General features: G+C 75.6%; 62 protein-coding genes, 1 tRNA gene, 1 pseudogene and 1 riboswitch (1 of these 65 running past the window's edge). Of the genes and pseudogenes, 28 read left to right on the top strand and 36 right to left on the bottom strand.

Translation table 11 applies throughout. From position 1 onward, the window contains the following. The 6 genes from BLR12_RS03320 to BLR12_RS03295 form a co-directional block, all read left to right on the top strand. Positions 1–399, top strand: partial view of a cyclase family protein gene (locus tag BLR12_RS03320; protein ID WP_091374309.1) — the 3' portion only. 396 nt of this gene lie to the left of the window's left edge; the window shows 399 of its 795 coding nt (coding positions 397–795); the start codon falls outside the window, past its left edge; it ends in the stop codon at positions 397–399. A gap of 31 nt (positions 400–430) precedes the next feature. Continuing rightward, a complete protein-coding gene (locus BLR12_RS03315; RefSeq protein WP_091373362.1) occupies positions 431–1,117 on the top strand; it encodes a methyltransferase in 687 nt (228 codons plus the stop codon). 56 nt (positions 1,118–1,173) lie between these two features. After that, complete coding sequence (locus BLR12_RS03310; RefSeq protein ID WP_091373359.1) at positions 1,174–1,605, top strand: PPOX class F420-dependent oxidoreductase; 432 nt, start codon at positions 1,174–1,176, stop codon at positions 1,603–1,605. Positions 1,606–1,610: 5 nt separating this feature from the next. Further along, positions 1,611–2,222 carry an NADPH-dependent FMN reductase gene (locus tag BLR12_RS03305; RefSeq protein ID WP_091374307.1) on the top strand — a complete coding sequence of 204 codons (612 nt, stop codon included), beginning with the start codon at positions 1,611–1,613 and terminating at the stop codon, positions 2,220–2,222. A 65-nt stretch (positions 2,223–2,287) separates the two neighbouring features. Then, a complete protein-coding gene (locus BLR12_RS03300; RefSeq protein ID WP_218120516.1) occupies positions 2,288–3,520 on the top strand; it encodes an ATP-grasp domain-containing protein in 1,233 nt (410 codons plus the stop codon). Next, entirely contained in the window at positions 3,507–4,796 is a 1,290-nt protein-coding gene (locus tag BLR12_RS03295) for an MFS transporter (RefSeq protein WP_091373356.1), read from the top strand. The genes BLR12_RS03300 and BLR12_RS03295 overlap by 14 nt, the downstream gene beginning before the upstream one ends. A 402-nt stretch (positions 4,797–5,198) precedes the next feature. Here the strand turns inward: BLR12_RS03295 and BLR12_RS03290 are convergent. The 3 genes and pseudogenes from BLR12_RS03290 to BLR12_RS03280 all read right to left on the bottom strand — a co-directional run. Continuing rightward, positions 5,199–5,366 (bottom strand): annotated as a pseudogene (locus BLR12_RS03290) (diguanylate cyclase domain-containing protein); the annotation flags it as partial. Positions 5,367–5,508: 142 nt separating this feature from the next. After that, positions 5,509–5,585 (bottom strand) — tRNA-Pro (locus BLR12_RS03285). A 31-nt stretch (positions 5,586–5,616) separates the two neighbouring features. Next, positions 5,617–6,528, bottom strand: coding sequence for a metallophosphoesterase (locus BLR12_RS03280; protein WP_091373349.1), 912 nt, complete (start codon positions 6,526–6,528; stop codon positions 5,617–5,619). A 54-nt stretch (positions 6,529–6,582) separates the two neighbouring features. Here BLR12_RS03280 and BLR12_RS03275 point away from each other — a divergent pair, with 54 nt between their 5' ends. Next, positions 6,583–7,035, top strand: a complete 453-nt coding sequence (locus BLR12_RS03275) for a GatB/YqeY domain-containing protein (RefSeq protein ID WP_091373346.1) — start codon at positions 6,583–6,585, stop codon at positions 7,033–7,035. 36 nt (positions 7,036–7,071) lie between these two features. Here BLR12_RS03275 and BLR12_RS03270 read toward each other — a convergent pair whose 3' ends face one another. Genes BLR12_RS03270 through BLR12_RS03260 form a run of 3 tightly spaced genes read right to left on the bottom strand, consistent with a single transcriptional unit; the run spans position 7,072 to position 11,527 of the window. Next, the gene (locus BLR12_RS03270) at positions 7,072–9,240 is read right to left on the bottom strand and encodes a transglycosylase domain-containing protein (protein ID WP_091373343.1); all 2,169 of its coding nucleotides are present in this window, start codon (positions 9,238–9,240) and stop codon (positions 7,072–7,074) included. A gap of 41 nt (positions 9,241–9,281) precedes the next feature. Continuing rightward, positions 9,282–10,538: an ATPase BagB gene (locus tag BLR12_RS03265; RefSeq protein WP_255363261.1), complete on the bottom strand. Its 1,257-nt coding sequence runs from the start codon at positions 10,536–10,538 to the stop codon at positions 9,282–9,284. Then, entirely contained in the window at positions 10,535–11,527 is a 993-nt protein-coding gene (locus tag BLR12_RS03260) for an ATPase BagA (RefSeq protein ID WP_091374302.1), read from the bottom strand. Before BLR12_RS03260 ends, BLR12_RS03265 begins: the two co-directional genes overlap by 4 nt. 95 nt (positions 11,528–11,622) lie before the next feature. On the opposite strand from BLR12_RS03260, the gene BLR12_RS24235 reads away from it, so the two are divergent. The 3 genes from BLR12_RS24235 to BLR12_RS03245 all read left to right on the top strand — a co-directional run bounded on the left by BLR12_RS24235 (position 11,623) and on the right by BLR12_RS03245 (position 13,205). After that, entirely contained in the window at positions 11,623–11,796 is a 174-nt protein-coding gene (locus BLR12_RS24235) for a DUF4177 domain-containing protein (protein ID WP_091373340.1), read from the top strand. A 7-nt stretch (positions 11,797–11,803) separates the two neighbouring features. Beyond that, positions 11,804–12,277: a RidA family protein gene (locus BLR12_RS03250; RefSeq protein WP_091373337.1), complete on the top strand. Its 474-nt coding sequence runs from the start codon at positions 11,804–11,806 to the stop codon at positions 12,275–12,277. Between the two features lie 127 nt (positions 12,278–12,404). Beyond that, positions 12,405–13,205 (top strand): NUDIX hydrolase, encoded by an 801-nt coding sequence (locus tag BLR12_RS03245; protein ID WP_091373335.1) that lies wholly within the window; start codon positions 12,405–12,407, stop codon positions 13,203–13,205. A 187-nt stretch (positions 13,206–13,392) separates the two neighbouring features. Here the strand turns inward: BLR12_RS03245 and BLR12_RS03240 are convergent, their stop codons facing one another. Both BLR12_RS03240 and BLR12_RS03235 read right to left on the bottom strand, forming a co-directional pair. Further along, positions 13,393–14,067 (bottom strand): Crp/Fnr family transcriptional regulator, encoded by a 675-nt coding sequence (locus tag BLR12_RS03240; RefSeq protein ID WP_091373331.1) that lies wholly within the window; start codon positions 14,065–14,067, stop codon positions 13,393–13,395. Between the two features lie 178 nt (positions 14,068–14,245). Next, a complete protein-coding gene (locus BLR12_RS03235) occupies positions 14,246–14,488 on the bottom strand; it encodes a hypothetical protein (protein WP_091373329.1) in 243 nt (80 codons plus the stop codon). Between the two features lie 154 nt (positions 14,489–14,642). Between BLR12_RS03235 and nth the strand changes: the two genes are divergently transcribed. Genes nth through BLR12_RS03210 form a run of 5 tightly spaced genes read left to right on the top strand, consistent with a single transcriptional unit; the run spans position 14,643 to position 18,412 of the window. Continuing rightward, complete coding sequence (gene nth / locus BLR12_RS03230; RefSeq protein WP_091373327.1) at positions 14,643–15,428, top strand: endonuclease III; 786 nt, start codon at positions 14,643–14,645, stop codon at positions 15,426–15,428. Further along, complete coding sequence (locus BLR12_RS03225; protein WP_091373325.1) at positions 15,425–16,006, top strand: TlpA family protein disulfide reductase; 582 nt, start codon at positions 15,425–15,427, stop codon at positions 16,004–16,006. Before nth ends, BLR12_RS03225 begins: the two co-directional genes overlap by 4 nt. After that, entirely contained in the window at positions 16,003–16,767 is a 765-nt protein-coding gene (locus BLR12_RS03220) for an NUDIX hydrolase (protein WP_091373323.1), read from the top strand. The genes BLR12_RS03225 and BLR12_RS03220 overlap by 4 nt, the downstream gene beginning before the upstream one ends. Further along, the gene (locus tag BLR12_RS03215) at positions 16,764–17,222 is read left to right on the top strand and encodes a plastocyanin/azurin family copper-binding protein (RefSeq protein WP_091373319.1); all 459 of its coding nucleotides are present in this window, start codon (positions 16,764–16,766) and stop codon (positions 17,220–17,222) included. The genes BLR12_RS03220 and BLR12_RS03215 overlap by 4 nt, the downstream gene beginning before the upstream one ends. Before the next feature lie 8 nt (positions 17,223–17,230). After that, positions 17,231–18,412 carry a MarP family serine protease gene (locus tag BLR12_RS03210; protein ID WP_091373316.1) on the top strand — a complete coding sequence of 394 codons (1,182 nt, stop codon included), beginning with the start codon at positions 17,231–17,233 and terminating at the stop codon, positions 18,410–18,412. 1 nt (position 18,413) lies between these two features. Here the strand turns inward: BLR12_RS03210 and BLR12_RS03205 are convergent, their stop codons facing one another. The 3 genes from BLR12_RS03205 to acs all read right to left on the bottom strand — a co-directional run bounded on the left by BLR12_RS03205 (position 18,414) and on the right by acs (position 22,062). After that, positions 18,414–19,337, bottom strand: a complete 924-nt coding sequence (locus BLR12_RS03205) for an alpha/beta fold hydrolase (RefSeq protein WP_091373314.1) — start codon at positions 19,335–19,337, stop codon at positions 18,414–18,416. 18 nt (positions 19,338–19,355) lie between these two features. Further along, a complete protein-coding gene (locus BLR12_RS03200) occupies positions 19,356–19,811 on the bottom strand; it encodes a phage holin family protein (protein WP_255363260.1) in 456 nt (151 codons plus the stop codon). Positions 19,812–20,112: 301 nt separating this feature from the next. After that, positions 20,113–22,062, bottom strand: coding sequence for an acetate--CoA ligase (gene acs / locus BLR12_RS03195; protein ID WP_091373309.1), 1,950 nt, complete (start codon positions 22,060–22,062; stop codon positions 20,113–20,115). Positions 22,063–22,239: 177 nt separating this feature from the next. On the opposite strand from acs, the gene BLR12_RS03190 reads away from it, so the two are divergent. Continuing rightward, positions 22,240–22,947 (top strand): (2Fe-2S)-binding protein, encoded by a 708-nt coding sequence (locus BLR12_RS03190; RefSeq protein WP_176832315.1) that lies wholly within the window; start codon positions 22,240–22,242, stop codon positions 22,945–22,947. Between the two features lie 9 nt (positions 22,948–22,956). Here the strand turns inward: BLR12_RS03190 and BLR12_RS03185 are convergent, their stop codons facing one another. From BLR12_RS03185 to BLR12_RS03175, 3 genes are all read right to left on the bottom strand, one after another. Further along, positions 22,957–23,589 carry a M48 family metalloprotease gene (locus BLR12_RS03185; RefSeq protein ID WP_143018685.1) on the bottom strand — a complete coding sequence of 211 codons (633 nt, stop codon included), beginning with the start codon at positions 23,587–23,589 and terminating at the stop codon, positions 22,957–22,959. A gap of 104 nt (positions 23,590–23,693) precedes the next feature. Beyond that, entirely contained in the window at positions 23,694–24,713 is a 1,020-nt protein-coding gene (locus tag BLR12_RS03180; RefSeq protein ID WP_091373299.1) for an S-adenosylmethionine:tRNA ribosyltransferase-isomerase, read from the bottom strand. Continuing rightward, positions 24,710–25,402, bottom strand: a complete 693-nt coding sequence (locus BLR12_RS03175) for an SDR family NAD(P)-dependent oxidoreductase (RefSeq protein ID WP_091373296.1) — start codon at positions 25,400–25,402, stop codon at positions 24,710–24,712. Before BLR12_RS03175 ends, BLR12_RS03180 begins: the two co-directional genes overlap by 4 nt. A gap of 49 nt (positions 25,403–25,451) precedes the next feature. Between BLR12_RS03175 and soxR the strand changes: the two genes are divergently transcribed. Continuing rightward, positions 25,452–25,922, top strand: a complete 471-nt coding sequence (gene soxR, locus BLR12_RS03170) for a redox-sensitive transcriptional activator SoxR (RefSeq protein ID WP_091373293.1) — start codon at positions 25,452–25,454, stop codon at positions 25,920–25,922. A 46-nt stretch (positions 25,923–25,968) separates the two neighbouring features. After that, positions 25,969–26,787 carry a 4,5-DOPA-extradiol-dioxygenase gene (ygiD, locus tag BLR12_RS03165; protein ID WP_091373290.1) on the top strand — a complete coding sequence of 273 codons (819 nt, stop codon included), beginning with the start codon at positions 25,969–25,971 and terminating at the stop codon, positions 26,785–26,787. Here the strand turns inward: ygiD and BLR12_RS03160 are convergent. From BLR12_RS03160 to BLR12_RS24795, 3 genes are read right to left on the bottom strand one after another with little or no spacing between them, the layout of a single operon-like run. Next, a complete protein-coding gene (locus tag BLR12_RS03160; RefSeq protein WP_091373287.1) occupies positions 26,727–27,059 on the bottom strand; it encodes a helix-turn-helix transcriptional regulator in 333 nt (110 codons plus the stop codon). The two genes, ygiD and BLR12_RS03160, sit on opposite strands and share 61 nt — an antisense overlap. Next, positions 27,056–27,913 carry an ABC transporter permease gene (locus BLR12_RS24800; protein ID WP_091373285.1) on the bottom strand — a complete coding sequence of 286 codons (858 nt, stop codon included), beginning with the start codon at positions 27,911–27,913 and terminating at the stop codon, positions 27,056–27,058. The genes BLR12_RS03160 and BLR12_RS24800 overlap by 4 nt, the downstream gene beginning before the upstream one ends. Beyond that, positions 27,910–28,833, bottom strand: a complete 924-nt coding sequence (locus BLR12_RS24795) for an ABC transporter ATP-binding protein (RefSeq protein ID WP_255363259.1) — start codon at positions 28,831–28,833, stop codon at positions 27,910–27,912. The genes BLR12_RS24800 and BLR12_RS24795 overlap by 4 nt, the downstream gene beginning before the upstream one ends. A gap of 38 nt (positions 28,834–28,871) precedes the next feature. On the opposite strand from BLR12_RS24795, the gene BLR12_RS03145 reads away from it, so the two are divergent. From BLR12_RS03145 to BLR12_RS03135, 3 genes are all read left to right on the top strand, one after another. Continuing rightward, positions 28,872–29,753 (top strand): hypothetical protein, encoded by an 882-nt coding sequence (locus BLR12_RS03145; RefSeq protein ID WP_143018684.1) that lies wholly within the window; start codon positions 28,872–28,874, stop codon positions 29,751–29,753. Positions 29,754–29,966: 213 nt separating this feature from the next. Then, on the top strand, positions 29,967–31,544 hold the full coding sequence (locus tag BLR12_RS03140; protein ID WP_176832314.1) for an HNH endonuclease signature motif containing protein: 1,578 nt from the start codon (positions 29,967–29,969) through the stop codon (positions 31,542–31,544). Positions 31,545–31,664: 120 nt separating this feature from the next. Continuing rightward, on the top strand, positions 31,665–32,345 hold the full coding sequence (locus BLR12_RS03135; RefSeq protein WP_091373279.1) for a M23 family metallopeptidase: 681 nt from the start codon (positions 31,665–31,667) through the stop codon (positions 32,343–32,345). Between the two features lie 69 nt (positions 32,346–32,414). Here BLR12_RS03135 and cobA read toward each other — a convergent pair whose 3' ends face one another. The 11 genes from cobA to BLR12_RS03080 all read right to left on the bottom strand — a co-directional run bounded on the left by cobA (position 32,415) and on the right by BLR12_RS03080 (position 42,921). Beyond that, positions 32,415–33,674, bottom strand: a complete 1,260-nt coding sequence (cobA, locus tag BLR12_RS03130; RefSeq protein WP_091373276.1) for a uroporphyrinogen-III C-methyltransferase — start codon at positions 33,672–33,674, stop codon at positions 32,415–32,417. Further along, entirely contained in the window at positions 33,674–34,792 is a 1,119-nt protein-coding gene (cobT, locus tag BLR12_RS03125; protein ID WP_255363258.1) for a nicotinate-nucleotide--dimethylbenzimidazole phosphoribosyltransferase, read from the bottom strand. The genes cobA and cobT overlap by 1 nt, the downstream gene beginning before the upstream one ends. A gap of 8 nt (positions 34,793–34,800) precedes the next feature. Then, complete coding sequence (cobC, locus tag BLR12_RS03120; RefSeq protein ID WP_091373274.1) at positions 34,801–35,877, bottom strand: Rv2231c family pyridoxal phosphate-dependent protein CobC; 1,077 nt, start codon at positions 35,875–35,877, stop codon at positions 34,801–34,803. Next, the gene (locus tag BLR12_RS03115) at positions 35,874–36,215 is read right to left on the bottom strand and encodes a cobalamin biosynthesis protein (RefSeq protein ID WP_091373271.1); all 342 of its coding nucleotides are present in this window, start codon (positions 36,213–36,215) and stop codon (positions 35,874–35,876) included. The genes cobC and BLR12_RS03115 overlap by 4 nt, the downstream gene beginning before the upstream one ends. After that, positions 36,212–37,051 carry an energy-coupling factor ABC transporter ATP-binding protein gene (locus BLR12_RS03110; RefSeq protein WP_091373268.1) on the bottom strand — a complete coding sequence of 280 codons (840 nt, stop codon included), beginning with the start codon at positions 37,049–37,051 and terminating at the stop codon, positions 36,212–36,214. The genes BLR12_RS03115 and BLR12_RS03110 overlap by 4 nt, the downstream gene beginning before the upstream one ends. Continuing rightward, positions 37,048–37,797, bottom strand: coding sequence for a cobalt ECF transporter T component CbiQ (gene cbiQ / locus BLR12_RS03105; protein ID WP_091373265.1), 750 nt, complete (start codon positions 37,795–37,797; stop codon positions 37,048–37,050). The genes BLR12_RS03110 and cbiQ overlap by 4 nt, the downstream gene beginning before the upstream one ends. Positions 37,798–37,873: 76 nt before the next feature. After that, complete coding sequence (locus BLR12_RS03100; RefSeq protein WP_091373262.1) at positions 37,874–38,179, bottom strand: energy-coupling factor ABC transporter substrate-binding protein; 306 nt, start codon at positions 38,177–38,179, stop codon at positions 37,874–37,876. Continuing rightward, a complete protein-coding gene (locus tag BLR12_RS03095) occupies positions 38,176–38,856 on the bottom strand; it encodes an energy-coupling factor ABC transporter permease (protein WP_091373259.1) in 681 nt (226 codons plus the stop codon). Before BLR12_RS03095 ends, BLR12_RS03100 begins: the two co-directional genes overlap by 4 nt. Further along, on the bottom strand, positions 38,843–40,264 hold the full coding sequence (locus BLR12_RS03090; protein ID WP_091373258.1) for a cobyrinate a,c-diamide synthase: 1,422 nt from the start codon (positions 40,262–40,264) through the stop codon (positions 38,843–38,845). Before BLR12_RS03090 ends, BLR12_RS03095 begins: the two co-directional genes overlap by 14 nt. Next, positions 40,261–40,875, bottom strand: coding sequence for a cob(I)yrinic acid a,c-diamide adenosyltransferase (gene cobO / locus BLR12_RS03085; RefSeq protein ID WP_091373255.1), 615 nt, complete (start codon positions 40,873–40,875; stop codon positions 40,261–40,263). Before cobO ends, BLR12_RS03090 begins: the two co-directional genes overlap by 4 nt. A 3-nt stretch (positions 40,876–40,878) precedes the next feature. Then, the gene (locus tag BLR12_RS03080; RefSeq protein WP_091373253.1) at positions 40,879–42,921 is read right to left on the bottom strand and encodes a putative cobaltochelatase; all 2,043 of its coding nucleotides are present in this window, start codon (positions 42,919–42,921) and stop codon (positions 40,879–40,881) included. Positions 42,922–42,981: 60 nt separating this feature from the next. Then, positions 42,982–43,052, bottom strand: a riboswitch (cobalamin riboswitch). A 105-nt stretch (positions 43,053–43,157) separates the two neighbouring features. Between BLR12_RS03080 and BLR12_RS03075 the strand changes: the two genes are divergently transcribed. The 5 genes from BLR12_RS03075 (at position 43,158) to BLR12_RS03055 (ending at position 45,948) form a co-directional block, all read left to right on the top strand. Beyond that, the gene (locus tag BLR12_RS03075; protein ID WP_091373250.1) at positions 43,158–43,622 is read left to right on the top strand and encodes a hypothetical protein; all 465 of its coding nucleotides are present in this window, start codon (positions 43,158–43,160) and stop codon (positions 43,620–43,622) included. Further along, on the top strand, positions 43,619–43,912 hold the full coding sequence (locus BLR12_RS03070) for a transcriptional regulator (protein WP_091373247.1): 294 nt from the start codon (positions 43,619–43,621) through the stop codon (positions 43,910–43,912). Before BLR12_RS03075 ends, BLR12_RS03070 begins: the two co-directional genes overlap by 4 nt. A gap of 75 nt (positions 43,913–43,987) precedes the next feature. Then, positions 43,988–45,049, top strand: a complete 1,062-nt coding sequence (locus tag BLR12_RS03065; protein ID WP_091373245.1) for an AbrB family transcriptional regulator — start codon at positions 43,988–43,990, stop codon at positions 45,047–45,049. Between the two features lie 48 nt (positions 45,050–45,097). Beyond that, a complete protein-coding gene (locus tag BLR12_RS03060) occupies positions 45,098–45,373 on the top strand; it encodes a hypothetical protein (RefSeq protein WP_255363257.1) in 276 nt (91 codons plus the stop codon). A gap of 104 nt (positions 45,374–45,477) precedes the next feature. Beyond that, positions 45,478–45,948: a hypothetical protein gene (locus BLR12_RS03055; protein WP_091373241.1), complete on the top strand. Its 471-nt coding sequence runs from the start codon at positions 45,478–45,480 to the stop codon at positions 45,946–45,948. Here BLR12_RS03055 and BLR12_RS03050 read toward each other — a convergent pair. Further along, positions 45,918–46,643 (bottom strand): class I SAM-dependent methyltransferase, encoded by a 726-nt coding sequence (locus BLR12_RS03050; RefSeq protein WP_091373237.1) that lies wholly within the window; start codon positions 46,641–46,643, stop codon positions 45,918–45,920. The two genes, BLR12_RS03055 and BLR12_RS03050, sit on opposite strands and share 31 nt — an antisense overlap. 51 nt (positions 46,644–46,694) lie before the next feature. Then, entirely contained in the window at positions 46,695–47,228 is a 534-nt protein-coding gene (locus tag BLR12_RS03045) for a type II toxin-antitoxin system PemK/MazF family toxin (RefSeq protein WP_218120515.1), read from the bottom strand. 222 nt (positions 47,229–47,450) lie between these two features. Here BLR12_RS03045 and BLR12_RS25000 point away from each other — a divergent pair, with 222 nt between their 5' ends. Further along, on the top strand, positions 47,451–47,585 hold the full coding sequence (locus tag BLR12_RS25000) for a hypothetical protein (protein WP_255363256.1): 135 nt from the start codon (positions 47,451–47,453) through the stop codon (positions 47,583–47,585). A gap of 175 nt (positions 47,586–47,760) precedes the next feature. Here the strand turns inward: BLR12_RS25000 and BLR12_RS03040 are convergent, their stop codons facing one another. Beyond that, positions 47,761–48,186 (bottom strand): VOC family protein, encoded by a 426-nt coding sequence (locus BLR12_RS03040; protein ID WP_091373235.1) that lies wholly within the window; start codon positions 48,184–48,186, stop codon positions 47,761–47,763. Between the two features lie 94 nt (positions 48,187–48,280). Further along, positions 48,281–48,880 carry an MSMEG_1061 family FMN-dependent PPOX-type flavoprotein gene (locus BLR12_RS03035; protein ID WP_091373233.1) on the bottom strand — a complete coding sequence of 200 codons (600 nt, stop codon included), beginning with the start codon at positions 48,878–48,880 and terminating at the stop codon, positions 48,281–48,283. A 33-nt stretch (positions 48,881–48,913) separates the two neighbouring features. Between BLR12_RS03035 and BLR12_RS03030 the strand changes: the two genes are divergently transcribed. After that, the gene (locus tag BLR12_RS03030; protein ID WP_091373231.1) at positions 48,914–49,303 is read left to right on the top strand and encodes an acyl-CoA thioesterase; all 390 of its coding nucleotides are present in this window, start codon (positions 48,914–48,916) and stop codon (positions 49,301–49,303) included. Here the strand turns inward: BLR12_RS03030 and BLR12_RS03025 are convergent. The 4 genes from BLR12_RS03025 to BLR12_RS03010 form a co-directional block, all read right to left on the bottom strand. After that, on the bottom strand, positions 49,290–50,840 hold the full coding sequence (locus BLR12_RS03025) for a cobyric acid synthase (RefSeq protein WP_091373227.1): 1,551 nt from the start codon (positions 50,838–50,840) through the stop codon (positions 49,290–49,292). The genes BLR12_RS03030 and BLR12_RS03025 overlap by 14 nt on opposite strands. Then, positions 50,837–51,496 carry a lysophospholipid acyltransferase family protein gene (locus BLR12_RS03020; RefSeq protein ID WP_091373224.1) on the bottom strand — a complete coding sequence of 220 codons (660 nt, stop codon included), beginning with the start codon at positions 51,494–51,496 and terminating at the stop codon, positions 50,837–50,839. Before BLR12_RS03020 ends, BLR12_RS03025 begins: the two co-directional genes overlap by 4 nt. Before the next feature lie 113 nt (positions 51,497–51,609). Continuing rightward, a complete protein-coding gene (locus tag BLR12_RS03015; RefSeq protein ID WP_091373222.1) occupies positions 51,610–52,347 on the bottom strand; it encodes an ANTAR domain-containing protein in 738 nt (245 codons plus the stop codon). Between the two features lie 222 nt (positions 52,348–52,569). Further along, positions 52,570–53,526 (bottom strand): cobalamin biosynthesis protein, encoded by a 957-nt coding sequence (locus BLR12_RS03010; protein ID WP_091373219.1) that lies wholly within the window; start codon positions 53,524–53,526, stop codon positions 52,570–52,572.

The following is a 53,526-nucleotide window of genomic DNA, read 5'->3' as shown; positions in this document are numbered from 1 at the left end:
TGGACGGACCGGCACGGTCCCCTACCCGCGGGCGGATGGCTGCTGTACCGCACCGGCTGGGGCAGCAGATCGACCGACAACGTGGACTTCATCAACGACGGGCACACGCCGGGGATCGCCCCGGACTGTGCGCGGTGGCTCGCACACGAGACGGACATCGTCGGGATCGGCGTCGAGACCGTCGGCACCGACGCCGGCCAGGCGGGGACGTTCGTCGACCAGCCGTACCCCTGTCACTGGCACATGCACGCCGCTGGCAAATACGGCCTGACGCAACTCCGCGGGTTGGAGCAGCTGCCGGTGCGCGGCGCTGTCCTCATCGCCAGCCCACTGCCCATCGTCGGGGGCTCCGGCAGTCCCTGTCGTGTGCTCGCCCTGGTGAGTCGGGACCGCCGATGACGTCTCCGACAGTGCCCAGGAGGCCAGTCTGATGGACCAGGTCGCTCTCAATCGGGGATGGCGGCTGTACAACCGTCACGTCTCCGACGATTCCCGGCCCACCGAGTTCCACCTGTGCGGCCGGACATGGGACCTCCGCCCCGGCGTCTTCTCTCCCACCTACTCGCCCGTCACCGAGTTGTTCACCTCTTGGATCCCGTACCCGACAGCCGGTTCGTTCCTCGAGATCGGCTCGGGAGCCGGAGTCACCGCGGTGACTGCGGCGCTGCTCGGCTGCCGGTCGGTGACTGCTGTGGACATCAGCCCGGCCGCCGTCGAGAACACCCGGCGTAACGCGGCTCGACACGGCGTCGAGGAGGCGGTCGACGTCCTGCAGAGCGATCTGTTCGACGCACTGCCCCCCGGGCGACGTTACGACCGGATCTACTGGAACTCCGGTTTCGTCGAGCTGCCCAGCCAGTACGTCTGCAGCACGGATCTGCACCGAGCCTTCTTCGACCCCGGATACGAAGGGCACCGGCGCTTCATCCGCCAAGGACGGGAGCTGCTCGCTGATGGCGGCAGCATGCTGCTCGGCTTCAGCAGCATCGGCAGCTGGCCACTGCTACGTGAGATCTGCGGCGAATGCGCCACCGACGTCCGCGTGCTGCAGTCTGCCCGGCGTCGTCCCGACGGCGTCGACGTGGACTTCCAGCTCCTCGAGCTACGGCCGCTCTAGGCGTGGCTGCAGGGGCCATCCGTCGACACCACCCGTAACGACAGGCAGGGAATGTCATGGCTACCACCGAAAACGCACTGCTCGGACTGCTCCGCCCCACGGGGCGCGGCGTGCTGGCAACCATCAAGGCCGACGGCAGGCCGCAGCTATCGACCGTCGACTACACCTATGAGGAGCGGGCGGGCGTCCTGCGCTTTTCCACTACCCAGAGCCGCGCCAAGGTCGCCAATCTGCGCCGCGATCCCCGGGCGAGCTTCTACGTCGCCACGCCCGACGGTGGCTCGTACTCCGTCCTGGAGTGCAAGACGGAGCTGACCGATCCTGCCGAACAGCCGCACGACGCCGTCGCCGACGAGCTGGTCGATGTCTACCGAGCCGTCCAAGGCGAGCACCCGGACTGGGATGAATACCGGGCTGTCATGGTGGCCGACCGGCGGCTGGTGGTCCGGCTGCACATCGAGCGTTCCTACGGCTGGATCCGGGGGTGACGACGATGACTGCGCTCTCCGACCGCGAGGACTTCCTGCACCGGCCGCGCCTGCACGTCCTGGTCGCCAGCACGCGGCCCGGTCGAGCCGGGCCACCCATCGCCGAGTGGGTCGCCGAGCACGCCCGGACCTTCGGGCATTTCGAGGTCGACGTCATCGACCTGCTCGAGGTGGGACTGCCCTTCCTGGACGAGCCGGAGCACCCCTCTGAGAGGCGCTACACCCAGCCTCACACGAAGGAGTGGAGTGCCACGGTCGACGCAGCTGATGCCTTCGTGTTCGTCACTCCCGAGTACAACTTCGGCATCAACGCGGCACTGAAGAACGCCCTCGACTACCTCTATCACGAGTGGCAGTACAAGCCCGTCGGGTTCGTGAGCTACGGCAACTCCTCAGCCGGGCTCCGCGCCGTCCAGATGACCAAACAGGTCGTCACCACGCTGAAGATGGTCCCCGTCACCGAAGGGGTCCCGATCCACCATGTCGGTGAGCTCGTCGTCGACGGACGTTTCACCGGCAGCGAGGCTCTGGCTGGGGCCGCCGGGCGCATGTTCTCCGAGCTGCTTCGAGTCGCCAACGCTCTCGAGCCGCTCCGCGTCGAGGCCCGGGCCCAGTGATGCAGGAAGTTGCTGCGGCGCCACTGCCGGAGCCAGACCACCGGGCGCGGCGCTCCATCGTGCTCGTGGGAACCGGGGCCCAGCCCTACCGGGAGTACGCGCTGGCAAGCCTTGCCGAGCGCTATGAGCTGTGCGCCGTCCTGGCCAGTCCACCGACCTGGCAGCGGCCGTACCTCACGCAGTGGCGCGTCGCCGACGTAGCAGATCCTGCGGCGGTGGCCCGGGCCGTCGCCGCCATGACCGCCGCAGGGCCGGAGTTCGGCGTGCTCACCTGGGACGAGACCGTCCTGGAGGTCACTGCCCAGGCGGCCGAGATCCTGGACCGCCCGCACATGAGCGCCCAGGCGGCCGCCAACTGCCGCGACAAGTACCGCACGCGGTCACTGCTCGACGCCGCGGGACTGCCTGCCGTCCGTCACCTGCTCACCTCGGAGGCAACCGCGGCAGAGCAGGCGGCGGCGTGCCTGGGATATCCGGTCGTGCTCAAGCCACGCGCGCTGGCCGGCAGCATGGGCGTGACCCTGGCTCGTGATGTGCAGGGCGTCCGGCGGGCCTTTGCCCTCGCCGTGGGTGCGGCGTACGCGACGCTTCCTTCCGGCCACGGAGTACTGGTCGAGGAGTACCTCGACGGCCCCGAGGTCAGCGTGGACAGCGCGGTCACCCCCGAGGGGGTGACATGCGTGCACGTCGCCCGCAAACGGCTCGGCTTCGCTCCGCACTTCGAAGAGGTCGGGCACCTCGTGGACCCGACCGCAGAGCTGCCGGAAGCGGCTGCTCTGGAACAGCTCGTGCAGCAAGCCCACGCAGTCTTGGGCGTGCAGTGGGGCGTGACCCACGCCGAACTCCGCTACACGCGGGGCGGCTGGCGGCTGATCGAGCTGAACGGTCGGCTCGGTGGCGATCTGATTCCCCTGGTCGGTCAGCTGGCCACCGGCATCGACCTGGTGGTCGCCGCAGCTGAGCTGTCCCTGGGCCGCACGCCGGACCTCACACCCCGCCAGCGGCGCGCCGCGGAAGTTCGGTTCGCCTACCTTCCGGAAGATGGCGTGGTCCAGCACATCGACCTGAGCGCAGCAGCCGCTGTGCCGCACGTCCAGCGGACCCTGGTCCTCGCGCCGGTCGGCAGCGTGCTCCACCTACCTCCCCACGACGCCATTCCGCGCACGGCGGCCGTAGTGGTGGCGGCTCCGGATGCTGCCCGGTGTGCCACGGCGCTCGATCAGGCCGAAGGCGCGCTCGACATCAGGCACGAGCCCCTGCGCGCGAACGCTGTGGAAGGCTTCCATGCCGCTGTCTGACGTGCGCCAGAAACGTGCGCGACGACTCGGCCCCGCGAACTCGATCATCGTGACCCATGGCCTGTCGTCCTTCTGCCTGGGCCTCGTCTTTCCGTACACGTCTCTGTACCTGGCCGACAAGCCGGCGGTGGGCACGGGCGGCGTGGCCCTCTTCTACGGCGTCACCGGCGCCGCCAACCTGGCCGTGGCGGTCCTGCTCGGCACGGGGCGGGTGCGCGTACCGCGCGTGCCCCTGTGCGTCACCGGCAACCTGAGCTGGTTCGTCGGCTACGTGCTGTTGTTCGCCGCTGACTCCCGCCTCGAGGTGTGCCTCGCTGCCGCGGCGATCGGCGCGGGTCAAGGCTGCTTCCTGGCCGCCATCATCCCGATTCTCAACTCACTGGTCTCAGCCGAGGAGCGGCGCTCCCTGTTCGCCCGGCGCTTCGCCGTCCTGAACGCGACGCTGGCGGCCGGCTCCCTCGTCGCGGGAACCTTGACCGTCCTCCTGCGCCCGGAGGTCATCCCGTACTTCTTTCTCGTCAACGCCGCCGGGATGCTCCCTGTCGCCATCGTCGTACTGGTGACCCGCCAGTCGGCCAGGCCGGAGATGAGTCAGCCGCAGAACGCTCCTGCCGCGAGTGGGCGGTCAGCGCAGATGCCGACCCGGACCCTGTTGCTCGTCGCCGCACCAGCCGCGGGATTCCAGTTGGCTGCTTACCTGTTCGGCTTCAGCCAGTTCGAGGCCACCGCACCGCTGGTGACGGTGGACTTGATGAGCATGCCGCTCTACACGGTCTCCCTGATGCTCGCCCTGAACGTCCTCGTCATCGTGATCGCCCAGCGGCCGGTCACGCGACTCCTGGAGCCACGGTCCGAACTGACCGGTCTCTGCGTGACCGGTGCGCTCTGGGGCATCGGCTACCTGGCCGTCGGCGTCCTCGCCTGGGGGCCGCCCGGCATGCGCCTGGGCGGCCTCCTGGCGTTCGCTGTGCTCTTCGCTCTCGGCGAATGCGCTTACTCCTGCTCGTTCCACCCGTGGCTGATATCCCTGGTGCCCGACGAAGAGCTGACCCGCGCCAATGCACTGGCCAACTCGATGATGGGCATCGGCCAGTTCGCCGGTCCCGCGGTCGGTGTGGCCCTGGCGGTCACCGGCGATGCGCCAACCGTCTGGCTGACGTTGGCGCTGTCGTGCACGCTCCTCACCGCCTTGCTCGCGCTGTTCGGATCCCTTCGTAGCAGTGGGCTGACGGCGGGTGCCGCTGCCCGGCCCCAGGAGTCGGTGATGGGAGCCTGAGCAGGGACTGCAGAGTCGGACGCGATGCTGACCCGGGTGACCGTCCGACCACCAGGGCACCCGGTCGTGGCTCTACCGTGCGCGTCATCGGATGGCTGACAGGCTCGGCGGAGCTCAGGCGCTGCTGTCCCGGTGGCGCGATCCGAACCTCGTGCCCAAGCCCAGGTGACGCCGCTGTGGATCGGGCAGCCGTCGTGTGCTGGTTGGGTCACCCGAGCCGCGCGGACAAGCGAGCCACGATCTCCTCGGCAGCGTCATCTGTCGACGCCCGCGAGGCAGCTGCGGAGACGCCCTCACCGGGCGTCACACGGACGTCTTGACCGTGCATCCGCATGGATGCGGTGCTGCGGCGGCCGACGACGCTGCTGCCGACCGTCAGCACCACTGGCTCGCGCAGCGCGGTCAGGATGCGGTCAGCAACCCGCAGGGCCTGGTCACTGCCTGGGCGCCGGCCAGCAGGACAGCGAACTCGTCCCCGTCCAGGCGGGCGACGGTGTCCGCCGGTCGCAGGCAGCCGCCGATCCGCCCGGCGACGACTCGCAGCACGGCGTGGCCGCCCTCGTGGCCGAGGTCGTCGTCGACCGTCGTGGTGGCCGGGCCCCTACGACGGACGAGGCCCCCAGCTGCGCTGGGGGCCTCGTGCCTGCATCCAGGACCGTCTCACCCGATCGGGCCGAGGTCCTCTCGGCCGGTCCTTCGAGCAAGACCGTCTTGGTCGGGGTGACAGGATTTGAACCTGCGACCTCGTCGTCCCGAACGACGCGCGCTACCAAGCTGCGCCACACCCCGAGGTACGAAGTCAGTCTAGCCGACGCTCCGGTCAGCCCCGACGGGCGGTCAGGGTGAGCAGCGTCGCCTCGGGCGGGCAGGCGAACCGGTACGGCGCGTAGGGGCTGGTGCCCAGCCCGGCGGAGACGTGCAGCCAGGTGCCGCGCGGGGTCGTCGCCGACGGCTCGGCCCAGCGGTGCAGCCAGCGGACCCGGGCGCGGTCGATGCCGCAGTTGGTCACCAGCGCCCCGTAGAACGGGACCCGCAGCTGGCCGCCGTGCGTGTGCCCGCACAGCAGCAGGTCGTACCCGTCGGCGGCGAACCGGTCGAGCACCCGCGGCTCGGGGGAGTGCGCCAGCCCGATGCGCAGGTCCGCGTCCGGGTCCGCCGGACCGGCGACGTCGTCGTAGCGGTCCCGGCCCAGGTGCGAGTCGTCGACGCCGGCGAAGGCGATCCGCCGTCCGCCGACGACGAGCTCGCCGCGGGCGTTGGTCAGGTCGACCCAGCCGCGGGCCGCCATGGCGTCGCGCAGGTCCCGCCAGGGCAGCTCGTCGCCGTGCACCCGCACATGGTCCCGCTTGAAGTACTTGAGCGGGTTCTTCGGCCGGGGCGCGTAGTAGTCGTTGCTGGCCAGCACGAACGCGCCCGGCAGGTCGAGCAGCGGCTCCAGCGCCCGCAGCGTCCCGGGGACGGCGTCCATCCCGGCCAGGTTGTCGCCGGTGTCGACGACCAGGTCGGGTTCGAGTGCGGCGAGGGAGGCCACCCACTCCTGCTTGGACCGCTGCCTCGCGGTCATGTGCAGGTCGGACAGGTGCAGCACCCGCAGCGGCGCGGAGCCGGGGGCGAGCACCGGGACGTCGAGGCGGCGCAGCGTCCAGCGGTTGCGCTCGTAGAGGGAGGCGTAGGCGATCCCCGCGGTCGCAGACCCGAGGACGGCGGCCGGGAGGGCTGTGGTCGCGCGCACGGCAGCCGAGATTACGGGCGCGGTGCCGGGAGGCGCCGTGCGAGGCTGATCCACGTGTCCGACCTGAAGGAAACCCTGCGCGCCGACCTGACCACCGCGATGAAGTCCCGCGACGAGCTGCGCACCGCCACGCTGCGGATGGTGCTCGCCGCGGTCAGCGCCGAGGAGGTGGCGGGCAAGGAGGCCCGCGAGCTCGGCGACGACGAGGTGCAGGCGGTGCTGCGGCGGGAGGCCAAGAAGCGCCGCGAGGCCGCCGAGGCCTTCGCCGCCGCCGGGCGCACCGAGCAGGCCGACCGGGAGCGGGCGGAGGGCGACGTGGTCGCCGCCTACCTGCCCGCGCAGCTCGAGGACGCCGACCTGGCCGCGCTCGTCGCCGACGTCGTCACCCGCACCGGCGCGAGCGGCATGCGGGACATGGGCCGCGTCATGGGTGCGGTGCAGGGCGAGGTCGCCGGCCGGGCCGAGGGCGGCCGGGTGGCCGCCGAGGTCCGCCGCCAGCTGGGCTGAGCAGGGCCCGCCCCCGTCCCGGAACGGGGTCCTTCGTCAGCCCGCCGGCTGGGCGGCGACGGGGGCCTCGGCCGGCACCGGGGCGGGGGTCTCCACCGGAGCTCCGGCCGGCTGCTCCACCGCGGGCACGGGCTGGACCTCGACCGGCCCGGTGCCCGCCGGTGCCGCCTCGGGTGCCGGGGCCGGGGCCGGGGCCGGGGGAGCGGGCGGTGCGGGGAAGGGCACCGGCTGCTGCGCGCTCAGGATCGGCCGCATCGCGTCACCCCAGATGCCGGCGCCCAGCGCACCGCCGAAGCCGCCGACGTCCTGGTTCTGCAGCGGGCTGAACACCATGACGCTCGCCGCGTACTGCGGGGTGTAGCCGACGAAGGCGACCGAGTCGCGGTTCTGGTTGGTGCCGGTCTTGCCGGCGATCTGGTGCCCCGGCACGTACGCCCGGGTACCGGTGGCGCCGGAGAAGCCGGGCTCGACGTCCTTGCGCAGCATCGACGTCATCGTCGCGGCGACCCTCGCCGGGACGGCCTCCGGCGTGCACGCGTCGCCGGGGACCACCGGCTGGCCGTCCTCGCCGGTGAGCGGCTGGCCGGTGCGGTCGAGGACGGCGGTGACCGGCGTCGGCTCGCACCGGGTGCCGTTGGCCGCGAGGGTGGCCACGGAGTTGGCCAGGTCCAGCGGGCTGGTCGCGTCGGTGCCGAACGTGAACGACCCGCGGTTCTCCTCGATGATCGTGTCCGCGGGGTACTGGTTGGCGGCGTCGAAGTGCATGCCCATCCGCTGCGCCATCCGCACCGGGCCCTCGACCGAGCCGAGCTGGTCCTCCAGCGCCAGGAAGTAGGTGTTGGAGGACATGTACAGCGCCCGCTCCATGTCCAGGGTGTTGGGGTAGCTGCTGCCCACGTTGACCACGTCGTAGGGGCCGCTGCCGTCGCGGTAGACCCGCGAGACGTAGGGCTCGCTCGTGGTGATCACGTGGTTGGGGCCGAAGCCCCGCTCGACCGCGGCGGCCGCGGTGAACACCTTGAACACCGAGCCGGCGCCCTTGCTGGGGACGACGTTGAAGTTGACCGACTCGCACTCCGGGCCCTCGCAGCCGAAGCGGCGGTTGTTGGACATGGCCAGCACGTGTCCGGTGCCCGGCTCGACGGCCGTGTAGGCCCCCACCAGCGGGTCGCCCAGCGCCACGGTGTCGAGCACCGCCTGGTCGCCCGCCGCCTGCACGTCCGGGCGCAGCGTCGTCTGGATCGTGAGCCCGCCGTTCTCCAGCAGCGCCTGCGAGATCCCCAGCTCCTGGGTGAGGTACTGCTCCACGAAGGAGCAGAAGAAGCCGCCGATCGACGCGTCGACGCAGCCGTTGGCCGGGCTGGCGCCCTGCACCACCTGGACCGGCTGCGCGGAGATCTCGGCGACCTCGGCCTCGGTGACCATGCCCTGGCCGAGCATCGACCGGAGCACCACGTTGCGCCGCTCGCGCGCGTTCTCCGGGTTGGTGATCGGGTCGTCGATCGACGGGCTCTGCACCAGCCCGGCGAGCATGGCCGCCTGCGGGAGGGTGAGGGCGGCGGCGTCGACGCTGAAGTAGCGCTGCGCCGCGGCCTGGACGCCGTAGGCGCCCTCCCCGAAGTACACGAGGTTGAGGTAGCGGGTGAGGATCTCGTCCTTGGAGTACTCCTCCTCCAGGGCGAGGGCCATCCGCGCCTCGCGCAGCTTGCGGCCCACGCTCTCCTCGGTGGCGGCCAGCCGCTCCTCGGGGGTGTCGGCGGTCTGCACGAGGGTCTGCTTGACCAGCTGCTGGGTGAGCGTCGAGCCGCCCTCCTGCACCGACCCCGCCGCGACGTTCGTCGCCAGCGCCCGCAGGGTGCCCTGCACGTCGAGGCCGTTGTGCTCCTCGAACCGGGCGTCCTCGATGGCGACCAGCGCCTGCTTCATGACCGGTGCGATCTGGTCGGAGGCCACCGGCGTCCGGTTGTTCCGGTAGAACATCGTGATCAGCGAGCCGTCGGCCGCGAGCACCCGGGTGTTGCCCGCCGGCGTCTCGTCGGTGAGCGCGTCGGGCAGCGCGTCGAGCAGCGAGGCCGAGTTGCGGGCCGCCATGCCGGTGCCCCCCACGAAGGGCAGCAGCATGCCGGCGACCAGGGCTCCGGCGAGGACGATCGTCGCGGCGAGCTTCGCGAGGACCCGGGCGCGTGCGGGGGCGTCGGGAGACATCGCGAGCCAATGTACGTGGCGCTGCGCCCCCGACGTCGCCCTCAGCGACGGCGCGCGGGGAGGATGCGCCGCCGCGGCACACCCGTCGGCGTGTCGCCGTCCGGGCCGGTCAGCGCGTCGGCCATGCCGCGCAGCCCGTCGAGGTCGTGCACGTCGCCGGCCGCGGCCGGGACGGTGCGGACGGCGACCTCCGGGTGGGCGCTGGTGAACCGGTCGGCCAGGTGCTGCTCGCGGGTGGCCAGCGCCATCCGCTCGGCGTGCACCCGCAGCGCGCCGGCCGCCAGCTCCGCGCCCTCGCCGCCGGCCTCCAGCACCTCCTCGGCCGCGCCGTCGGCCCGGGTGGCCGACAGCGCCGTCGTCGTCGGCGGGTGGGTGCGGTTGAGCACCAGCCCGGCCAGCGGCATCTGCTCGGTGGAGAGCCGGTCGACGAAGTAGGAGGCCTCCCGCAGCGCGTCCGGCTCCGGCGTCGCGACGACGACGAACCAGGTGCCCGGCCGGCGCAGCAGCTCGTAGGTCGCGGTCGCCCGCTCGCGGAACCCGCCGAACATGGTGTCCAGGGCGGCCACGAACGCGGAGATGTCCCGCAGCAGCTGCCCGCCCAGGATCTTGGAGATGATCCGGCTGAAGAACACGAACCCGGCGCTGGCGATCCGGAAACCGGTCCGGCTCGGCGCGGTGAGCAGCCGGATCATCGTGCCGTCGAGGAAGCGGCTCATCCGGTTGGGGGCGTCGAGGAAGTCCAGCGCCGACCGCGACGGCGGGGTGTCGACGACGATGAGGTCCCACCGGTCGCCGGCGCGCAGCTGGCCCAGCTTCTCCATCGCCATGTACTCCTGCGTCCCGGCGAAGGACGACGACAGGGTCTGGTAGAAGGGGTTCTCGAAGATCTGCTCGGCCCGCTCGGGGGTGGAGTGCGCCACGACGATGTCGTCGAACGTGCGCTTCATGTCCAGCATCATCGCGTGCAGCTCGCCTCGTGCCCCCGTGCTGTCGGGGAGATCGACCCGCCGCGGCTCGTTGTCCAGCTCCACCAGACCGAGGGACTGCGCCAGCCGGCGCGCCGGGTCGATGGTGAGGACGACGACGGTGCGGCCGGCCTCCGCCGCGGCCATGGCCAGGGCCGCCGAGGTCGTCGTCTTGCCCACGCCGCCGGCGCCGCAGCACACCACGATCCGGGTGTCCGGGTCGGTGACCAGCTCGGCCAGCTCCAGCGGCAGCGCCTCCGGGGCGGGCGGTCCGGCCGGCCGCGGGTGCCGGCGGGCGCGCTCGGTCGTCGTCGCGTCTGCCGCCTGGCTCACGCGGCCACCTCGGTCCGCAGGTGCTGCTCCAGCCGCCCGGCGAGCTCGAACAGCGCGCCCAGGTCGATGGGGCCGGGCAGCAGCGGCAGCTCGACCGTCGGCCGGCCGAGCGCCTCGACCTCATCGCGCAGCTCGTCCTGGGCGGCCCAGCGGCGGGCGTGCTCGCTGGCCTCGGCGGCGAGCGCGTCGGCCAGGCCCGGGACGTCCTGCAGCCCCGCCGCGGCCAGCGCGGGCGCGAGGTCCGCGCCGGTGAGCCCGCCCTCGGCGGCGCGGACCAGGGCGGGCTCGGGCAGCGCCGGCTCGGCGGCCATGTTCACCACGACCGAGCCGACGGGCAGGCCGACGCCCTGCAGCTCGGCGATCGCGTCGGCGGTCTCCTGCACCGGCATGTCCTCCAGCAGCGTGACCAGGTGGACCGCCGTCTGCGGTGACTTGAGCACGGCCATGACGCCGTCGCTCTGGGTCTTGATCGGCCCGGACCGGGTCAGCCCGGCCATCTCCCCGGTCACGTTGAGGAAACGGGTGATCCGGCCGGTGGGCGGGGCGTCGACGACGACGGCGTCGTAGACCGGGCGGCCGTCGTGGCGGCGGGTGACCGCCTCCTTGACCTTGCCGGTGAGCAGCACGTCGCGCAGCCCCGGGGCGATGGTGGTGGCGAAGTCCACCGCACCCACCCGGCGCAGCGCCCGGCCGGCCCGCTTGAGGTTGTAGAACATCTCCAGGTACTCGAGGAGGGCTTCCTCGACGTCGATGGCCAGCGCCTTGACCACGCCGCCCCCACGGGCGACGGCGACCCGGCGCTCCTCGTAGGGCAGCGGCGGGGTGTCGAGGAGCTGCGCGATGCCCTGGCGGCCCTCGGTCTCGACCAGCAGCACCTGCCCCCCGTCGGCGGCGAGGGCCAGGGCGAGCGCCGCCGCGACCGTCGTCTTGCCGGTCCCGCCCTTCCCGGTGACGACGTGGCAGCGCACGGGGGAGGGAACGGGGCTCACGGACACGAGCCTAGAAGGACCCCGTCCTCCCCACCCCTCGCAGGCTCGGGGCGGGGCCCGGGACGGGGCCGAGGCGCTGCGCTAGCGTCGCGGCCATGAGCGAATCCGCCCGCGTCAAGTGGGAGTACGCCACCATCCCGCTGCTGATCCACAACACCAAGGCGATCCTGGACTCCTGGGGTGTCGACGGGTGGGAGCTGGTCACCGTGCTGCCCGGCCCGGGCGGGGCCGACCAGCCCGTGGCCTACCTCAAGCGCCCCGTCGGCTGACCGGGTCATGACCAGCCCGCAGACCCCCAGCTGGCACGCCCGGCTGGCCGAGCTCGGCATCCGGCTGCCCCCGGTCGCCGCACCGGTCGCCGCCTACGTCCCGGCGGTGCGCAGCGGCCAGCTGGTCTTCACCTCCGGTCAGCTGCCCTTCGTCGACGGTGGACTGCGCCGCACCGGCAAGGTCGGCGGCTCGGTCGACGCCGAGGACGCCGCGCACGACGCCAAGCTGTGCGCGCTCAACGCGCTGGCCGCCATCGACGAGCTGGTCGGCCTGGACTCGGTGGCCCGCGTCGTCCGCGTGGTCGGCTACGTGGCCAGCGCGGAGGGCTTCACCGGCCAGCCGCGGGTGGTGAACGGCGCCAGCGAGCTGCTGGGCCGCGTGTTCGGCGAGGCCGGCCGGCACGCCCGCAGCGCGGTCGGTGTCGCGGAGCTGCCCCTGGGCGCCCCCGTCGAGGTCGAGCTCACCGTCGAGCTGCGATGACACTGCCGTCCTCCGGACGGCACCGCGGCCGAGCCCCGGTGCCGGCTGCGCTGAGCGTGCCCCCGTGTCCCGGTCGGGGAGCCTCCGGCCCCCGCGACCGGTCCACCGCGAACGCGGCTCACCTCCGATGACGCGCCCCAGCACCCCTCGCCAGGCCGCGACGGTGCTGCTGCTGCGCGACGGCGTCCCCGGCCTGGAGGTCTACCTGCTGCGGCGCACCCGGGGCATGCCGTTCGCCGGCGGGATGACCGCCTACCCGGGCGGCGGGGTCGACCCGCGGGACGGCGACGTCGAGACGGCCTGGGCCGGCCCGCCGCCGGTGGAGTGGGCGCACGCCTTCGGCTGCGACGAGCGGACCGCCCGCGAGCTGGTGTGCGCCGCGGTCCGGGAGACGTTCGAGGAGGCCGGCGTCCTGCTCGCGGGGGCGCCCGACGGCGGCGACGTCGTCCCGGACGTCTCCGGAGAGGACTGGGAGGCCCAGCGCCAGGCCCTGCTGGCCCGCGAGCTGTCGCTGGCCGAGCTGCTCGCCGACCGCGGGCTGGCGCTGCGGTCGGACCTGCTGCGGCCCTTCGCGCACTGGATCACCCCGCCGGCCGAGCCGCGGCGCTACGACACCAAGTTCTTCGCCGCAGCTCTGCCCGTCGGCCAGGAGGCCCGGCACGTCACCGGCGAGGCCGACGAGGTGAGCTGGCTGACGCCGTCGGCCGCGCTGGCCGAGCTGGCCGCGGGCACCCGCCCGATGCTGCCGCCGACGAGCCACACGCTGGGCCAGCTCGAGTCCTTCGCCGACGTGGCCGCGGCCCTGGCCGGGTCGCCGCCGGAGCCGCTGCACCCGATCTGCCCGTCGTTCGCCGACGAGCCCGACGGCCGCTGGGCCGTGCTGCCCGACGGCACCCGCATCCGCCTGGTCGTGCCGCTCCCTTCGTGACCCTCCGGGTCACACCGCGGCCAACGGCCGTCCCCGACCGCCGTTGAGCCCTGCCTCGCCACGCCTCGGGGAGCCTCCGGCCCCACTCGGCGTGCCGATCTCGCGGAGCGGCTCACCTCGCGGGTGTCACTGAACGCGAGAAGCCCAGGACCGTGACGGTCCTGGGCCTCCGGCGTTCAGTGCAGCGTCACCGCGCGCGGCGGCGCAGACGCTCCTCGTCGAGGACGACGACCGACTTGCCCTGCAGCTGGATCCAGCCGCGGTGCACGAAGTCGGCCAGCGCCTTGTTCACCGTCTCGCGGGAGGCGCCGACCAGCTGGGCCAGCTCCTCCTGCGTCAGGTCGTGCTTGACGCGCAGGCCCTCGCCCTCGCGGCTGCCGAACCGGTCGGCCATCTGCAGCAGCGCCTTGGCGACCCGGCCGGGGACGTCGGTGAAGATGAGGTCCGCGACCGAGTCGTTCGTGCGGCGCAGCCGGCGGGCCAGCACGTGCAGCAGCCGCTCGCCGACCTCGGGGTGGGCCTCGATCCACGGGCGCAGCACCGACTGCGGCATCCGGGCCAGCCTGACGTCGGTGACGGCGGTGGCCGTCGCCGTCCGCGGGCCGGGGTCGAACACCGACAGCTCACCGAACTGGTCGGACGGCCCCATCACGGCGAGCACGTTCTCGCGCCCGTCCGGCGACCGGCGGGACAGCTTGATCTTCCCGGAGAGCACGATGTAGAGGCTGTCGCCCGGCTCGCCCTCGTTGAAGACCACGCGGCCGCGGGGGAGGGTCACGGTCTCCAGGCGGCTCGCGACCGGGTCCACCGCCTCCACGGGCAGCCCCTGGAAGAGCCCGGACTGGGCCAGCACCTCGTCCACTACGCGTCGTCCTCTCGCACACACACCTCGGAGGGCCGGCGCGCGGCCGGGCCCGGTCGGCAGCCGCTCGCTCGCGGCGCCGCCGGAGTGAGTCTAGGGGCCTGTGCGGATCATCACCCGACCAGTGGCCCGTGCGGGCACCCCGAGGGGTGATCCCGGCCCCGTCCCGGGCCGTCCCTCAGACGACGGGCGGCTCGGCCCCGCGGCGCACCCGGGATGCCCGACGGCGCCGCCAGCGCGCCATGGCGCGGCGGATGCCGGAGTTGGCGAGCGTGTCGACCTCACCGGGGCTCGCGGTGGAGAGGAACTCCGCCACCTCTCGGGGGCCGGCCGGGCGGCGCAGCGGCTCCTCGACGCGTTCCATCACCAGCAGGAAGGCGATGACCAGGGGCGGGAACAGGATGACGACGAGGGCGACCACCGGCTCCTCCTCTCTCCTCGCCGGGGACGCGGACCGGCCGGACCGCGCGTGCACTCCTGTGTACCCCGGGACGCCGCGGGGGAAGCCCGGCGACGGCGGTCGCGATGATGGCACGGACCCGGGACGGTCAGCCGGTCGGCCTACCCTCGACCGCGTGTCCTCGCCCGCCTACGCCCGGCCGGTCCCGCCGCGCGCCCGTCGCGCCGCCGCCCGGGGCGGTTCCCCGTTCGACCCGCAGGAGACCCCGCTGGCGCGCACCCGGCGGGCGCGGCGGATGGCCCGCGAGCTGGCGCTGATCTACCCCGACGCGCACTGCGAGCTCGACTTCACCAACGCCTTCGAGCTGCTGGTCGCCACCGTGCTGTCGGCTCAGACCACCGACAGGACGGTCAACCGGGTCACCCCGGTGCTGTTCAGCAAGTACCCCGACGCGCAGGCGCTGGCCGGTGCCGACCGCGCCGACCTGGAGGAGGTCCTCAAGCCCACCGGCTTCTTCCGCGCGAAGGCCACCTCGGTGCTGGGCCTGGCGCAGGCGCTGCTCGAGCGGTTCGACGGCGAGGTGCCCGGCCGGATGGCCGACCTGGTCACCCTCCCCGGCGTCGGCCGCAAGACCGCGAACGTCGTCCTGGGCAACGCCTTCGACGTCCCCGGCCTCACCGTCGACACCCACTTCGGCCGGCTGGTGCGGCGGTTCGGCTGGACGGCGGAGGAGGACCCGGTCAAGGTCGAGGCCGAGGTCGCCGAGCTGCTGCCCAAGCGCGAGTGGACGATGTTCAGCCACCGCGTGATCTTCCACGGCCGGCGGGTCTGCCACGCCAAGAAGGCCGCCTGCGGCGCCTGCGGCCTCGCGCAGTGGTGTCCGTCGTACGGCATCGGCCCGACCGACCCGGAGGCCGCCACGAAGCTGGTGAAGACCCCGGTCGCCTCCGACACCGAATGAGCGCCCGCAGCAGGACGGCGGCCGGCGCGCTGGCGCTCGGGCTCGCGCTGGCCGGGTGCAGCTCGGGCAGCGGGGCACCGGACGCCGCGCCGTCCGCACCCGCCGTGGCGAACCCGACCGCGCCCTGTCCGGACCAGCCCGCCCAGGCGGCCACCGGCGGCGAGGTGCTCGCCGACGTGAGCGTGGACTGCCTCGGTGGGGGGCAGTTGCACCTCGGCCAGGCCCAGGGCGTGCCGACGGTGGTGAACCTCTGGGCCACCTGGTGCGGGCCGTGCCGGGAGGAGCTGCCGCTGGTGCAGCAGCTGGCCGACCGGGCCGGTGACCGGCTGAAGGTCGTGGGCCTGGTCACCAAGGACACCGCCGACAACGGCGTCGCCTTCGCCGCCGACGCCGGGGTCACGATGCCCACCGGCATCGACGCCGAGGGTCGGCTGGCCGATGCGGAGCGGCTGCCCGCCCTGCCGTACACCTACCTGCTGCGCGCCGACGGCACCGTCGCCCACCTGCAGATGCGGCCGGTCACCTCGGTCGAGGAGCTGGAGGGCCTGGTCGCCGAGCACCTGGGGGTGACCCTGTGACCGACACCGCGGCTCCCGACGCCGCCCTCCCGGCGTACCTGCGCCGGCTGGTCGAGGCCGGCGACGACCTGCCGCTGCGGCACCGGATGCCCCGGCCGACGGCGACCGCCCGCCGGTCGGCGGTGCTGATCCTCTTCGGTGAGGGCCCGCGCGGGGCCGACGTCCTGCTGATCGAGAAGTCCGCGCACCTGCGCACCCACGCCGGTCAGCCGGCCTTCCCCGGCGGTGGCGCCGACCCCGGCGACGACTACCCGGTGGGCACCGCGCTGCGGGAGGCCGAGGAGGAGGCCGGCATCGACCCGGACGGCGTCCGGGTGGTGGCCACGCTGCCGGAGCTGTTCCTCGGCCCGTCGGACAACCTGGTCGTGCCGGTCGTGGCCTGGTGGGACGACCCGCGCGAGGTCACCGTCGGCGACCCGCGCGAGGTGGCGCGGGTGGCGCGGGTGCCCCTCGCGGACCTCGTCGACCCGGCCAACCGCTTCCGCATCCGCCACCCGTCGGGCTACGTCGGCCCGGCGTTCGGGGTCGCCGGGATGGTCGTGTGGGGCTTCACCGGCGGCCTGCTCGACGCGATCCTGGAGGCCGCCGGGCTGGCCCGGCCCTGGGACGACGCCGACGTGCGGCCGCTGCCGGCGCTCGGCGCCCGCCGCCCGCAGCTCCCCGGCACGCTGGACCCGGCCGAGGAGGAGGACGCCGCCGCGCCGACGGTCGCCGATCCCGCCCCCGACGGCCCCACGGCACGTACCGTTCCCCCGCGATGAGGGGGCAGGAGAGGGCGCGACGCGGCCGGGCGCTGCTCGCCGGGGGAGTGCTGGTGGCCACGGTGCTGACCGGCTGCGGGAGCGGTGACGGCCGGTCCGCGCCGCAGGCCGCACCGTCGTCCGGCCCCGCCCTCGGCACGGTGACCACGGCACCCGACGGCGTCCAGGAGGTCACGCTGCAGACGCAGGACGACTACGTCTTCAGCCCGGCCACCTTCACCGTCGCCCCGGGGCCGGTCCGGCTGACCGTGGTGAACGTCGCCGAGCAGATGACGCACAACTTCCGCTTCACCCCGGACGCCGGCCCCGCGCCGATCGACCCGGAGATCCCGCTGCTGACGCCGGGGGAGAGCCGCACCATCGAGTTCACCGTGTCCACCCCGGGTGAGTACGGCTTCGAGTGCAGCTTCCACACCCAGCTGGACCAGTACGGCGTCATGACGGTGAGCGGCTGAGCGCGAGCATGTCGATCGTCGACCTCGTCCTGATCGGACTGGCACTGGCCTTCGCCTTCTCCGGCTTCCGGCAGGGCGTCATCGTCTCGGCCACCTCCGTCCTCGGCTTCTTCGGCGGCGCGGTCCTCGGCGCGCAGCTGTCCGGCCCGGTGGCCGAGCGGCTCGACGGGGCGGCGACCACCCGGGTGTTCGTCGCGCTGGTCGTCGTCCTCGCGGCGGCGCTGCTGGGCCAGGTGCTGGCCGGGGCGATCGGCCGGGCGGTGCGCCGGCGCGTGACGTGGCAGCCGGCGGAGGTCGTCGACTCGGTGGCCGGCGCGGTGCTGTCCGCGGTCGCGGTGTTGCTGGTCGCCTGGATGGTCGCGACCCCGCTGGCCACCGCGCCGTTCCCCGGGGTCTCCGGTCAGGTGAAGCAGTCGGCGCTGGTGCAGGCGGTCGACCGGACTGTGCCGGACGGCGTCCGGGCGGTCTACGACTCGCTGCGGGAGGCGATCGACCAGAACGGGTTGCCCGACGTCCTCGACCCGCTGACCCCCACGCAGGTCCCCGACGTCCCGGTGCCCGACCAGGCGCTGCTCGCCAGCCCCGTCGTCGACTCGGTCGAGGGCTCGGTGGTGCGGATCAGCGGCGTGGCGGCGTCCTGCTCGCGGCAGATCGACGGCTCCGGCTTCGTGTACGCCGAGGAGCGGGTGATGACCAACGCGCACGTGCTCGCCGGCGTCACCGACCCGGTCGTGAGCGCGGAGGGTGAGGAGTACGACGCCGTCCCGGTCTACGTGGACGAGGAGACCGACGTCGCGGTGCTCGCCGTCCCCGGGCTGCCCCAGGTGCCGCTGACCTTCGCCGCGCAGCCCGCGGAGTCGGGGGACGACGCGATCATCATGGGCTACCCCGGTGGTGGGGACCTGTTCGTCGGGCCCGCCCGGGTGCGCCAGCGCACCGACATCAGCGGCCCGGACTTCCGCAACGAGCAGACCGTGGTCCGCGACGTCTACGCGCTCTACGGCGAGGTGCGCGCCGGCAACTCCGGCGGCCCGCTGTTCGACCCGGAGGGCCAGGTGCTCGGCGTCGTCTTCGCCTCGGCCATCGACGACCCGCTCACCGGCTACGCGCTCACCTTCGAGGAGGTCGAGGACGCCGCGGTGACCGGTGCCGCCTCGACCTCCGCGGTCGCCACCGGTAGTTGCGAGTAGCTCATCCAGCCCAGGCGACCAGCGCGGCGTTCACCTCGTCGGGCACCTCCTCGTGCGGGAAGTGCCCGACGCCGGCCAGCTCGCGCCACTCGTAGGCGCCTGCGACGTACCGGCCCGACCCCCGGGCGGACGACGGCAGCACGCAGCCGTCCAGGTCGCCGTGCAGCTGCAGCGTCGGTGCGGTGACCGGGGCGGCCATCCGGCGGGCGTAGCGCAGCCCGTCGGGGCGCAGCTGCGAGCGGCCGGCCCAGCGGAAGTACTCCATCGACCCGTAGGCGGCCTGCGGGATGCGGGCGGCCGAGCGGTACCGGGTGACCGCCTCGGCGAAGTCCGCGGTGGAGGTCCACCCGGGCCCGGCCCAGCGGCGCACCAGCTCGGCCACCGGGTCGTCGTCGGCGCGGGTGAGCCGCCGCTCCGGCAGCCGGGGGAGCTGGAAGCCCAGGATGTGCCGCAGCGCCTTCCGCTGGGCCCGGTCGGTCAGGGACGCGCGCAGCAGCCGGGGGTGGGCCATCGACAGCACCGCGAGCCGGCGGACGCTGCGCGGGTGCAGGGCGGCCATCGTCCAGGCCACCAGCCCGCCCCAGTCGTGCCCGACGACGACGGCGTCCTGCTCGCCCAGCGCCCGCACCAGCGCGGCGACGTCCGAGGCCGCCGTGGGCAGGTCGTAGCCGCGCGGGGGCTTGTCGCTGCCGCCGTAGCCGCGCAGGTCGGGGGCGACGGCACGGAAGCCGGCGGCGGCCAGCGCCGGGAGCTGCGCCCGCCAAGCCCACCAGAACTCGGGGAACCCGTGCAGCAGCAGCACCAGCGGGCCCTCACCGGCCTCGGCGACGTGCAGCCGGACGCCGTTGGCCGACAGGTCGCGGTGGGTCCAGGGGCCGGGCAGCAGGACGCTGGTGGCGTCCGGCCGCGGCTCGGCTGTGCTCACCGCGCGGGGGGCGCCCGCTCAGACGGTGTAGTCCTCGCGTCCCGACAGCTGGACCCGGCCGTTGCTGACGGTGGGGACCTCGCGGCGGCGCTGGCCGGGGGCCTCGCGGTGCATGACCTCGGGCAGGTCGCGCAGCGTCTCCAGGGTGCGCTCGGGCTTCTCGATCTTCTTGATCGAGCTGCGACCCACCAGCGCGGCGATGCCGGCCAGCACGACCAGCAGCAGCCACACGAGCAGGTAGGAGATCCAGCGGATCAGCCCGAGCCAGGTGAGGAACTCGGCGATCGTGACGAACAGGAAGATCCCGGAGAAGAAGAGCAGGGCGGCCGCGGCACCGAAGGCCCCGGCACCGACGCCGGCCTTCTTCGCCGACTTCCCGACCTCGGCCTTGGCCAGCTCTATCTCGCTGCGGATCAGCGTCGAGACGTCGGCCATGGCGCTCTGCACGAGGGAGCCGACGGAGGGCTCCTCCACGCGGGTGGTGGTGCTGCGTGCCCCGGTCGGGCTCGACGGTGCGCTGTGGGCCACGAGGGCACCTCCTGGGGACGACGAACGGCTGTCGGGCCGCCCGGACGAGCGGACCCACCTCGAGGAATCGTGCCTCATGATCACCGAGCGCGCGCCCCGGCCTCCCGCAGTCGTGCGCGGGAGGCCGGGTGACGTCCTGGAACGGCCCCGTCCCGGGACCCGCCCTGAGCCCGGTGACGTCCTGGAACGGCCCCGTCCCGGGACCCGCCCTGAGCCTGCGAAGGGTGGGCAGGACGGGGTCCTTCTCCTAGTCCTCGGACGAGCTGGCCGGGAGCTTGTCCTTGATCAGGTTCATCACCGACGAGTCGGTGAGCGTGGTGACGTCGCCCAGGTCGCGGTTCTCCGCGACGTCCCGCAGCAGCCGTCGCATGATCTTGCCCGAGCGGGTCTTGGGCAGCTCCTGCACGACCATGATCTGGCGCGGCTTGGCGATCGGGCCGATGTCCTTGGCCACGTGGTTGCGCAGCGTCTGGACCAGCTCGTCGCCGGAGTCCTCGGCGTTCCCGCGGAGGATGACGAAGGCGACGATGCCCTGTCCGGTGGTCGGGTCGCTGGCGCCGACGACCGCCGCCTCGGCCACCGTGGGGTGCGCCACCAGCGAGGACTCGACCTCGGTGGTGGAGATGCGGTGCCCGGACACGTTCATGACGTCGTCCACCCGGCCGAGCAGCCAGATGTTGCCGTCGGCGTCCTTCTTGGCGCCGTCCCCGGCGAAGTAGACCTCCTTGCCGAAGCGCGACCAGTAGGTGTCGACGTAGCGGTCGTCGTCGCCCCAGATGGTGCGCAGCATCGACGGCCACGGCTCGGTGAGCACCAGCAGGCCGGTGGAGTCGTCACCGAGCTCGTTGCCCTCGTCGTCGACGACCTTCGCCGAGATGCCGGGGAACGGGTGCTGGGCCGAGCCCGGCACCAGGCTGGTCACGCCCGGCAGCGGGGTGATCATGTGCGCGCCGGTCTCGGTCTGCCACCAGGTGTCCATGATCGGGCAGCGGCCGCCGCCGATGTTCTCGTGGTACCAGAGCCAGGCCTCGGGGTTGATCGGCTCACCGACCGAGCCGAGCAGCCGGAGCGAGGACAGGTCGAACTTGGCCGGGATGTCCTCGCCCCACTTCATGAAGGTCCGGATCACCGTGGGTGCGGTGTAGAGGATCGTCACCTTGTACTTCTCGATGAGCTCGAACCAGCGGCCGCGGTGGGGGGTCTCCGGCGTCCCCTCGTACATGATCGAGGTGGCCCGGTTGGCCAGCGGCCCGTAGACGATGTAGCTGTGGCCGGTGACCCAGCCGATGTCGGCCGAGGTCCAGAAGACGTCGGTGTCCGGCTTGAGGTCGAAGGTCGCCCAGTGCGTGTAGGCGACCTGGGCGAGGTAGCCGCCGGAGGTGTGCAGGATGCCCTTCGGGGAGGCCGTCGTCCCCGAGGTGTACATGATGTAGAGCGGGTGCTCGGCGTCGAAGGCCTCGGGCGTGTGCTCGGTCGACTGCCGGTCCACGACGTCGTGCCACCACAGGTCGCGGCCCTCGGTCCACTCGACGTCCTGCTCGGTCCGCCGGACGACGAGCACGTTGCGGACGCCGTCGGTGCGCGCGACCGCGTCGTCCACCGCGGGCTTGAGCGCGCTGGGCGCCCCCCGGCGGTAGCCGCCGTCGGAGGTGATCACCAGCACGGCGGCGGAGTCGGTGATCCGGCTGGCCAGCGCGTCGGCGGAGAAGCCGCCGAAGACGACCATGTGGACGGCGCCGATGCGGGCGCAGGCCAGCATCGCGACGACGGCCTCGGGGATCATCGGCATGTAGATGGCCACCCGGTCGCCGGCCTGGACGCCGAGCTCGAGCAGCGCGTTGGCGGCCTTGCTCACCTCGTCCTTGAGCTGGGCGTAGGTGATCGTGCGGGTGTCGCCGGGCTCGCCCTCCCAGTGGTAGGCGACCTGCTCGCCGTGCCCGGCCTCCACGTGCCGGTCGACGCAGTTGTAGGCGACGTTCAGCTTGCCGCCGACGAACCACTTCGCGAACGGCGGGTTGCTCCAGTCCAGGACCTCGTCCCACTTCTGCGCCCAGGTCAGCCGGTCGGCCTGCTCGGCCCAGAAGCCCAGCCGGTCCTGCCCCGCCCGCTCGTACACGTCCGGGCCCACGTTGGCCTGCGCGGCCAGCTGCTCCGGCGCCGGGAACCGGCGGCCCTCCAGCTCGGTCGACTCGCTCATGCGACTCCTCCTGCTCTCGCGGCGTCGCCGTCGACGCCTGCCGTCCGGTGGTCGCGGCCGGCGGCCGGTGTCCGGACCCCGGCGCGACGCAGCGTGCTCCCTGCCACACCGTATGACCCCACGGGCTCCGCGTCTGCCCGGTGCAACGTCTGGGCAGCGAGCGGCCAGACTGGACCGGTGCGGACAGGGGATCAGGCGGCGGTGGCCGCGCGGGTGCCGGGCGCCGCGGCGCTCGGGCTGCTCGCGCCCCCCGGGGCGGCCGCGGTACCGGCCACGCTGTTCGCCGACGCCGGCTGGACCGCCCGCCGGCTGGCCGTGCTGGGGGAGCGGTACGCCTCCGGCGACCGCCGCGTGCTGGCCACCGTCTGGTGGTACTCGGCGTCCTCCGTGCTGCTCACCCCGGCGCTGGCCGGGCTGGTCACCGGCCTGCCGCTGTCGGCGCGGCTGGCCGACACGACGGTGTCGCTGCTGGGCGGTGGGACGCCGGTCGCCGCGACGTCGTCCGCCCCCGGCGCGGACACCGCCGGCGAGCTGCGGGAGACCCTCGCCGCGGTGGTCGACGCCGTCGCCACGGCCGGGGAGATGCGGCCGCGGCCGCTGTGGGCGATCGCCGCCGACTCGCTGGCCAACCGGCTGCTGGCGCTGGGCCGGGCGCTGGGGGAGGAGCACCGGGTCACCGGGCTGGCCGCGCCGCTGGCCGCCGCGGTGGGGGCGCCGCTGCCGGGACCGCGGTACGTCGACGTGGCCGGGGTCCGGTTCACCCGCCGGGTGTCGTGCTGCCTGCTCTACCGGCTGCCGCCCGAGCCGCTGTGCACGTCCTGCCCGCGCCGGCCGGCCGCCGAGCGCGAGGTCCTGCTGGAGGACACCGCCGCGCGGATGCGCTGACGCGCCGGCTCAGTACAGGGGCGGGGCGACGTCCGGCCCGCTCCGCCGCTCCACGGTGGCCACCCGCGCGCTCGGCGTGGGCTCCTGCCGGTGCAGCCGGGTCCACCACGACGGGTCGGGCCGGTCCGCGAACACCAGCCGGGTCAGCGCGACGGGGTCGTACCCGGACCGGCGCAGCACCTCCCGGCCCGCCTCGTCGGAGGCGGCCTGGGCGCGGCGGGCGAGGACGGCGGTCCCGATCGGGACCAGCAGGCCGACCGCGGCGTTGACGGCGACCGTCGCGGCCCCGGGCAGCTCCACGGCGCCGTCCAGCTCGGCGAGCCCGTAGCCGGCCCAGAGCGTCACCAGCAGGCCGGTGGCGACCCAGCCCTCCCGCCTTCGCCGCCGGGGGACGGGGGAGGCCCAGTGGCCCAGCGCCGACGCCAGGTACCAGACCTGCTCGGCCGGGCTCGCGCGCAGCAGGGACGACGAGACGGCGACGTGGTCATCCCCGTCGCTCCCGCCCCGGACGGTCGCGGGCACCAGCCGCCCCTTGGCGTCGTCGATGACCTTCAGCGCCGGCAGGGGCAGGCCGGACCGCTCGGCGAGGACACGCAGCCGTGAGCGCAGCAGGCGCTCCTCGTCCTGCGGGTCCCCGGCCATCGCGGGGAGTGTGGTGCAGCCGGGCTCCACCGGCCGGGTCGACGGGAGGTCCTCACTCGATCGGGTGACCGGGTGCGGCGACCCTGTGCCGGTCCAGCCGGGCGCTACGGCAGGAAGAGCATCGTGTCGCCGAACTCGTGCCACAGGTAGCCGCCGGCGGCGGCGCGGGCGTAGGCCCGGTCCACCAGCCCGCGCCCCGCCACCGCCTCGAGCAGCAGCAGGTGGCTGGCGTCCGGGGCGTGCAGCCCGGTGAGCAGGCCGGTGACGGCGCGGGCCGGGCGGTCGGGGCCGAGCACCAGGTCGGTCCAGCCGGCGGCGGAGCGGGTGACGCCGTCCTCGCCGGTCGCGGTCTCCAGCGCGCGGGTCACCGTCGTGCCCACGGCGACCACCCGGCGGCCGGCCTCCCGCGTGGCGGTGACCAGCCGGGCGGTGACCTCCGGCACCCGGTAGCGCTCCGGCATCGGCGGCTCGTGCAGCTCCGGGCTGGAGACGCCGGCGTGCAGCACCACCGGGACGACGGGGATCCCGCGGGCCATCAGCCGCACCAGCACCCGGTCGGTGAACGGCCGGCCGGCGCTGGCGCTCTCCGCGCTGCCCGGCTCGGTGGCGTAGACGTTCTGCACGTCGGCCAGCGGGACGGCGGCGTCGAGGTGGCCGTAGCGGATCGGCGTGCCGTGCCGGGCCAGGTGCTCGGCGGCGGGGACGTCCCGGTCCGGCCGGGCCCGCCACAGCCGCGACGCCCGCGCCGGGGTCGGGTACCCCTCCAGCAGCCGCAACCAGACCCCGCCGGGGAGGTCGAGCACCGTCCCGGGCTCGACGCCGCGGTCCGGGCCGTCGTTGCCCGGCCGGCGCAGCTCGACCACCCAGTCGCCGTCGTCGAGCGTGGTCGAGACGTGCAGCGGGGCGGGGACGCCGTCGGCCCGCCGGACGTCGAGGCGGGCGGGCAGCGTCGCCGAGGTGTTGACGACGACGAGGTCACCGGGCTCGAGCAGCTCGGGCAGGGAGCGGAAGGTCGTCTCGGTGATAGCGCCGGGCCGGACCGCCATCAGCCGGACGCCGTCGCGGGCCAGGCCGCGGTGCTCCGGCGGTGCGCCGGCCTCGCCTCCCATGGCGACGGCGGTCATCGGACGGCCTCGGCAGCCAGGTCGGCGGCCCGGTAACGACCTCCGGGAAGATCCTCGTCCACCAGCCGGAGCAGCGCGGGGACGACGTCCGCCGGGTCGCGCAGCCCGGTCGCGTCGGGATCGGCCGCGCGGTGCATGTCGGTGGCCATGTCGCCGGGGTCGACGGCGTACACCCGCAGCGCCGGGTGCTCGACGGCGAGGACCGCGGTCAGCCGGTCGAGCGCGGCCTTGCTCGCGCCGTAGCCGCCCCAGCCCTCGTACGCCTCGACCGCGGCGTCGCTGCTGACGTCGAGCACCACCCCGCGGGCGCGCTCCAGCGCGGGGAGCACCGCCTGGACGAGCGCGAGCGGCGCGACGGTGTTGACGGCGAGCACCCGTTCGAGCGCCTCGGCCGGCAGGTCGGCCAGCCGGGGCAGCGGGGTGGGCCCGAGCTCGCTGGCGTTGTTCACCAGCAGGTCGAGCCGGTCGGGGACGGCGGAGGCGAGCGCGGCGCGGTGCGCGGGGTCGGCGACGTCCCCGGGCAGGGCGGTGACGAGGTCGGGCCGGGGCAGCGCGGCGACGGTGGCGGCCAGCCGGGCGGGGTCGCGGCCGTCGACGACGAGCCGCCAGCCGCGGCGGGCCAGGGCCTCGGCGAGCGCGGCGCCGAGCCCGCGCGAGGCGCCGGTGACGAGTGCGGTGGGAGGTGTCATGGCGCTACCGTCGGAGCTCAAGTGCACTTGAGGTCAAGGGGGTGGCGCCGTGGAGGGACTGCTGACCATCGGTCAGGTGGCCGAGCGGTCTGGGATCGCCGTCTCCGCGCTGCGCTTCTACGAGGCGCAGGGCCTGGTGGCGGCGTTCCGGACGGCCGGCGGAGCCCGCCGCTTCCCGCGCAGCGTGCTGCGCCGGCTGGCGTTCGTCCGCGCCGCGCAGAACGTCGGGCTGACGCTGCCGGAGATCCGCGAGGCGCTGGCCACGCTGCCCGACGGGCGGACGCCGTCGGCGCGCGACTGGGCCCGGCTCTCGGAGTCCTGGCGCGACCGGCTCGACGAGCGGATCGCGGCGCTGGTGCAGCTGCGGGACGGGCTGTCGTCCTGCATCGGCTGCGGCTGCCTGTCGCTGACCCGGTGTGCCCTCTACAACCCGGGGGACGTCGCGGCGGGGGAGGGGCCGGGGGCGCGCCGGCTCTCCCCGGCGCTGCGCCGGGTGCCGCCCGGTTCGCGCGCCAGGTGATCGTCCCGGTGTCGCCTGCCGCGCGGGTGGGGGTCATGATCGTGACGTGACGGTGGTGCCGGCTGCGTTCCTCGGCCACGGGAACCCGATGAACGCGCTCGAGGACAACCGCTACACCCGGGCCTGGCGCGCGTTCGGGCGGGCGGTGCCGCGGCCGCGGGCCGTGCTGGTCGTCTCCGCGCACTGGTACGTGCACGCGACCGCGGTGACGGCGATGCCGCGGCCGCGCACCATCCACGACTTCTTCGGGTTCCCGCGCGAGCTGTACGACGTCCGCTACGACGCGCCGGGGATTCCCGAGCTGTACGAGCAGGTCGCCGACGTCGTCCACCCCACATGGGTCGGCGCGGACCTCGACAGCTGGGGGATCGACCACGGCGCCTGGACGGTGCTGCGGCACGTCTTCCCCGACGCCGACGTCCCGGTCGTGCAGCTGTCGGTCAACGCGCTCGAGCCACCGGAGCAGCACCTGGCGCTGGGCGCCGCGCTCGCGCCGCTGCGGGAGGACGGCGTGCTGGTGATCGGGAGCGGCAACGTCGTCCACAACCTGGCCGCGGTGAGCCGTGCGATGCCCGACGCCGGCTTCGACTGGGCGCGGCGCTTCGACGACCGGGTCCGCGAGCTGGTGCTCGACCGGCCGGCCGAGCTGCTCACCCTCGACGCGCACCCCGACCACTCCCTCGCCGTCCCCACGCCCGACCACCTGCTGCCGCTGCTGTACGTCGCCGGCATCGCCGAGGCCGCCGGTGCGCGGGTCGAGCCCCTGGTCGACGGGTTCACGCACGGCTCGCTGTCGATGGCCGCCTACACCGTCGGGATGCCGCCGGTCGAGGACGGTGCCGTCGTCTCCGCGGGTGCCGGCTGACCGGCCGCGGAGGGTGGCTCGGACGTGCCAGCGTCGCTGATCCGCGGGAACGGCTTCGTGGAGAAGACCACCTCGACCGGGAGGCCGAAGAACTCGGCGATGCGCAGCGCCAGGTGCAGGCTGGGGTTGTACTCCCCGCGCTCCAGGTAGCCGACCGTCTGGTAGTGGACGCCGAGCGCGTCGGCCAGCTCCCGGCGGGTGACGCCCTGCTCGGCGCGCAGCAGCGCGATGCGGTTGTAGACGGCGTCCCCGCCGGCCTTGTCGCCGCTCACGTGATCCACTGGCCGGCCGTGTCGCGGGCGGCGGCGACCTGCGAGCCGGACTGGCGGCGGGTCGTCCGCCGCAGCACGACCGGAGCCGCGAGCAGGCCGGCGACCGCCCAGGCGACCAGCACGAGGACCGTCGTCCCGGTCCGCCAGGAGCCGCCGAGCTCGACCGCGGCCGCGGCGTCGGGCAGGAACGCCGAGCGCATGCCCAGCCCGACCCAGTAGACCGGGAAGGCCTGGGCCACCGCCTGGACCCAGCCCCACAGCGCCTGGACCGGGAAGAAGATCCCCGAGATGGCCGTGACGAGGAGGGCCGGCACCATGCCCCAGGTGCTGAGCTTCTGGACGCTCGGCAGCACCGCGCCGAGCATCATGCCCAGTGGCATCGTCGCGGCCATGCCCAGGACGAGCACCCACGCCGCGGTCAGCCACCCGGCCGCGCCGCCGGGCACCACGCCCTCGAACAGCAGGGCGCTGGGCACCAGGATGACCACCAGCGTCGGGAGCAGGCCCAGCGAGTGGTAGAGGACCTGTCCGGTGACGTACCCCTCCATGCCGTGCGGCAGTGCCCTGTGGCGGAGCAGCGTGCCGTCCTCGCGCTCCATCACCAGTGCGGATGCCGGGCCCATCACGACGTTGAAGGCGACCAGCGCGGCGAGGATGCCCGGCAGGGCCACGGTCGGGTAGAGCAGCGACGTCCCCTCCACCTCGTCCGCGCGGTTGAACCAGAGGTACGCGAGCGTGGCCACGCCCGTGAACAGGTAGAAGGCCTGGTCCTGCGGGCTGCGCAGGCTCTGGGTGAACTCGGTCCAGCCGCGGCGCAGTCCCAGCCGGACGGCGTACGTCGTGCCGCCGCTCACCGGGCCACCTCCACCGGCTGTGGCCGGGCGCCGGACTCGTGCCGGGCCACCATGGCGAGGTAGGTGTCCTCCAGGCTGGCCCGGCGGACCTCCAGGTCGGCCACCTCGTCGCCGTACTGCTCGAACAGCCGGCGCACGAAGGGGGTGGGCTGGTCGGTGGCGTGCACGAAGCGCTCGCCGTGCCGGGTCCAGCGCACCTCGCTGTTCGCTGCCACCTGCCGGTTCAGGGCGTCCGCGCTGCCGTCGGCGACGATCCGGCCGCCGGCGAGGACGAGGATCCGGTCGGCCAGCCGCTCGGCCTCGCCGAGGTCGTGCGTGGTGAGCAGGACGCTGGTCCCCTCCAGGTCCGACAGCCGGTGCACCAGGTCGTGGAAGTCCCGGCGGGCCTCGGGGTCGAAGCCGGCGGTCGGCTCGTCGAGGAAGAGCAGCTCGGGTCGGCCGACGATCCCCACCGCGACGTCGAGCCGCCTGCGCCGGCCGCCCGACAGCGTGGCGATCTTCCGGTCGGCGTCGTCGGTCAGCCCGACGGTGTGCAGCAGCCGGTCGACGTCGTCGGGTCGCGGCCGCTCGGGCGTCGAGTACGGCCGGTAGAAGCCGCCGAGGTGGGTGAGCAGGCGGCGCGGCGTCCAGCGGGGGTGGTCGCGCCACGACTGCAGGACGACGCCCACCCGGGCTCGCCATGCGTCGTCGGCCCGCGAGGGGTCGACACCGAGCACGCTCACCTCCCCGGCCGACGGCAGGCGGAAGCCCTCCAGCACCTCGATGGTCGTCGACTTGCCGGCGCCGTTGGGCCCGAGCAGGCAGACGACCTCGCCGGGGTGGACGTCGAGGTCGACGCCGGTGAGGACCTCGTGCGTGCCGTAGCTCATCCGCAGGCCGCGCACCCGGACGACCGGTTGCTCCGACACGTCCCCGGTCATCGCGCCACCTCCACGGCTTGCTGGTGCGCAGATAGTAGGTGTACTACATCAGCAGTACAACTACTCATGAGGTGGCGGTCGGGATGGGCGTGCGGACGGAGTTCCTGTCGACAGCCCGCTGGCTGGCCGTGGTCATCCCGCTGGTCGACCTCGCGCTGGTCCTCACCGGGCTGCTCTCGCCGCGGACCGGGATCGTGGTGGCGCTGGTCCTGGAGGCGCTGCTCGCCGCCGTCCTGCTCGTCGAGGCGGCCGCCTTCCGCGGGGCGTACCGCGCCGTGCGACGGGACGGCGGCGGACGCCGCGCGGCTCTGCTGGCGGGGGTGGAGGCCGTCTGGCCGCCGGTGGTCCTCCGGATGGTGCGTGCCGAGGCCGGCGTCCTGCGGGCGCTGTGGTGGGCGGTGCGGCGGCGTCCGGCCGTGGGGCCGGGCGACGTGCCGTTGCCCTATGCCGGCCGCTTCCGCCTGGTCCTCGGCGCGCTGACCGTCCTCGGTGCGCTGGAGACCGTCGTCGTCCACGTGTTGCTGCCGTGGCAGACCGCGCGGTGGGTGCTGCTCGCGGTGTCGCTCTACGCGCTGGTCTGGGTGCTCGGCTCCGGGCTGTCCCTGTTCCAGCACCCGCACCTGCTGCGCGACGACGAGCTGGTGCTGCGGTTCGGCCACCTGCGCACGGTCGTCGTGCCGCTGGCCGGCCTGGTCGGGGTCCGGCGCAGCGTGGAGGCGGAGCACGGCAAGGTGCTGCTCCGCGACGGGGACCGGCTGGTGTCGTCGGTCATGGGCGACACGGACGTCGAGCTGCGCTTCGACCCGCCGGTGCGCGTGGCGGAGCAGGAGGAGCCGGTCGCCCGCGTCGCGTTCTGGGTCGACGACCCGCAGGCCGTCGTCCGGCTGCTCCGCGACCGCGCCGTCCCCGCCGGCCGGTGACGTTCCCGCGGGAACGTCAGCGGCCCGGCGAGCCGCGTCTCCCCGGCCACGCTGTCCGCTCCGGCGCTGCCGGGCGCCGGGCCGTGCACTCGACGCCGTGCTCGCGCTCGCCCGGGTCGCGCCGTCCCACCGCTCGGGTCACCGCGCGGACGTTCCCGCAGGACCGTCGCTGACCTGCGGTTCTGTCGTACTGCGGCCCTAGCCTCCGTACAGGTGTTCGAGGAGGAGGACTTCGTGTCGGAGGCAGGGGAGAGCGGCGAGCTGTCACTGGAGGAGCTGGCGCGGCGGATCACCAGTGGAGCGGTGCGGCTGGCCGCGGCCACCGCGGCGTGGCTGGCGCTGGTGGCCGAGTTCGACCGCCGGGAGGGCTGGGGCGGGGTGGGTGTGCGCTCGTGCGCGCACTGGCTGGCCTGGCAGTGCGGGCTCTCACCCGGTGCGGCCCGGGAGCACGTGCGGGTCGCCCGTGCCCTGGCCGTCCTGCCGGCGACGTCGGCGGCCTTCGCCGCGGGCCGGCTGTCCTACGCCAAGGTCCGGGCGCTGACCCGGGTGGCCGAGCCGGCCGGTGAGCCGGCGCTGCTGGAGCTGGCGCACGAGCTGACCGCCGCCCAGCTGGAGCGCGTGGTCCGGGAGTGGCGCCGGTCCGACGCCGTGGACGACGCGGCCGTGACCGCCAAGCGGCGGTTCGACTCCTGGTGGGACGAGGACGGGATGCTGCACGTGCGGATGTGCCTGGACCCCGAGGAGGGCGCGGAGTTCCTCGCCGGGGTGGACTCGCTGGCCGAACGCACCGCCCGCCGGGAACGAGCCGCGGCCAAGCGGGCGGCGGCTGCGGGCTCAGCTCCCTCCACCGGTGTCGGCCACGACGAGGACGAGGACGACGAGGTCGCCGCGGCGCGCGACCGCAGCACGGCGCGGCGGTGCGCGGCGGTCGCCCGGCTGGCCGCCGCGGCGGCCGACGCCGACCGGCGGGCCGGGGATCCGCCGCGCCGGGAGGTGGTGGTGCACGCCGACGCCGCGGTGCTCGCCGCCGACGCCGCCGCCGGCCGGGCGTACCTGCAGGGCGGCCCGGCGCTGCACCCGGCCCAGGTCCGCCGGATGCTGTGCGAGGCCACCGTCGTCACCATGCTCGAGCGCGGCCGGGAGCCGCTGGCCGTGGGCCGCACCCGGCGCTTCGCGACCCGGGCGCAACGCCGGGCGCTGCACCGCCGCGACGGCGGCTGCGCCCGCCCGGGCTGCGCGGAGACCCGGATCGAGCGGCTGCACGCCCACCACCTGCGGTCCTGGCTGCACGGCGGGCCGACCGACGTGGCCAACATGGTGCTGCTGTGCGACGTCGACCACGGCCAGGCCCACGACCTGGACCTGGTGATGGCCCGCCGCGAGGGCCGGCTGGTGGCCACCACCCCGGACGGCCGCCGGGTGTGGGGCGCGGCCGACGCCGCCTTCCGCGACGGGCTGGCCGGGCTCAGCGGCGGGGTGGACGACGGGCGCGTCGCCGGCGTCCAGCCGTTCGACACCGCCGTCGGACGCCGCCCGGCCACGGCGGTGCCACCCGGGGGAGCCCCGGCACGGGACCGGTCGGCGCCGACCGCGTCGATCACCCGGCTGCTCTTCCCCGACCGGAGCCCGGACCTGCCCGACGCGATGCACGTCAACGGCGAACCGATGGACCTGGCCTACGTGGTCGGCGTGCTGCTGGGCAACCGCGACCTCGAGCGCCGTCTCGCCGCGGAGAACGCCGGGCACGCCGGGCACGCCGGGCACGCCGGGAGGCTGACCGCCGTGGCCTGAGACGACAGCGCGTTCCCGCGGGAACGCCGGGAGCGCGTCACGCGAGGACCCCGGCCGCGGTGCCACCGCTGTGTTCCGGGGGTGGCGGAGGAGCAGTCCTCACCTGGGTGAGGTGCTCAGGTGGTCGGGATCTCGCTGCCGTTCGCGGGCCGGTGGCTGGCCCGGAACAGCCCGGCGCGGCGCGTCCCGAGCCACGGGGTCGACCTGTTCGGTGAGCGCTACGCCATCGACTTCGTCGGCGTGGACGACCGCCACCGGAGCGCGGGCACCCGCGACTGGCGGACCCTCCTCGCCACCGAGCCGCCGGAGCGCTTCGTCGGCTTCGGCCGGCCCGTGCTGGCCCCGGACGACGGCACCGTCGTCCACGTGCACGACGCCGAGCCCGACCACGAGGCGAGGCGTTCGCAGCTGGCCCTGGTCCCGTACGCGCTGGGTCAGGCCGGCCGGCTCCGCCGGGGTGCGGGTGCGGTCGCCGGGAACCACGTGGTCGTCCACCTGCCCGTGAGCGGCACCTTCCTACTCCTGGCGCACCTGCAGCAGAGCTCGGTGCGCGTCGTGCCCGGCCAGGAAGTGGTGGCCGGTCAGGAGGTCGCCCGGTGGGGCAACTCCGGCAACTCGACCCAGCCGCACGTGCACCTGCAGGTCATGGACCGCGCGGACCCGTTCGTCACCCGCGGCGTGCCCATGTCGTTCCGGCACTTCCGCGAGTGGCCGCCTCGCACGCGGCAGTCGCAGGTCCGGGAACGGGGGATGCCGGGCGAGGGCGCGGTGGTGGAACCTCTGCCGGCCACCGGCCCCTGACGAGCACGCGCGCGCCCGGCCGACGCGACGTTCCCGCGGGAACGCCCGGCGGCACCTGGCGACGGCGGCTCAGCGGCGCTGGCCGGCCTCCGCGGTCAGCCGCACGACCTCGCCGACCACCCACACGGCCGGCGGGCGGATGCCCTCGTCGGCCAGGGCCTTCGCCAGGCCGGCCAGCGTGGTGCGCACCGTGCGCTGCGTCGGCGTGGACCCGTCGGCGACGACGGCCACCGGTGTCTCGGGCGCCCGGCCGTGCTCGACCAGGGCCGCGGCGATCGCCGGGGCGGTGTCCACGCCCATGAGGACGACGATCGTCCCGCGCAGCCGGCCGAGCGCAGCCCAGTCGACCAGCGACTGCGGGTGACCCGGTGGGACGTGGCCGGAGACGACGACGAACTCGTGGGTCAGCCCGCGGTGGGTGACCGGGATGCCGGCCAGTCCCGGCACGCCGATCGCGCTGGTCACGCCGGGCACCACCTCCACCGGGACGCCGGCGGCCACGCAGGCCTCGAGCTCCTCCATGCCCCGGCCGAAGACGAACGGGTCACCGCCCTTGAGCCGCACCACCCGTTTCCCCGCCCGGGCGTGCTCGACCAGCAGCGCGTTGATTTGCTCCTGGGCCATGTACCGGCCGCGGGGGAGCTTGGAGGCGTCGATGACCTCGACCTCCGCGGGCAGCGAGGCCAGCAGCGACTGCGGCGCGAGGTGGTCGGCGAGGACGACGTCGGCCTGGGACACCGCCTGCTGCCCGCGCACGGTGATCAACCCCGGATCGCCCGGGCCGCCGCCGACCAGCACCACCGAGCCGGTCCGACCGCCGGGCACCTCCCGGCCGGCGTGGTCGCGGATGCTGCCGTCGGTCAACCCGGCGACCACGGCGTCCCGGACGCCGACCGCGCGCTGCGGGTCGCCCCCGCCGTGCACGCCGACGACCAGGTCGCCCTGGCGTCCGACGGCCGGTGTCCACACGCTGGACGCCGCCCGGTCGTCGGCCCGGGCGCAGAACACCCGCAGCCCCTCGGCCTCGTCGGCCACCGCCGCGTTGACCGCCGGGTCGTCGGTGGCGGCCACCGCGTACCAGGCGCCGTCCAGGTCCCCCGGCTCGTAGGGACGGCGCACCCAGGCGACCGCGCCGGGACCGACGAGGGCTTCCAGCGCCGGGGTCACCTCGGGGCTGACCACGGTGACCCGGGCGCGGGCCTCCAGCAGGCCGGCCACGCGGCGGTGGGCCACCTGACCGCCGCCCACGACGACGACCCGCCGGTCGAGCAGCCGCAGGCCGACGGGGTAGACGACGCCGCTCGCCGGATCGACGGGGGTCGGTCGCATCACGCCTTCTCGGTCACGCCGGCGGAGTCGAACGTCGCCACCTCGCGCAGCGCCCGCGCCGCGCTGGCGACCAGCGGCAGCGCCAGCAGCGCGCCGGTGCCCTCGCCGAGGCGCAGGTCCAGTCCCAGCAGCGGGCGCAGGCCGAGCGCCCGCAGCGCGATGGCGTGCCCCGGCTCGGCGGAGGTGTGGCCGGCCAGCGCGTGCTCCAGCGCCGGCGGGCACAGCGCCGCCGCGACCAGCGCCGCCGAGCCCGCGATCACGCCGTCCAGCAGCACCGGCACCCGCGCCGCCGCGGCACCCAGCACGAAGCCGGCCAGCGCGGCGTGCTCCAGGCCGCCGACCTCGGCCAGCGCTGCCAGCGCCGCCTCGGGGGTGGCGGGCCGATCCGGCAGGCGGGCGGCCGCGCGACCGACGACGTCGACCTTGCGGGCCAGCGTCGGGTCGTCGACCCCGGTGCCGCGGCCGGTCGCCTCGGCCGGGCTCGCGCCGGTGAACGCGCAGACCAGCGCCGCCGACGCGGTCGTGTTGGTGATCCCCATGTCGCCGGTGACCAGGCAGCCGTGCTCGCGGGCCAGCTCGGTGGCCACCCCGATGCCGACCTCCACCGCGCGCCGGGCCTCGTCGAGGGTCATCGCCGGGCCGACGGCGAGGTCGGCGGTGCCCGGCCGCACCTTGCGCGACAGCAGCGCGGGGCTGGGCTCGACGGCGTACGGCGTGGCGACGCCGACGTCCACCACGACGACGTCCGCGCCGAGCTGGGCGGCGAAGGCGTTCACCACCGCACCGCCGCGGGCGAAGTTGGCCACCATCTGCGCGGTGACCTCCTGCGGCCAGGGCGTGACGCCCTGGGCGTGGACGCCGTGGTCGCCGGCGAAGACCGCGACCGCGGCCGGCGTGGGCAGCGGCGGCGGGCACGTGCCGGCGGTGCCGGCCAGCTGCGCGGCGACGTCCTCGAGCACGCCGAGCGAGCCCGGCGGCTTGGTCATCCGGTCCAGCCGCTCGCGGGCGGCGCGCTCGGCTGCGGCGTCGCGCGGTGCGACCGCGGCGATCGTCTCGCCCAGCAGGGTGCCGGCGAAGGGCGCGGCGGGGGGCGCCGGGGTGGCGTCGGGTGGGGTCATGGGGCGGCTCAGCGGATCTCCTCGGGGATGCGGGGCAGGTCCCGTGACGCCGGTGTCGTGGGGAGCGCGCGGTCCAGGATGGCAGCGAGGTCGGCGGCGAAGGCCACCGAGGTGGCCGGATCGCGGACGGCGACCCGCAGGTGGTCGGGGGACAGGCCCGGGAAGGTGTCGCCGCGGCGCACGGCCCAGCCCCGCTCGCGCAGCCCCGCCCGCACCCGCGCGCCGTCGGGCACCCGCAGCAGGACGAACGACGACCGCGGCGTCCCGACCACCTCGGCCCTCGCCGGCAGCGCGGCCAGCAGCGCGGTCCGGTTCGCCCCCAGCTCCCGCGCCGCCGCCTCGGCCTCGGCCCGGGCGGCCGGCGTGGTGCAGGCGGCCAGCGCGGCCAGCGCGGGGGTCGACACCGGCCAGTGCGGCTGCTGCGCCGCCAGCGCCGCCAGGAGGTCCGGCGGTCCGAGCGCGTAGCCGACCCGCAGCCCGGCCAGCCCCCAGGTCTTGGTCAGGCTGCGCACCACGAGCAGGCCGGGGAGGTCGCGGCGCCCGGCCAGCGACTCCGGCTCGCCGGGCACGGTGTCGGCGAACGCCTCGTCGACCAGCAGCACCCGGCCGGGGCGGGCCAGCGCGGCCACGGCGGCGTGCGGGTGCAGCACCGACGTCGGGTTGGTCGGGTTGCCGAGCACCACCAGGTCGGCGTCTTCCGGCACCTCCCGCAGCCGGTACCCGGGCGGCTCCAGCAGCAGCCGCTCGACCGGCTGCCCGGCGGCACGCAGGGCGGCCTCCGGCTCGGTGAACGACGGGTGGACGACGACCGCCCGGCGGGGCGTGAGCGCCCGCGCGACCAGGGTGAACGCCTCCGCGGCGCCCGCGGTGAGCAGCACCTCCTCGACGGGACGGCCGTGCGCGGCGGCGACCGCGGCGCGGGCGGGGCCGGCGTCCGGGTAGGCGGCGGCGTCGTCCAGGGCCCGGTGCAGGACGGCGCGCAGCCACGGCGGCGGTGTCCCGGCGCGGACGTTGACCGCGAGGTCGACCAGGCCGGGGGCGAGGTCGGCGTCCCCGTGGTGGTCCAGGTCGTGGTCGAGGGTCACGAGGCGACTGCCACGGTCACCCGGCCGACGACGGTGCGGCCCACCAGCAGCGTCCCGCCGTCCAGCAGCGCCGCGGCCTCGGCGACCGACGGCGTCCCGACGGCGGCGGCCACCCGTGCGGACGGCGACGGCACCGGGACGGCGGCCAGCGCGGCCGCGGGGTGCCCGGTCAGCGGCCAGCCCCGGGCGGCGGCGGCGGCCACCAGGCCGGGCTCGGCGGCCCGGGCGTCGAGGGTGGCCAGCCGCACGCCCTCGGCGCCGGCGGGCAGGACGACGTCCACCGCGACCAGCACCTCGGCGGCGCTCACCCCCGGCCGCGCGCCCACGCCGACGATCACGGGGCCACCCCCTCGGGCAGCGCGGCCAGCAGCGAGCCGGCGTCGCGGGGCAGCGCGCCGTCGGGGAGCAGGCCGAGCGCGCGCAGCCGGGCACCGACGGTCAGCGCCCACGGGCGGTCCAGGCGGGCGCGGACGAGCAGCGCGTCGTCGGCCAGCACCTCGGCGGGCGCGCCCTGCACCACCGCGCGGTCGACCACGACGGCGACGTCGTCGGCCCAGCGCAGCGCGAGGTCGACGTCGTGGGTGCTCATGACGACCGTCGAACCCGACGCCCGGAGCCGCTCCAGCGCGGTCAGCGCCTCGGTCACCGCCGACGGGTCGAGGCCGGCGGTCGGCTCGTCGAGCAGCAGCACGCAGGGCCGCATCGCGACCGCGCCGGCGATCGCGACCCGCTTGCGCTCGCCGTAGGACAGCTGGTGGGTGGGCCGGCCGGCCAGGTGCCCGACGCCGAGCAGGTCCAGTGCCTCGGCCACGCGCTCCCGCACGGCGTCCTCGGGCAGGCCCAGGTTGAGCGGGCCGAAGGAGACGTCCTGGGCGACCGAGGCGCTGAACAGCTGGTCGTCGGGGTCCTGCAGCACCAGCTGGACCTCCTGCCGGTGGGCCCGCAGGCCGCCGCGGGTGTGCCGCAGCCGCTCGCCGTCCACCGCGACCGTGCCGGCGACCGGCTCCAGCGCCCCGGACAGGCAGCGCAGCAGGGTGGTCTTGCCCGAGCCGTTGGCGCCCAGCAGCGCGAGCCGGCGCCCGGCCGGGACGGTGAGCGAGGCGCCGTCGAGCACGCGGCGACCGCGCTCGTAGCCGGCGACCAGCCCGTCGGCGGTCAGCGTGCGGTGGCTCATGCGGCGGCGCCCGCGACGACGAGGCTCAGCGAGACCAGCGCCGCCAGCCCGGTGACGGTGGCGGCCCGGAACCCCGGGGACGACGGCAGCACCTCGGGCAGCACCCGCAGCCCGGTCTCCATGCCGCGGCCGGCGAGCCCCTCCTGCATGCGGCGGGCGCGGTCCCAGGAGCGGGTGAGCACCGCGGCGGCCAGCGCGCCCGACGAGCGCCAGCCGCGGCCGGCGGTCGAGTAGCCCATCCGCGCGGTCTGCGCCTCGCGGACGGTGCGCAGGCTGTCCAGCAGCACGAACAGCAGCCGGTAGGTCACGGACGCGACCTCGACGACGGCGGCCGGGACCCGCAGGCGGCGCAGGGCCGGCAGCAGGTCCGACATCGGGGTGGTGGTGGCCAGCAGCAGGACGGCGGCGCTCCCGGCGAGCGCGGAGCCGACCAGCGAGCCGGCGCGGGCGGTGGCGTCCGGCGCCCAGCCGAGACCGCCGGTGCCGACGGTGACGACCGAGGTCAGCGCGCCGACGGCGATGAACGCCAGCGGCCAGCGCACCGCCCGGCCGAAGGTGCGGGCCGGCACCCGCGCCGGGCCGAGGGCGAGGACGACCGCGGTGAGCCCGACCAGCACGCTGCCGGGCCAGGCGGGCAGGACCAGGGCGCACACCACGAGCCCGCCACTGAGCAGCAGCTTGTCGGCAGGGGAACGGTGGCGCCAGGCGCTGGCCCAGGCCGCGTCGTCGACGGCGAGACCGCTCACGGGCTCTCCTCGCCGGCGCTCGTCGGGCCCGTGGCGGCCGCCGCTGCCGTGTCCGTGCGTGACCTCGCGAGCTCGCTCACGTCCCGCCGTCCTCCCGTGCCCGCTCGGCCAGTCGGCGGCCGCGCAGCCGGCCGAGCACATAGCCGAGCACGCCGCCGCCGAGCGCGGCCTGCAGCGCGAACAGCCCCGACTCCACCTCGGCCGACGACGGGGAGAACACCGACTCGAACCACGGCTGCGCGCCCTGCGCCTCGGCCAGCTCGGCCGCCGCGGCGTCGGTGCCGGCGAACTCCGACGTCCCGCCGTCGAGCACCAGCGGGAGCGCGACCAGCGCGACCACGCCGAGGACCAGCAGCGCGGTGACCAGCCTCGATCCGGTCACCTGGCCGGCTCCGGCGCGGGTGCCAGCAGGCCGAGGCGCTCCAGCTCGGGGCGGGCGTTGGCGGTGAGCGCCCGGAACAGCAGCACGCCCAGCAGCCCCTCGCCGAGGGCCAGCGGCACCTGGGTGAGCGCGAAGACCGCGAGGAACTTGACCAGCGCGCCGGCGACCCCGGTCTCCGCGTCGGGCAGGGCGAGGGCCAGCTGGGTCGCCGTCGTGACGTAGGTGGCGAGGTCGGCGAGGACCATCGCGGCGAACACGCCGGCCAGCAGCCCGCCGCCCAGGCGGCGGGTGAACCGGTAGGCCCCGTAGCCGGCCCACGGCCCGACCACGGCGAAGGCGAACGCGTTGGCGCCCAGCGTGGTCAGCCCGCCGTGGGCCAGCAGCAGCGCCTGGAACAGCAGCACGACCGTGCCCAGCAGCGCCATCACCGGCGGCCGGAACAGCACGGCGCCGGCACCGGTGCCGGTCGGGTGGCTGGAGCTGCCGGTGAACGAGGGCAGCTTGACCGCGCTGAGCACGAAGGTGAACGCCCCGGCCGCGCCGAGCAGCAGCGTGCTCTCCGGCCGCTCGCGCACCTCGACGACGACCCGCCGGGCGCCGTGGACGACGAAGGGTGCGGCGGCCAGCGTCCAGCCGACCGCGTGCGTCACCGGCAGGAACCCCTCAGCGATGTGCATGCCGCGCCCCCTCCCGGACGGTCGCCGCGCAGGCGGCCACGAACCGCTCGGCGATGGCCGGGGACCCGGCCCAGTTCAGGTGCAGGTAGGACGCGTGCACGCCGCCCGAGACGAACCCCTCCGGCCCGCCACCGGGCCACCGCCAGGCCGGTGCGGGCCCGGCGGCGGGGGTGGCGACCGTGCGGTGGAACTCGTGGCCGCGCACCCGGGTGCCGGCCGGGGCGAGCACCGAGTCGCTGAGCGCGACGGCCTCCCGGTAGCCCAGGGTCAGCCGGTCGGACATCACCGCGTCGGTGTCCAGGACCCCGCACATCGGGACGCCGTCCAGGCTGCGGGCCAGGTAGAGCAGGCCGGCGCACTCGGCGGCGACCGGCCCGCCGTGGGCGGCGAGCGCGGCGATGTCGGCGCGCAGCGTCCCGTTGGCCGAGAGGTCCGCGGCGTGCACCTCGGGGAACCCGCCGCCGACCACCAGGCCCGCGGTGCCCTCGGGCAGGGCCTCGTCGCGCAGCGGGTCGACGGTCACCACCTCGGCGCCGGCGGCCTCGAGCAGCTCGGTGTTCTCCGCGTAGCCGAAGGTGAAGGCCGCGCCGCCGGCGACGGCGATCCGCGGCCGGCTCTCCACCCGGGAGACCTCGGCGGCGGGGTCCCACGGGACGGCGTCCAGGACGGGCGCCGTGCGGGCCAGCCGCAGGACGGCGTCCAGGTCGACCGCGCCGGCCACCACCTCGCCGAGCCGGCCGACGGTGGCCAGCGCCTCGGCCGACCGCTCGGCGGCGGGCACCAGCCCGAGGTGCCGGGACGGCGTCCCGAGCTCGGTGAGCCGGCGGACCGCGCCGAGCACCGGGACCCCGGACCCGCCCAGCGCGTCGCGGAGGATCTCCTCGTGCCGGTCGCTGCCGACCCGGTTGAGCACCACCCCGCCGAGGCGCACCGTCGGGTCGAACGTGGCGAAGCCGTGCACCAGCGCCGCGACGCTCTGCGCCTGGGCCGACGCGTCGACGACCAGCACCACCGGCGCCCGCAGCAGCCGGGCGACGTGCGCGGTGGAGGCGAAGCCCGGCTCCAGGCCCGGCCGCGTCGCGCCGTCGAACAGGCCCATGACGCCCTCGACGACGGCGACGTCCGCGTCGCGCGCGCCGTGCAGGAACAGCGGCACGACGCGCTCCTCGCCGACCAGCACCGGGTCGAGGTTGCGCCCGGGCCGCCCGGCGGCCAGGCCGGTGTAGCCGGGGTCGATGTAGTCCGGGCCGACCTTGTGCGGGGAGACGGCCAGCCCGCGGGCGGTCAGCGCGGCGACCAGCCCGGTGGCGACCGACGTCTTCCCCGCGTTGCTCGACGGCGCGGCGACCACCACGCGCGGGACCTCGCTGGGTGCCTTCCGCGCGCGGAAGGCGCCTCCGGGGCTCACCACTCGATCCCCCGCTGGCCCTTCTGGCCGGCGTCCATCGGGTGCTTGACCTTGGTCATCTCCACGACCAGGTCCGCGGCCTCGACCAGCGCCGGCGGGGCGTCGCGGCCGGTGACGACGACGTGCTGGCTGCCCGGCCGGTTCGTCAGGGTCTCCACCACCTCGGCGACGTCCACCCAGCCCCACTTCAGCGGGTAGGTGAACTCGTCGAGCACGTAGAAGCGGTGTGCCTCGGCGGCCAGGTCGCGCTTGATCTGCGCCCAGCCCTCGGCGGCGTCCCCGGCGTGGTCGATCTCGGTGCCCTGGCGGCGCGACCAGCTCCAGCCCGACCCCATCTTGTGCCAGACCACCGGCCCGCCCTCGCCGGTCTCGGCGTGCAGCCGGCCCAGCGCGGTCAGCGCGTTCTCCTCGCCGACCTTCCACTTGGCGCTCTTGACGAACTGGTAGACCGCGATCGACCAGCCCTGGTTCCACGCCCGCATCGCCATGCCGAACGCCGCGGTGGACTTCCCCTTCATCTCACCGGTGTGCACGGCGAGCAGCGGCCGGTTGCGCCGCTGCCGCGTGGTGAGGCCGTCCTGCGGGGTGACCGCGACCTGTCCCTGGGGCACGGGTCAGGCCGCCTCTCGCACGCTGCGGACGGTCGCGGCGAGCGACTCGGCGGCCAGCTCCTCCAGCCGCAGCGTCTGCGCGCCGAGCGCCGTCCCCAGGGCACCGGCCAGGCCGAGCCGGACGGGGCCGGACTCGCAGTCGACCACCACGCTGGTGACGTCGCCCGCGGCGAGCAGGCCGGCCGCCCGCCGGGCCTCGCCCAGGTGGTCACCGCCGCGAGCGCCGGTGGCCCGGCCGTCGGTGACGACGACGAGCAGCGGACGGCGCTGCGGATCGCGGACCCGCTCCACCCGCAGCGTGTCGTGCGCCCGCAGCAGCCCGGCGGCCAGCGGGGTGCGCCCGCCGGTGGGGAGCTCGGTGAGCCGGGCCGCGGCGGCCTCGACCGACCAGGTGGGCGGCAGTGCGAGCTCGGCGGCGGTGCCGCGGAAGGTGACCAGCCCGACCTTGTCCCGCCGCTGGTAGGCGTCCAGCAGCAGCGACAGGACGGCGCCCTTCACCGCGGCCATCCGCGCCCGGGAGCCCATCGAACCGCTGGCGTCGACGACGAAGAGCACGAGGTTGCCCTCGCGGCCCTCCAAGGTGGCCTGGCGCAGGTCCTCGCGGGCGATCCGCAGGCCGGGGCCGGTGCGCCCGCGGGCGACCTGGTGCGGTGCGGCGGCGAGCACGGTGCCGGTCAGGTGCAGCCGGGTGACCGCGCCGGTGGGCCGGGTCGCGCCGACCACGCGGCCCCGGTCGCCGCGGGCCCGGGAGCGCCGGCCGGCGACGCCCGCGCCGATGCCGGGCACCTCGAGACGGCGGGCGCGGAACGGGTCGGCGGGTGCGACCGCGGCCCGCTCGGGCGCCTGACCTGTCTCGGCCTCCCGGCTGCCATTATCGCGATATTGGCCGTCCTCGGGCGCGGGGCCGTCGCCTTCCGCGCGCGAATGGTCGTCCGGGCCGCCGCCGTCCGACGGGGGAGGGGGAGTGCCGCCCCCGCCGCCGTCGTCGTCCGGGTCGCCCTCGTCCGGGTCGCCCTCGTCCGGGTCGCCGTCGTCCTCGGGGCGGGCGTCCTGCAGCGCCTGCTCGAGGGTGTCGTCGTCCAGGCCGGGCGCGTCGAAGGGGTTGCGGCGCCGGCGGTGCGGCAGGGCGAGCCGGGCGGCGACCCGGACGTCGTCCTCGGTGACCTCGTCGCGGCCGCACCAGGCGGCGTGCGCGATCGCGGCGCGGGCGGTGACCAGGTCGGCGCGCAGCCCGTCGACGTCGAACGCGGCGCACACCGCGGTCACCTGGCGCAGCGCGCCGTCGGAGAGGACGACGTGCGGCAGCCGGGCGCGGGCCTCGGCGATCCGGCGGGCCAGCCCCGCCTCCTCGGCGGCCCACGTCGCGGCGAACCCGGCCGGGTCGGCGTCGTACGCGAACCGGCGGCGCACCACCTCGGCCCGCTCGGCCGGGTCCCGCGGCGCGGCGACCTCGACGGTCAGCCCGAACCGGTCCAGCAGCTGCGGGCGCAGCTCGCCCTCCTCGGGGTTCATCGTCCCGACCAGCAGGAAGCGCGCCGCGTGCCGCACCGAGACGCCCTCGCGCTCGACGTAGGCGGTGCCCAGCGCCGCGGCGTCGAGCAGCAGGTCGACCAGGTGGTCGTGCAGCAGGTTGACCTCGTCGACGTACAGCACCCCGCGGTGCGCGGCGGCCAGCAGCCCGGGCTCGAAGGCCTTCACGCCCTCGGTGAGCGCCCGCTCCAGGTCCAGCGAGCCCACGACGCGGTCCTCGGAGGCGCCCACCGGCAGCTCGACCAGCCGGGCGGGGCGGGTGTGCCCGGGCGCGCCGGGATCGTGGGGGCCGTCGGGGCAGGCGGGGTCCGGGGCGGCGGGGTCGCAGGCGAAGCGGCAGCCGAGGACGACGTCCACCGGCGGCAGGACGGCGGCCAGCGCGCGCACCGTCGTCGACTTCGCCGTCCCCTTCTCGCCGCGCACCAGCACGCCGCCGACGGCGGGGGAGACGGCGTTGAGCAGCAGGGCGAGCCGCATGTCGTCCATGCCGACGACGGCGCCGAAGGGATAGCTCACGTGTGGCACGTGTCCTCTCCCCGGGTGTCCACGCCCGGAGGTGGCAGGAGGCGACGGCGGGAGTTCCTGGCTCACCGGCGGGTGCCGGCTCACAGTGGCGGGACCGCGCCGGAGTCGCACCGGGCTTCCTCCACTGCCGTCGCTGTGGCGGCGCCATCAGACCACGGCGGCCCCTCCGGGTGACACCCCGCCTCGTCTCTTGACGGATCGGAAAGTCGCGGTGCACTCTTTCCGTCATGGAAAGCAATGAGCTCGACGACCGCGCCGCCGCGGAGGCGGAGTTGTCCTCCCTGCGGGCCGACCGCACCGCGCTGGCCGAGCGCGTCCTCGTGCCGTGGTGGTACGACGCGCTGCTCAGCCTGCTGGTCTTCGGCCTGCTCAGCTCCTACTCGGCGCGCAGCAACTGGGTGACCCTGCCCGCGGTCGCCGTGTTCCTCCTCGGCCTCGGCGGCATGAAGGTGCTCTACCAGCGCCTCACCGGGGTGTGGGTCAACGGCTTCCGCAAGGGGGCGACCCGGCGGGCGATCCACGTCTGGCTGGCGGCCTACGCGGTCCTGCTCTGCGCCGCTGCGGTCGCCGAGTACCTGCTCGACCTGCGCGGGGCCATGGTGGTGGGCGGCGCGGTGATCGCCGTCGTCCTGTACGCCGTGAACCGGTGGTGGACGCGCATCTACGTCGCCGAGCTGCGCGAGGGGCTGTGACCGCGGTCGCGCCGCGCTTCGACGCGGTCATCCACCCGCCACCCCGGCTGCAGGTCTGCGGGCTGCTGGCCGCGGTCGACACGATGGACTTCGCCGCCGTCCGCGACACCGTCGGTGTCAGCGACTCGGTGCTGTCCAAGCACGTCAAGCAGCTCGAGGAGGCCGGTTACGTGCGGGTCCGCAAGGCCACCCGCGCCTCCCGGCTGCGCACCAGCCTCGCGCTCACCGAGCAGGGCCGGGCCGCGTTCGCCGCGCACGTCGCCGAGCTGCGCCGCATCACCGGCGGCTGAAAGAGGACCCCGCTGCCCCCCACCACTCGCAGGCTCGCGGCGGGACCCTGCAGCGGGGCCGGGCAGAGTGGGGGCGTGGCAGGACGGGCGGCTCGGGTCGCGGACGCGGCGCTCGTCGTGGCCGGCGCGCTCGCCGCCACCCTCGCCTTCGACGTCCTCGACCTGCCCTCGCCGTCGCTGTTCGGCGGGCTGCTCGCCGGGCTGGTGCGCGGGCTGGCCGGCCGCCGCCGGCTCGTCGTCCCGAAGCCGGCGACGACGGCGGCCCAGGGGCTGATCGGCGTCTCCATCGGCGCCCTGGTCGACCTGGAGACCCTCGAGGCGATCGGCCGCGACTGGCTGCCGGTCCTGCTGGTCACGGTCGGCACCCTCGTGCTGAGCGTGCTGGCCGGGCTGCTCATGCGCCTGCAGCCCGGCGTCAGCCCGGTCACCGGCGCGTTCGCGATGGTCGCCGGCGGCGCCTCGGGCATCACCGCGATGTCCCGGGAGCTGGGCGCCGACGACCGGATGGTCGCGGTCCTGCAGTACCTGCGGGTGCTGCTGATCGTCGTCCTCATGCCCGTCACCGCGACGGCCGTCTTCGGGGCCGACCCCGGCGCCGGCGGGACGACGGTGGACGACGCCGGGCCCGGGTGGCCGGCGGGGCTGCTGTTCGCCGCGGTCTGCCTGCTGACCGGTGCCCCGCTGGCCCGCCTGCTGCGGATACCCGTGCCGGCGCTGCTCGGGCCGATGCTCGTGGCGGCCGGCCTCGACCTCGGCGGGCTCTCGGGCGGGGCGTCGGTGCCCGCCCCGCTGGCGGTCGGGGCCTTCCTGGTCATCGGGCTCATGGTCGGGCTGGCCTTCGACCGCGACAGCTTGCGCACCATCGGCCGCGCGCTGCCGCTGGCGCTGGTCGCCATCCTCGGCCTGGTCGCCGCCTGCGCCGGGCTGGGTGCGGTGCTGGTCGCCACCACCGGGGCCGGCGCGCTGGACGCCTACCTCGCCACCACGCCCGGCGGGCTCTACGCGGTGCTCGCCACCGCGCAGGACAGCGGCGCCGACGCCACCTTCGTGCTCGCCGTGCAGGTGCTGCGGCTGTTCGTGATGCTGCTGTCCGCGCCGCTGCTGGCGCGCTGGCTGCGCCGTACCGGGGCCGATTGATCCCCGCGCACCGCGCCGCGGCCGCCGGTCGCGCCTACCCTCGACCGGGTGCCCAGGGAGGTGAGGGAGCTGTCCGAGGACACGACCGGCACGGACGCCGGCGCGCAGGACGCGGTGCTGCTGTACGTCGGTGGCCCGCTCGACGGGCGGGTGGAGATCCGCGAGGCGCGGCACGGCGAGCCCCTGCCGACCGTCACCCACGTGCACCTGCACGGCGGCCCCAAGGTCGTGCACCGCTACGACCTGACCCCGCTGGGCCCGCAGGCAGGGGTCTACACGCTGCGGCCGCGGCAGCCGGCGCGGGACCAGTCCGTCGCCGAGTGAGCCCGGCACCTCCTGGCGTCCGTCACCCCCGAGGCCTGACGGACGGCACTGGCGCGGGGGATGCCCCGGCGGCCACGGTCGGGGGGTGACCGAGGACGACGTCCGTGCGTGACCCCGTGCTGTGGCTGCACGTCGCGGCCGGCGTGGCCGGTCTGCTCAGCGGGCCGCTCTGGCTCGCCGTCCGGCTGCGGGGACGCCGGGGCGACGGCCTGGCGCGGGCCTACCTGCTGGCGGTGGCGGCGGTCGCCGGGAGCGGCGCGGTCCTGGCCGTCACGGCGCCGGGACTGGCCTGGCTGCTGCCCGTGGCCGTGCTGACCGGGGGACTGGCGGGAGCCGGCGCGCTGGCCGGGGTGCGCGACTGGCCGCACTGGCGGAGCCTGCAGCCGCACCTGCTGGGCGGCTCGTACATCGCCCTGGTCACGGGCGCTCTCGTCGTCTCCACCGGTGATCCGGTGTGGTGGGTGCTGCCTGCCCTCGTCGGCCAGCTGCCCATCGCCGTCGCCAAGCGACGGCTGCACCGGGAGACCGGGGTGGCCGCGGTCGCTCACCGCCGGCGCAGCACCAGCGCCAGGTAGCCGAACTCGTCGCGGTGCGCCCGCCGGACCTCGACCTCGCGGCGCACCTCGGCCAGGACCGCCGCCGTCGCGGCGTCCGGGTCCGGCCAGGCGTCGACCGCGGCGGCGAGCGGGCCGTGGTACTCGTCGGTCCAGTCCCCGTCGGGCAGCAGGTGCGTGGCCAGGACGTCGTACCCGGCCGCCCGGGCCGCCGTGACCAGCGCCGCCTCGTCGCGCATCCCCGGGTACGCCGCCCAGAACCCGCGGGCCTCCTCGGAGGGGCCGGCCGTCGTCCAGACCGCGTCGGTGAGCACCAGCACCCCGTCCGGTCGCAGCAGCCGCCGCCACTCCCGCAGCGCGCGGTCCACGCCCATCAGGTAGGCCGCGCCCTCGCACCACAGCAGGTCGAACGCCCCGTCGGGGTGGGGGAGCGCGGTCATCGACGCCCGCACGACGGCGACCGGGAGCCCCGCGGCCGACGCCGCGGCGCGGGTGCGGCGCAGGAAGGGCTCGTGCAGGTCGACGGCGGTCACCCGGGCCCCGGCGCCGGCCAGCACCAGCGACGCCCGCCCGGGGCCGCAGCCCACGTCGAGGGCGCGGGGGGACGGCGGCAGCGGTGCGGCCAGGCCGAGCAGGGTCCGGGTGGTCGCATCCGAGCCGACGCCCTCGCGGGGCAGGTCGCCGTGCAGGGCCCAGAAGACCTCAGCGGCGTCCACCCGGCGCAGCCTGCTCCCCGGGAGCCGTGCGGTCGACCGGTGTGCCGAGGGTCAGCCCCGGTGCAGCGCCCGCACCGCGGCGACCACGTCGTCGAAGACCGCGCGGTCCAGCGCCGCGCCCTCACGGCGGGCCGTGCCGGGCGGCAGGAGGAGCAGGCGGTCCAGCCGCGCCTCGCTGGGCCGTCCGCGCGGGTCCCAGCCGCCGCGGCCGACGTCCATCCAGCGGCGGCCGTGCCGGGCCTCGTCGGCGGCGTCCCGGTCGTGGTCCTGGCTGGACAGCAGCAGGCCGACCAGGTCGGCGCCGCGGCGGCCCACGACGAGCACCGGGCGGTCCTTGCCGCGGCCGTCGCCCTCGTCGTAGGGCACCCACGCCCACACGACCTCGCCCGGGTCCGGGTCGCCGTCGTCCTCGGGGCGGTGGACGAGGTCGACGCCGGCGAGGCCGCCGGCGAGGTCGCGGACGCCGCGCGCCGGCGTGCCGCGGTCGGCGGCGACGGGCGGGGAGTCGGCCGGCGGGGGGTCGGCCGGCCCCATGGCCGTCCGCACCAGCGACCTGAGCACCCGGGACAGGGAGAGGCGGGCCATCCCCGCACGCTACGGGCCACGCCGGGGGGTGTCGCGGACCTCGTGTGTCCCACGTGACACACAGGCACCAATTCGTCACGCCGGCGGTTCGACCGGCCGAGAACAGGGCACCATGTCCACACGGGGGCGGGGCGCAGCCATCCCCGGGAGAGGGGGGTCGTCATGACCTCGGCTGAGCCGCTTCCCCCTGCTTCGCCGCGGGGGCGCGAGGTGAAGGCGAGCGTGCTCGCCGCCTTCCAGCTCGTGGAGGACGCACGCTATCTGGGCGCCGGCCGCCGCAGCCGGTCCCGCCGCCGGGCCCTGGCCGAACGCACGGTCGCCTACCGGAGGCTCGCCCGCGACCTGCGCGCCGGGTAGCCCCCGCAGGGCGGGCCCTCTGCAGGCAGCGGGACCCCGTCCGCCTCACCGTGGGAGGACCCCGTCCTCCCCACCCCTCGCTCCGCTCGGGGCGGTGCCCCGGACGGGGCCGGCGACGAGCTCTGGACGGGGCCTGGTGCGAGCCTGCTAGCGGCGGGGCACAGGGGGTCGTCTGTCAGGCGACGCAGAACTCGTTGCCCTCGGGGTCGGCGAGCGTGGCCCACTCGTACGGCCCCTGCGCGCCCCGGTGCAGCTCGGTCGCGCCGAGCCGCACCAGCCGGGCGACCTCGTCCTCGCGCCGTCCCGGGCCCACGTGCAGGTCGAGGTGCACGCGGTTCTTGACCGTCTTGGCCTCGGGCACCCGCTGGAACAGCACGCGGGGGCGGCCGGGATCGGGGGAGTTCAGCGCCGCGCCCGACCGCCACACCAGCGCACCGCGGTAGGTGGTGGTGTCGGCCTCGGTCGCCGCGCCCGTCTCCACCATGCGGCGGATGAACGCCTCGTCCTGCTGCTCGACCTGCCAGCCGAGGGCCTCGGCCCACCAGTCGGCCAGCCCGTGCGGGTCGGCGGAGTCGACTACGACCTGGACATCGGTGGCCATGCGCGGACGGTAGGGCACACCGCTGACGGGTTCCGACCTCCCTGCCCGGACCCGTCGTGAGCCGGCGAACGGTGGGGGGCAGGGAGGTCCTCCGTCAGAGCTCCGTCGCCAGCTCGGCGCGCATCTCCGCCTGTCCGGGCAGGGGCGTGTCCAGCCCGCAGTGGTCGCGCAGCACCTCGCCCAGCGACGGGAAGGCCGAGCGCTCCACCTGACGGTCGGCGTCCCACAGCCCCGAGCGCATGACCGCCTTGCCGCACTGGAAGTACGCCCGCTCGACGGTCAGCACCAGCACCGACCGCGGCGGGCGGCCGAACTCGGTCAGGTCCACGCCGAGGTCGTCCGGTCCGACGAGGGTCGCCGTCCCGAAGACCTTGAGGGTCTCCTCGACACCGGGCACGAAGAACAGCAGGGCGGCGCGCGGGTTGCCCACGGCGTTGCGGAGACCGTCCACCCGGTTGTTGCCCTGCCGGTCCGGGAGGGCCAGCGTCCGCTCGCCGAGCACCCTCGCGAACCCCGGGTCACCACCCCGCGGGGAGACGTCCGGCCAGCCGTCGGGAGCAGCCGTGGCCAGCGTGGCGAACGGCGACAGCGCGATGAAGGCCCGGCAGTGCCGGTCCAGGTGGTCGATCACCTTGTCCTGCACCAGCTGGGAAGGCGGTCGGTAGCCGGCCAGGACGTCGGCAGCGGTCTCCACGGGTGCACCGTAGCCCGGCTAGCGTGGCCCTCCGTGCCCGCGCAGTGGAGCTCCCCGGTCCGGTACGTCGAGTGCGACCAGCAGGGCGTGGTCTTCAACGCCCACTACCTGACCTGGGCCGACGAGGCCTCCAACCTCTGGTGGGCGTCGCGCGGCCTGCCCTGGGACGAGCTGGTGGCCCGCGGGGTGGAGCCCGTGGTGAAGGCCAGCTCCCTGGAGTGGTCGTCGTCGGCCCGGTGGGGCGACACCGTCGCCGTGGACGCCGAGACGGAGGAGGTGGGCCGCACCAGCGTGGCCGTGCGGTTCACCGTGCGCGTCGGCGAGCGGGTCTGCTGCGTCGTCCGGAACACCTACGTGGGCATCGCCGACGGGCGCTCCACTCCCTGGCCGGACGACGTCCGGGCGGCACTCACCGAGGGCTGAGCGCGTCCCCGGGCGGGAGCAGCGGCAGGCCGGCCGGGACGCCCTCCTCGACCAGCCGCCACAGCGCGTCGGTGTCGGCGTGCTCGGCCACCAGGTCGCCGAGGGCGTCCAGCCGCCGCTCCCGGACGGCGGCGAAGTCGGTGTCCGGCGCCGGCCGGAAGCGGCGCCCGGCCACGCGGGCGACCTCGGTGAGGAACGCCCGGCGGAAGCCGTCGTCCTCCAGCGCGCCGTGCCACGTCGTGCCGAAGACCGAGCCGGCGCGGGCGCCGTCGAGGAACGGCTCGGCGGGAGGGTGGTCGCAGGCCCAGTCCACGGTGACGACGCCGTGGTGGATCTCGTAGCCGCGCACCTGCTGCCCGAGCGCCGTGCCCACCGGGCGGCCGAGGGTCTTGTCCGGCGCGAAGCGGACGTCGGCGGGCAGCAGGCCGAGCCCGGGCACGGTGCCGGCCCGTGACTCGACGTCGTCGGTGATCGTGCGGGCCAGCATCTGGTGGCCGCCGCAGATGCCCAGCACCGGCCGGCCCGCGGCGGCGTGCCGGGCGACCGCGTCGGCCAGGCCGGTGCGGCGCAGCCAGCCGAGGTCGGCCACCGTGGCGCGGGTGCCGGGCAGCACGACGAGGTCGGCGTCGGCGAGCTCCTCCGGCCGCGTGGCGTAGCGGACGAGCACGCCCGGCTCGGCGGCCAGCGCGTCGAGGTCGGTGGAGTTGGACAGCCGCGGCAGCCGGGCGGCGACGACCCGCAGCGCGTCCTCGCCGTGCGGCGGGCCGGCCGAGGAGACGCCGGTGGGGATGCCGAGGGAGTCCTCGACGTCCAGCGCGGCACCGGGCAGCCACGGCAGCACGCCGAGGGTCGGGCGGCCGGTGAGCGCGGTGAGCCGGTCGACGCCGGGCCGCAGCAGCCGGACGTCGCCGCGGAACTTGTTGACCAGGAAGCCGGCGACCAGGCGCTGGTCGGCCGGCGGCATGAGCGCGACGGTGCCGTAGAGGGCGGCGAAGACCCCGCCGCGGTCGATGTCGCCGACGACGACCACCGGCAGCCCGGCGGCGGTGGCCAGGCCCATGTTGGCGATGTCGTCGGCGCGCAGGTTGATCTCGGTGGGGGAGCCGGCGCCCTCGCAGACCACCACGTCGAACCGGGAGCGCAGGTCGGCGAGGCTGGCGAGCACCTGCTCCAGCAGCGCGGCCTTCATCGGCCGGTAGGACAGCGCGGTCACGTCCGCGACCGCCCGGCCCAGGACGACGACCTGGCTGGAGTCCTCGCCGCCGGGCTTGAGCAGCACCGGGTTCATCGCCGCCTCGGGTGCGACGCGGGCGGCCGCGGCCTGCATCACCTGCGCCCGGCCGATCTCCGCGCCGTCCGGGGTGACCACCGAGTTGTTGCTCATGTTCTGCGCCTTGAACGGGGCCACCGAGACCCCTTGGCGCACCAGCCAGCGGCAGATGCCGGCGGTCACGACCGACTTGCCGGCGTCCGACGTCGTCCCGGCGACGAGCAGGGCGCCGCCGGAGGCCGGGCGCCGCGGAATGGCCCCGCTCATGCCGCCGGCTGCCCCCAGCCGGCCTTCTCCTGGCCCGACAGCTCGGCGATCGCCTCCATGATCCGGTCGGTCACCACCCGGCGGGCCCGGCCGTTGCGGGCCATCCCGCGCTGCTCGGGGAAGGTCAGCGGTTCGCCGAAGGTGACCGACACCTTGTGCGGACGCGGCCACCGGGAGTCCACCGGCTGCACCCTGTCCGTGCCGTGCACGGCCACCGGGACGACGGGGCAGTCGGCGGTGAGCGCCAGCCAGGCGACCCCGGTCTTCCCGCGGGCCAGCCGGCCGTCGCGCGAGCGGGTGCCCTCCGGGTAGATGCCGAAGCCCTCGCCGCGGCGCAGCACGGCCAGCGCGGTGTCCAGCGCCTCCTGCGCGGCCCGGGAGGTCTGCCGCTGCACCGGCATCGCACCGAGCGCGGTGAACAGCGTCCGGGTGAGCCAGCCGCCGACGCCGCGGCCGGTGAAGTACTCCGCCTTGGCCAGGTAGTGCACGCGGCGCGGTGCCGACAGCGGGATCACCATGCTGTCGATGAACGACAGGTGGTTGCTCGCCAGGATCACCGGGCCGGTGAGCGGCACGTTCTCCCGCCCCGTGACGCGCATCCGGAAGGCGATGCGGAACAACGGGCGCAGCAGGAACCGGACGACCAGGTAGAGCACGCCGCGTTCCCCTCTCGGGTCGGGGACCGCCGGCGGCCACCGGCGACAGCGGCATCATCCCGTGCGCCCCGGGAGCGGTCCGCTCCCGGGGCGCACGGCGCGCCTGGCGTGTCCTAGTGGTGCGGCCGGGGTGGGCAGACGTCGCGGACGAGCGCCTGGATGTCCTCGGGCAGCCCGGCGTGCCCGGCCGCCGACTCGACGATGGCCACGGCGACGTCGCGCACCTTGCGGTGGGAGTTGCTCGAGATGTGCGCCAGCAGGTCGAAGGCCACCTGCTCACCGCAGCTGGTGATCAGCATGAGGATGCCCTTGGCCTGCTCGATGGCGGCCCGGCTGCTCATCGCGGTGCGCAGCTGGCTCACCTCGGTCTCCAGGGCGGTGACCCGGTCCGCCCCGGCGTCGGCGGAACCCGCGGGGGACGCCGGCGGGCGCGGCTCCGGGGGTACCTCGACCAGCACGCCCTCGAGGGCGTCGACCGCCCCGGCCGCGTCCAGGACGGGCTCGCCGACGAGGACGGCGGGACGCTCCCCGCCGCCGCGGCTGCCCAGCCGCACCCGCAGGGCGAAGGGCGCGCCGGTGGCGCAGGCGCCGGCGATCGCGTCCAGGGCGCGCGGCCGGTCGCCCTGGTGCAGGGACCGGACCAGCAGCTCGGTGCACGGGTGGGCGCCGTTGGGGGCGAGGTTGAGCAGCACGGACATCTCCGGGGACCAGGTCCACGTGTCGGCCCCCCGGTCGTACCGGTAGCGGCCGGCCAGCCGCCGGGCGGACGGTGCGGGGCGTGCCGGCTGCGGTGCCGGACGGGCGCTGGAGGCCGTGCTGCGGGGGAGCGTCGGGTACGGGGTCGTGGTCATGTCGACTCCACGGGGTTGCTGCCGGGCCGAACCTGGCCGGGGCGCCGCGTGCCGTGTGTTCGACCACCGCGGTTCACTGGTGACCCGCAGGTCACCGGCCACTCCGTTCCCAGGACCGTACGACGTTCCGCCGCGACACGCACGCCCGTCGGCGCCGCCTCCGCGTGTCCCGGTGCGCCGCTCCCAGACCGTTACGGAACGGGTCCGGGCAGCAACGGGGAGTCAGCAGCGGGGCAGCGCCCGGGCGGTCGCGGCCAGTGCGGCGGCCGCCGTCCACACCGTGCGGGAGAGCCGCACGGCCCGGGGGACGTCGCCGGCCGTGGGGGAGCGGCCGCTGCCGAGCGCCGGGCGGTCCTCCACCCGGGTGCCGTAGACGTTGCGGCCGCCCAGCCGCAGGTCCAGTGCGCCGGCCAGCGCCGCCTCGCAGCGGCCGGCGTTGGGCGACGGGTGCGCCGCGCCGTCCCGGAGCCAGGTCCGCCAGGCGCCGCGCGCCGATCCCCCGGCCACCGGGGCGGTGGCCACGGTGAGCGCCGCGGTGAGCCGGGCGGGCAGCCAGTTGGCGACGTCGTCGGTGCGGGCGGCCGCCCAGCCGAAGCGGGCGTACCGCGGCGACCGGTGGCCCACCATGGCGTCGAGGGTGTTGACCGCCCGGTACCCCAGCAGCCCGGGAAGCCCGGCGAGCGCGCCCCAGACCAGCGGCGCCACGGCGGCGTCGGAGGTGTTCTCCGCGACCGACTCGACGGTGGCCCGGGCCAGCTCGTCCCCGCCCAGCCCGGAGGGGTCGCGGCCGGCCAGGGTGGGCAGCAGCGCGCGGGCGGCGGGCAGGTCCCCGTCGTCCAGCGTCCGTGCCATCGCCGTCCCGGCGCGGCCCAGTGAGGTGCCGCCGAGCACGGCCCAGGTGGCGACGGCGGTGACCAGCGTCCGGGGGACCGGGCGGCCGCGGGTGACCCGGTCGAGGACGGCGCCCAACCCGGTCGCCGCGCCGGTCAGCAGCCCGGCGTGCACGGCGCCGGCAGCGCGCGAGTCGCGCCAGAGCCGGCGCTCCAGGGCGGCGGCCCCCTGCCCGAAACCGGCCACCGGGTGCCACCGCCGGGGATCGGCCAGCAGCAGGTCGGCGGCGGCGCCGAGGGCGAGCCCCGCGGCGGTCGGCAGGTCGCGCGGGAGCAGCACGGCGGACAT

The sequence above is a fragment of the Geodermatophilus sp. DSM 45219 genome (genome assembly GCF_900104025.1).
Taxonomy (GTDB): domain Bacteria; phylum Actinomycetota; class Actinomycetes; order Mycobacteriales; family Geodermatophilaceae; genus Geodermatophilus.
The sequence above is the reverse complement of the archived record's forward strand: the minus strand, read 5'-3'. Positions and strand labels throughout refer to the sequence as shown.

What these genes read in the sequence shown, in the direction of transcription:
- BLR12_RS03075 (WP_091373250.1), top strand. Translation starts at nt 43,158, where the DNA reads ATGGAAAGCAATGAGCTCGACGACCGCGCCGCCGCGGAGGCGGAGTTG.
- BLR12_RS03040 (WP_091373235.1), bottom strand. Translation starts at nt 48,186, where the DNA reads ATGGCCACCGATGTCCAGGTCGTAGTCGACTCCGCCGACCCGCACGGG.
- BLR12_RS03180 (WP_091373299.1), bottom strand. Translation starts at nt 24,713, where the DNA reads ATGACCGCCGTCGCCATGGGAGGCGAGGCCGGCGCACCGCCGGAGCAC.
- BLR12_RS03010 (WP_091373219.1), bottom strand. Translation starts at nt 53,526, where the DNA reads ATGTCCGCCGTGCTGCTCCCGCGCGACCTGCCGACCGCCGCGGGGCTC.
- BLR12_RS03250 (WP_091373337.1), top strand. Translation starts at nt 11,804, where the DNA reads ATGACCAGCCCGCAGACCCCCAGCTGGCACGCCCGGCTGGCCGAGCTC.
- BLR12_RS03185 (WP_143018685.1), bottom strand. Translation starts at nt 23,589, where the DNA reads ATGGCCGGGGACCCGCAGGACGAGGAGCGCCTGCTGCGCTCACGGCTG.
- BLR12_RS03025 (WP_091373227.1), bottom strand. Translation starts at nt 50,840, where the DNA reads ATGAGCGGGGCCATTCCGCGGCGCCCGGCCTCCGGCGGCGCCCTGCTC.
- acs (WP_091373309.1), bottom strand. Translation starts at nt 22,062, where the DNA reads ATGAGCGAGTCGACCGAGCTGGAGGGCCGCCGGTTCCCGGCGCCGGAG.
- BLR12_RS24795 (WP_255363259.1), bottom strand. Translation starts at nt 28,833, where the DNA reads ATGACCGGGGACGTGTCGGAGCAACCGGTCGTCCGGGTGCGCGGCCTG.
- BLR12_RS03295 (WP_091373356.1), top strand. Translation starts at nt 3,507, where the DNA reads ATGCCGCTGTCTGACGTGCGCCAGAAACGTGCGCGACGACTCGGCCCC.
- BLR12_RS03270 (WP_091373343.1), bottom strand. Translation starts at nt 9,240, where the DNA reads ATGTCTCCCGACGCCCCCGCACGCGCCCGGGTCCTCGCGAAGCTCGCC.
- cobT (WP_255363258.1), bottom strand. Translation starts at nt 34,792, where the DNA reads ATGACCCCACCCGACGCCACCCCGGCGCCCCCCGCCGCGCCCTTCGCC.
- BLR12_RS03210 (WP_091373316.1), top strand. Translation starts at nt 17,231, where the DNA reads ATGTCGATCGTCGACCTCGTCCTGATCGGACTGGCACTGGCCTTCGCC.
- BLR12_RS03175 (WP_091373296.1), bottom strand. Translation starts at nt 25,402, where the DNA reads ATGACACCTCCCACCGCACTCGTCACCGGCGCCTCGCGCGGGCTCGGC.
- BLR12_RS03225 (WP_091373325.1), top strand. Translation starts at nt 15,425, where the DNA reads ATGAGCGCCCGCAGCAGGACGGCGGCCGGCGCGCTGGCGCTCGGGCTC.
- BLR12_RS03015 (WP_091373222.1), bottom strand. Translation starts at nt 52,347, where the DNA reads ATGACCACGACCCCGTACCCGACGCTCCCCCGCAGCACGGCCTCCAGC.
- BLR12_RS03095 (WP_091373259.1), bottom strand. Translation starts at nt 38,856, where the DNA reads ATGCACATCGCTGAGGGGTTCCTGCCGGTGACGCACGCGGTCGGCTGG.
- BLR12_RS03110 (WP_091373268.1), bottom strand. Translation starts at nt 37,051, where the DNA reads ATGAGCCACCGCACGCTGACCGCCGACGGGCTGGTCGCCGGCTACGAG.
- BLR12_RS03245 (WP_091373335.1), top strand. Translation starts at nt 12,405, where the DNA reads ATGACGCGCCCCAGCACCCCTCGCCAGGCCGCGACGGTGCTGCTGCTG.
- cobA (WP_091373276.1), bottom strand. Translation starts at nt 33,674, where the DNA reads ATGCGACCGACCCCCGTCGATCCGGCGAGCGGCGTCGTCTACCCCGTC.
- BLR12_RS03310 (WP_091373359.1), top strand. Translation starts at nt 1,174, where the DNA reads ATGGCTACCACCGAAAACGCACTGCTCGGACTGCTCCGCCCCACGGGG.
- BLR12_RS03315 (WP_091373362.1), top strand. Translation starts at nt 431, where the DNA reads ATGGACCAGGTCGCTCTCAATCGGGGATGGCGGCTGTACAACCGTCAC.
- BLR12_RS24235 (WP_091373340.1), top strand. Translation starts at nt 11,623, where the DNA reads ATGAGCGAATCCGCCCGCGTCAAGTGGGAGTACGCCACCATCCCGCTG.
- BLR12_RS03305 (WP_091374307.1), top strand. Translation starts at nt 1,611, where the DNA reads ATGACTGCGCTCTCCGACCGCGAGGACTTCCTGCACCGGCCGCGCCTG.
- BLR12_RS03215 (WP_091373319.1), top strand. Translation starts at nt 16,764, where the DNA reads ATGAGGGGGCAGGAGAGGGCGCGACGCGGCCGGGCGCTGCTCGCCGGG.
- BLR12_RS03045 (WP_218120515.1), bottom strand. Translation starts at nt 47,228, where the DNA reads ATGGCCCGCCTCTCCCTGTCCCGGGTGCTCAGGTCGCTGGTGCGGACG.